This is a genomic window from Planctomonas deserti, assembly GCF_003067705.1.
Lineage (GTDB): Bacteria > Actinomycetota > Actinomycetes > Actinomycetales > Microbacteriaceae > Planctomonas > Planctomonas deserti.
This window is the reverse complement of sequence record NZ_QANL01000004.1, coordinates 402,304-456,637: the sequence shown is the minus strand read 5'-3', so window position 1 is coordinate 456,637 and position 54,334 is coordinate 402,304. Positions and strand designations below refer to the sequence as shown.

Here is a 54,334-nt window from a genome sequence, read left to right as displayed (position 1 = left end):
CGTCGATCTCGTCCCAGAGCTCGAGGGCGCGCTCCTGGGACGAGACGATGTCGTCCGGGATCGTCGCGACGGGGCCGGGGCCGACGTAGGTGCCGTCTGTCATGCGTGTTTCTCCTTGTGGTGTTGCCCTGTGGTGATGGGCGTGCGGTGATGGTGCGCCGGGGATGGCGCGGGCGATGGTCAGGACAGGGCGAGGGCTGCGGCGGGGACGTCGACGGGAACGCCGTGCCCGAAGGCCCCGACGATGCCGCAGGTGGCTGCGGCTGCGCGGGCCGCCTCGGCGAGGAGGTGGGCGGGGGACTCCCCGCGAAGCAGGCCGACGAGCACGCGGGCAGCGAAGGTATCCCCGGCGCCGAGCGTGTCGACGACGGTGGCGGGGGCGGCCGGGCACTCGTGAACGGTGGTGCCGTCGCTGAGCAGCGCCCCGTCCGCTCCCCGGGTGACCAGGGTCCAGCGGGCGCCGGCACCGGATGCCGAGCGCAGCACGGCGTCCGCCTCCGCCTGGGAGAGGCCGCCCCCCGAGAAGGAGGCGAGGAAGCACAGGGGGGCGATCCGGGCGATGCGGTCCGGGTCGGTCGTGGTCGCGAAGTCGTAGGACAGCGCGGCGACGCCGGCGAGCTCGCGAAGGTGCCCGTCGAGTCCGCTCGACCGGCCGACGTGCACGGCGTCGAAGGTGCCGATGAAGGCGAGGTCCTCGCCGTCCGGGGCGAACCGCGAGACCCCGAGCTCCGACTGCACGAACACCCGGTCGCCGTCCTCGTGGTCGATCACGCAGTAGGCCGTGAAGCCGTCCACGACCCGCAGCCGGTCGAGCCCGACGCCCTCCTCGCCCAGCGAACGGGCGAGGAGGGTGCCAGCCGGGTCCGCCGCCACGGCGCCCACGTAGGCGGACTCGGCGCCGAACCGTGAGGCGTAGGCGGCCACGTTCACGCAGTTGCCGCCGGGGAACATGACGGCGTGCTTGCGGTAGCAGTCGACGACGTTGTCGCCGACCGCGACGATGCGCGGCGCCACCTGCTAGACGGTCGCGAGCCGGGTCGCGAAGCGCGAGGGGCGGAACGACTCGAGCAGCGGGGTGGCCGTGCCGGTGAGAATCTCGTCTGCGGTGAGCTGGCCCAGGATGAGGCCGAGTGTCGCGCCGCTGTGCGTGAAGAGCACGTGCAGGCCGGGCACCTGCTCGAGCTCGCCGGCGACGGGCTCGCCGTCGCCCGGGATCGGCTTCGGGCCGACGCCCCAGCCGTCGAGCTCGAGCTCCGGCTCGCCCTCCAGCACGTGCGATGCCTCGCGCAGCAGACCGCGGACGGTCGACTCCCGCACCTCGTAGCTGCCGTCGCCGCGCGGCACGACCTCCTCCTCCGACCAGGCGGAGTCGAGCACGAGGGTGCCGAACGCGGTCGGTCGCACGGCGACGCGCGGCGTGTTCAGCACGGCGCGCAGCGGCAGCCGCACCGGCTTGGTGCGCACGAGCAGGGAGATGGGCGTCGCGTCGGGGATCTCGATGCCGAACTGAGCGAGGTCGGCGGGCACGGACGGCCCGGTCGCGAGAACGACCGCGTCGGCCTCGAGCTCGGCGCCGGATGCGGTACGCACGCCGGTGGCGCGACCGCCGCGGGTCTGCACGGTCACCGCACCGACGCCCTCCTGGAGGAAGCCGCCGGCCGCGCGGAACTCGCGCAGCAGGTGCTCGATGAGCAGCGGAAGCTCGACCCAGCCCTCGCCGGGATTGAAGACGGCGCCCTCCTCGGCGATCGCCTCGGCGTTGATGCCGGGCGTCCACGCCGCGACCTCATCGGGGCGGAGCCAGACGGTGTCGTAGCCGATGGTGCGCTCGTGCTCGTAGCGGTCACGGTAGGAGGAGCCGGGCGCCGCCCAGGTGAGCCCGCCGTCGAAGCGGAGGAAGGATGCGCCGGGCAGCCGAGCGGCCAGGGTGCGGTAGCGGTCGATGCCGAGCGTGCGCAGCAGGTGGTAGGCGTCGGTGCGCGGCCCGGCGGAATTCAGCCAGGAGAGCGAGCGGCCCGAGGCGCCGGACGACGCGGCGGCCTCGGTGACGAGGGTCACGCGGGCGCCACCACGGGCGAGGGCGGTGGCCGTCGAGACGCCGAGCACGCCGGCGCCGACGACGAGGACGCGGGGGGCGGTTGTGGTGTGTGTCATGACTTCTTTCGGTTGTGTCGAGGAGAGGGGTGTCAGGCGAGCGCGGGCACGACGGCGCGGATGCGCTCGAGCACCTCGAGCACGCGTACGGCGTCGCGCGGGTCCACGGGGAGCTCGGCGCCGCGCAGCAGTGCATCGGCCAGCTGGGAGTAGAAGGAGTCGTAGGAGCCGCGCTCGGTTGGCACGCGCCGGAGGTCGGGGTCGATGCCGAGCACGCCCCAGGTCGACTCCGGCTCGATCCCGTAGCCGTTGTCCGTGGGCAGGGCGCCCGCCTTGAGGCGGCCCTCCTGCTCGTCGAGGCCCCACTTCGTGTAACCGGCCTTCGAGCCCAGCACGCGGAAGCGAGGGCCGGCCTGGGCGGCGAGCGAGCTCATCCAGAGGTGCGAGCGCACCCCGGACGCGTGCAGCAGGGAGACGAACGCGTCGTCCTCCGCGGCGCCGCCCGGACGGCGGGTGTCGAGCTCGGCGTGAACGTCGTCGACGTCGCCGAACAGCTGCACGGCCTGGTCGACGAGGTGCGTGCCGAGGTCGAACAGGATGCCGCCGCCCTCGGCCGCGGTCGCGGCGGCCTTCCAGCTCTTGGCCTCCTGCGGCTTCCACCAGGTGAAGCGCGACTCGAACCGGTGCACCTCGCCGAGGGCGCCGTCCCGCACGAGCGAGCGGAGAGTGAGGAAGTCGCCGTCCCAGCGCCGGTTCTGGAAGACCGTGAGCGGCACGCCGCTGCTGACGGCGTGGTCGACGAGGTCGGCGCCCTCGCGGGCATCGACCGCGAACGGCTTGTCGACGACGACGGCGAGCCCCGCGTCGATGGCACGGTGGGCGAGCGGCGCGTGCGTGGCGGGCGGCGAGCCGAGGATCACGAGGTCGAGCTCGTCGGCACGGGCGAACAGCTCGTCCGGCGTCCCGACGATCCGGGCGCCCGGGTGCAGGCGGCTCGCCTCGGCGGCGCGCTCGGGGTCCGCCGTGACGATCACGTCGAGGGAGTAGTCGGGATCGGTGCTTACGAAGGGGGCGTGGAAGACCCGGCCGGAGGTGCCGAAGCCGACCAGCCCGACGCGGATGGCGCGCCCCATCAGAGCACCTGCGAGAGGAAGCGCTGGAGCCGCGGGCTGCGTGGAGCGTCGAAGATTCGCTCGGGCGGCCCGATCTCGACCACCCGGCCCTCGTCCATGAAGACGACCTGGTCGGCCACCCGGCGCGCGAAGTTCATCTCGTGGGTGACCACCACCATGGTCATCCCGCGCTGGCCGAGGGCGGCCATGAGGTTGAGCACGCCCTTCACGAGCTCGGGGTCGAGCGCGCTCGTGACCTCGTCGAAGAGCATGACCTCGGGCTCCATGGCCAGCGCCCTCGCGATGGCGACGCGCTGCTGCTGACCGCCGGAGAGGTCCCTCGGCCGGTGATCGGCACGCTCGGCAAGGCCGACCTCGGCCAGGCGCTCGTTGGCGACCTGCAGCGCGTCCTGCTTCCGCATCCCCTTGACCTTGCGCAGGGAGAGCGCGACGTTCTCCAGTGCGGTGTGGTCGGGGAAGAGGTTGAAGTGCTGGAACACCAGGCCGATCCGCCGGCGCAGGACGTCGGGCCGGAGCGCGAGGGCGTCCTCCCCGGCGAGCAGCACCTTCCCGGACTTCGGCTCGTGCAGGCGGTTGATGCCGCGCAGCATGGTGGACTTGCCGGAGCCGGAGGGGCCGACGATGCAGGTCGTCGTGCCCGGGGCGACGGAGATGCTGACGTCGCGCAGCACGTCGATGGCGCCGTACGCCATGCCGAGGTTCACGAGCTCGAGGCTCGACCCCTGGTAGAGGTGACCGTCGGTCACCGGGACGGGCGATGTGTACGTCATGTGTTGCTCCCGTAGGTCAGGGTGACGGGTGCCAGCTCCTCGACCTCGTCCAGACCGCTCTTCGGCGGCGCGGCCTTGCGGCGCCCGGTGCGGAACCGGTTGTCGAAGTAGTTGACGAGGTGGGTGAGGGGCACGGTGATGATCAGGTAGAAGAGGCCGGCGAGCACGAGCGGGGACAGGTTGCCGGTGAGCACCGCGGCGTCCTGGCCGACCCGGAACAGCTCGCGCTCCGTGACGAGCAGCCCGAGGAAGTACACGAGGCTCGAGTCCTTCACGATGGCGATGAACTGGTTCACCAGGGCGGGCAGCACCCGGCGGATGCCCTGCGGCACCACGACGAGACGCATCGCCTTGCCGTAGCTCATGCCGAGCGCCCGGCAGGCCTCGAGCTGGCCGCGATCGACGCTCTGGATGCCGGCGCGGAAGATCTCGCCGATGTAGGCGCTCGCGATGAGGCTGAGCGCGAGGATGCCGAGGGGATAGGGGGAGGGGCCGAAGATCGCCTGGCTGAAGCGGGTGAATCCCTGACCGATGAGCAGGATGGTCAGGATCGCCGGCAGGCCGCGGAACACGTCGGTGTAGATCCGGGCGGGCACGCGCAGCCACCGGGAGGGGGAGATCCCCATCACGGCGATGACCATGCCGAGCACGACGCCGATGACGGTCGCGGCGGCGGAGATGACGAGGGTGTTGACGAGGCCGGTGCCGAGAAGCTGCGGCAGTACCGCGAGCATCGCCTCGAAGTCGAAGAAGGTGCTGAGGAGGGTGTCGAGCCAGTCCATGGAATTCCTCTAGACGTGTGGGGGATGGGGTGGTGCGGGCGTGCCCGCACCACCCCTTTCGGATCAGGACTCCGGGGCGGGAGTGGGGGTCGAGGTCTGCTCGGCCTTGGGCAGGTACTGCTCGGGCATCGGCGAGCCCGGGAACCACTTCTGGTAGAGCTCCTTCCAGGTGCCGTCCTCCATCGCCTCGGCGAGGCCCTCGTTCAGCGCCTCGCGCAGCTCGTCGTTGCCCTTCTTCAGGGCGAAGCCGGCCGGGGCGTCGAACGAGGGGATGTCCTCCACGCTCACGAGGTCGTACTGCTCGATGTAGGCCTTGGTCGACTCGTAGTCGAGGAAGTGCGCCTGCACGGTGCCGTTGTTGAGCGCCGCGATGGCGGTGTTGTTGTCCGGGAAGCGGACGAGCTCCGCGTCGGGGAAGTTCTTCACCGCGTAGGCCTCCTGCAGGGTGCCCTGCACGACGCCGAGGCGGTTGCCGGCGAGGTCGTCGCGCGATGAGACGCCGCTGTCCTTCGTGCTGAGCAGGGTGAGGTAGCCGGCGAGGTAGCCGTCGCTGAAGTCGACGGTCTGCTTGCGCTCATCGGTGATGCCGATGGCGGCGACGCCGACGTCGAACTGGCCGTTCGCGACGGCGGCGAGGAGGCTGGAGAAGTCCTGGCCGGTGAAGACGACGTCGTCGATGCCGGCTCGCTCGGCCACATCGGTGAAGAGCTCGATGTCGAAGCCGCTGAACTTCCCGTCGGCGTCGGCGAACGCGTACGGCTTGATGTCGCCGACGCTGCCGACGCGGATCTCGCCCGGGGTGATCAGGCTGTACGGGTTGTCCTCGGTGGAGCTCGCCGCCTGGCCGCCGCCGGAGCTGCAGGCGGCGAGGGAGAGGAGGGCGGCCGCGCCGGCGGCGGCCGCGATCACCGGGCGAAGCGTGGTGCGAATGTTCACAGCTGTCCTTTTCGTGTGGGGGTGGCCTGTGGCGACCTGGCACCGTCGGGGTGGGACCGAAGGTGTGTGTTTCGGGTGAGGCGCTTGTTGAGTCCGGTCTCAGTCGCTATGTTGAGACCGGTCTCATTCGCTTGAGTAGGCAACCTACCCGCCGCTGTGAAGGCCAGTCAAGGGTCAATTCTTGAGCGACAGGAGCTTGTGTTCATGGTCGAACCGGGTGATCGGCAGCGCGCCACGACCGTGGCGGACGTCGCCAGGCGGGCGGGGGTCTCGAAGGCGACGGCCGCCCGAGCGCTCGGCGACTACGGCGCCGTGAGCGACAGCGTCCGCGAGCGTGTGCAGGCGGCCGCCGAGGACCTCGACTACCGCCCGAACGAGCTCGCCCGCAGCATGAACACGGGCAGGTCGAAGACCATCGGCGTCATCGTCGGCGACATCGAGAACGGCTACTTCGGACTCGCCATGCGGGGGATCTCGGACACCGCGAAGGCGGCGGGCTACGACGTCATCCTCATCAACACGTCTGAGAACGTGCAGACCGAGATAGACGCGGTGCGGGTTCTGCTCGACAAGCGCGTCGACGGCCTCATCGTCGCCCCGGCGTCCAGCTTCCACATCGAGCACCTGCGCAGGGTCGACGACTCCGGGAGGCCGCTCGTCCTGCTCGACCGGCGCGTCCCGGGGCTCGAGGCGGTGTCCGTCGAGGTGGACATCGCGCCGAGCGCGAGCGATGCCACGGCCGCGCTCCTCGACGCCGGGCACACCCGCATCGCCTTCGTGTCCGCGCTGCAGACCGAGGGGGAGGGGTACTCGGATCGGCTCCAGCTGCGGGTGTCGTCGGTGACGGACCGGCTCGCGGGAATCGTGAGCGCGCTCCGGTCCCGCGGCATCGAGCCCTCGGCGGACCTGATTCGCTTCGGCGCCCTCGGGCCGGAGCGCACGCGGGCGATCACGGGGGAGCTGCTCGAGCTCGAGGACCCGCCGACCGCGATCCTCGCCTCCGACAGTCTCATCGCGCTCGACGTGCTGCGCACCCTCCGGGATCGCGGCCTGCGAGTGCCGGACGACCTCTCCTTCGTCATGTTCGACGACTTCGACTGGGCGGCGCTCACCGATCCGCCGCTCACGGTCGTGGCGCAGCCCATCTACGACGTCGGGGTCGCCGCGGCGACCATCCTGCTCCGGCGGCTGGCCGGCCTGCCGCACGACGACGTGCGGGCGCGGCTGCCGGCGACCCTCGTGCTCCGCGACTCGGTCGGCCCGGTGCCCGTGCGGGCCTGAGGGACCTAAGGCGGCCTGAGGGGCCCGAGGCGGCGGGCGCCGGGAATAGATTCCGTCCGGCAGCGTTCTCCCACCTGTATGCAAACGCATAGAGGAAGAAGAGAAACATGACCACCCGGACCATCGCCGTCGTCTCCGCCGGCCTCGGCGTTCCCTCGTCCACCCGGCTGCTGGCCGACCGGCTCGCGGCAGCGGCCGTCGACCGGCTGAGCGCCCAGGGGGTGCAGGCCGTCGTCGAGCACGTCGAGGTTCGCGAGGTCGCTCAGGACGTGACGAACAACCTGCTCACGGGCTTCCCCAGCCCCGCCCTCCGGAGGGCCCTCGACGCGGTGACCGGCGCCGACGGCATCATCGCCGTGACGCCCGTCTTCAACGGCAGCTACAGCGGCCTTTTCAAGTCGTTCCTCGACGTCGTCGAGCTCGGCGCGCTGGAGGGGGTGCCGGTGCTGATCGCGGCGACCGGGGGCAGCGAGCGGCACTCGCTCGTGCTTGACCATGCGCTGCGGCCGCTCTTCAGCTACCTGCACGCCGTCGTCACGCCCACGGGCGTGTTCGCGGCGTCCTCGGACTGGGGTGCCGGATCCGAGGGCGGCAACGGCCTGGAGCGCCGCATCGAGCGCGCGGCGGGGGAGCTCGCGGACCTCGTCTCCCGCTCCCGCCGCACGTCGACGCCGGACCCGCTCGGCGCCGGGCTCGACTTCGCGTCGCTGCTCGCCGGGGCCGCGGCGCAGCGCTGACGCCGGTCCGGCGCGCGTCGCCCGGCCTTCGGGCACCGCGCCCGTCGCGGCGCCGGCCCGAAAGGGGGCCGCGCCGCGGCGGCGCAATACGCCCGTAACAGTCGCGCCGCCGCGACACGCCAGTGTAGATTCGGGGTCACCCTAGTTCCCCAGGTGGAGGACACATGCCGAGCACTGAGGAGATCCCGGATACCATCCGGCGGTCGCCCCAGCACGCTCAGGCGATCTGGTCCGAAGCCCACGACTCTGCCGTGAAGACGTACGGCGAGGGGGAGCGGGCCCACCGCACCGCCTTCGCCGCGCTGAAGCACTCGTACGAGAAGGTGGGGGACCACTGGGAGGCCAAGGAGAAATCCGGCCCCTCGGATGCCCGCGCGGCGGGGGATCCCTCCGCCGACACGGAGGGCGGGGTCGACGCGAACGCGTCGAAGAAGCACCTGTACGACCTCGCCAAGAAGCTCGACGTCCCCGGCCGCTCCTCGATGACGAAGGGCGACCTGGTCGACGCGATCCGCAAGGCGAACGACCGCAAGACGCGGCAGAGCCGCGGTTAGATCTCGGCGCGTACCCGCGCGCCGATCGCTTACCCAAGCGCAGCACGACAGCACCACAGCAGTACGGCACCACCCCCACCACAGCATCACCCCGCGACACGCGTTCACCCAGGCGCACCGTCGTCAGTACTTCACACCCGAATGCGAAGGACCCCCGTGCGTACCCGAGAACACCCCACCCCCAAAGCCGACGACCTGAGAATCACCCCGACCTCCCCGACGACTTGGCGGGTCGCCGACCGGCGACTCGACGGCCGTGCCGGCATCGGACTGCTCGGCTTCGTCGAGCTCCGCGACGGCCGCTACGAGGTGACGCGGTACGACTCGCCGACGCACCTCTCGGCCCACGACGTGCTGTCGAGCGCGCTCGCGGAGTTCCTCGGGCGCCCCGGCGGCTACGAGTACCTGTGCCCGGATGACGCGGAGACGCTGAGCGCCAGCGCGTTCACCCTCCTGGCCTGACGGCTCAGGCCGGCCCGTCGGATCCCCTCGGCCCGTTCGGCCGGTCGTCGCCGCGCGTACGGGCTGCGTCGTCCGTCGTGTCCGCGTTGTCCGCGGTGTCCAGGTCGTCTGTGGCGTCGAGGTCGTCGAGCGGCGGCAGAGCGCGCCCGCGCTCCGGCGTGCCCACGGCCCGCACCCGGTCGACGAGCTCGCGCCACGGACCCTGCACGCGCTGCTCCGGCAGCGTCACCCGCCGTCCGTTGGCGCGGATGAGGTAGAGGAAGCGGTCGGGCGCGGGCGGATCATCCGGTTCGTCGTCCCACGGGCAGGCCTCGATGAGCACGATCCAGTCGGAGTACTCCGGACCCTCGCCGAGATCGACGACCCATCGCACGGCGATGCCCGTCACCCCGCCGCTGCGCGCGACGACGACCCTCATTCCGTCACCGGCACCCCGACGGTCGCCCACGCGTCCACGACCGCCGCCCGTTCGGGCGACTCGGCCCCGAAGAGGCGAGTCGCCGTGGCGACCGTCGCCGTGGCGAAGGTTTCGAAGTCGCTGGTCTCGGTGAGTGACCCGCCTGTGAGGGTCTCGTACCAGATCCGGCCGGGTGCTTCCCAGGCCGAGCCGCCGATGGCCGTCGCCGTGAGCACGAACGCGCGGTTCGGGATGCCGGAGTTGATGTGCACCCCGCCATAATCCTCCGTCGTCACCACGAAGTCGTCCATGTGCCCCGGCTGCGGGTCCTTGCCGAGCAGGTCGTCGTCGTACGCGCTTCCCGGCTCCTTCATCGAGCGCAGCGCCACCCCCTCGACCGCGTCCGTGAACAGCTCGGCGCCGATCAGCCAGGTCGCGGTGGCCGCGTCCTGCCCCCGGGAGTGCTGCTCCACGAGCGCGCCGAACACGTCGGACAGCGACTCGTTGAGCGCGCCGGCCTGGCCCTGGTACTCGAGGTTGGCGGTGGCCTGCGTGACCCCGTGGCCGAGCTCGTGCCCGATGACGCTGATCGAGGCCGTGAAGCGCGTGAAGACCTCGCCGTCGCCGTCACCGAAGACCATGCGCTCCCCGTCCCAGAACGCATTGTCGTACTCCCGGCCGTAGTGCACCGTCGCGTGCAACGGCAGCTCGCGGTCGTCGATGGACGCCCGGCCGAACGCCTCCGCGAACATGGCGTAGGTCTCGCCGAGACCGTCGTACCCCTCGTTCGCGGCATCGTCCTCCACGACCTCCGGCTCGCCCTCGGCCCGCACCCGGTGGCCGGGGAGCTCCTCGGCGTTGCGGGCGTCGTAGATGGTGCGCTGCGGGCCGCGCGGCTCCCGGGCGAACGCCGTGCGGGGCGTGCCCTCGCCGAAGTCCGGATAGCGAGGGTGGGCGGCACGCGCGAGGCGCACGGGTTCGTCGTTCCGGAGGGCCTGCCGTGCGGCCTCGGCGGCCCTCGGGAACCGGTCGCCGGCCGAGTCGGCGAGGTGGGCGAGAAGGTACGGGGGGATGATGAAGTGACGCATGCTCGATGGTGGCACGACACCACCGACATCCGGCGGGGCATCCCGTGAGGAGAGCGCGAGGAGGGCCCGCCGCGCCCATCCCACCCCCGTCCGGTGCCCGCCGCGGCGCCGGGGGACGCGCCGGGGCAGCGCGGGGGCGGTCGATAGACTCGCCGCGTGGACACCGCCGGCCGCTCCGGGACCAGTCGCCTGCTCACCGTGCCCAACCTGCTGAGCCTCGCCCGGCTCGCCCTGGTGCCCGTCTTCATGTGGCTCCTGCTCCGCGGTGACGACGTGCTCGCGCTCGTCGTGCTCGCCGTCGCGACCTTCACCGACCTTCTCGACGGATTCATCGCGCGCCGGTTCGATCAGATCACGAGGCTCGGGCAGCTCCTCGATCCCGCGGCCGATCGTCTGTTCATGCTCGCCTGCCTTCTCGGGCTCGCGGCGCGGGACATCCTGCCGTGGTGGCTTGCCGCCCTGATCGTGTCCAGGGACGTGTTCCTGATCGTCGTCGGGATCGTCCTCGTCAACCACGGTTACGGTCCGTTACCCGTGCACCGGCTCGGCAAGATCGCCACCTTTTGTTTGTTCTACTCCCTCCCTATGATCGTGCTCGGACAGGCGCTCCCCGCCGTCGCCCCGTTCACCGACCCGATCGGCTGGGCGTTCGCTCTCTGGGGAGCCTTCCTGTACTGGTGGGCGGGGATTCTCTACGCCATCCAGACGGGCCGTCTTCTCCGCGACGGCGGGGCGAACGCCCGCCCCGATCGGATACGCTAAAGGGCTAATGAGGAGGTACGGGCATGGATGACCGCGGTCTCGATGGCACCCCGGAAGATGGTCGGATTCCCCTAGGCGGAATTCCCGAGCAGCGGCCGGAGTACAGCAGCACTGACACCACCGCGACGTTCAGTGACGACCTCGCCGCCCAGCTCGCCGCCATCGACTCGAGCGTCTCCGCGGAGGAGCGCGAGGCGGTCGGCAGCCTCCCGTCCGGCTCCGCCCTGCTCGTGGTGCGCCGCGGCCCGAACGCCGGCGCGCGCTTCCTCCTCGACGCCGACGTGACCACTGTGGGTCGCCACCCGGATGCCGACATCTTCCTCGACGACGTCACGGTGTCGCGCAGGCACGCGCAGTTCCTGCGCAACGGCACCTCGTTCCAGGTCAAGGACCTCGGCTCCCTCAACGGCACGTACTTCGACGGCGTCCGCATAGACACGGCGCTGCTCAGCGACGGGGCGGAGGTGCAGGTGGGCAAGTTCCGCCTCACCTTCTACGCGTCGCGGCTCGACCTCGCGCGCTCGCTGAGCAAGTAGTGGCAGCGTCCTCCGCCGCGGCGAGGCTGCCCGCGCCGGCGCCGCTGCTCAGCATCGGTCAGGTGCTCGCCCGCCTCACGCCAGAGTTCCCTGACCTCACGCCCTCCAAGCTGCGCTTCCTCGAGGAGCAGAAGCTCGTGTCCCCGGCGCGTACGGAGTCCGGGTACCGCAAGTTCTGCGCCGCGGACGTAGACCGGCTGCGCCTCATCCTCTCCATGCAGCGGGATCACTACCTGCCGCTCAAGGTCATCCGCGAGTACCTGCACGACGTCGACGCGGGCCGCACGCCCGAGTTCCCCGGCGCGGGCGCGGGCGCCGGTGCCGCCGCCGGGCCGCGGCCGTCCATGCTGTCCCAGGAGCGCCGCTTCAATCGCGAGGAGCTGATCCGCGAGGCCGGTGCGTCGCCCATGCTGCTGAACGACGCCGTGTCCGCGTCCGTGATCGTGCCCGCCGAGGTCTACGGCGACGACACGCTCGCGGTGCTGCGCGCCCTCGTGGAGCTGCAGCGCTGCGGCATCGAGCCCCGGCACCTGCGCGGCTTCCGCGCAGCCACGGAACGCGAGCTCGGTCTCATCGAGAGCGCCCTCGCGCCGCTCGCCCGCAGGCGCGACGCGTCGAGCAAGGCGGCCGTCGCGGAGCGCGCCAAGGAGATCGCGAACCAGCTCGAGGTGGTCCGCGGCAGCCTCATTCGATCCGCTCTCGGACGCCTGGCCCAGTAGACTGATTTGAAACCTCCCTCCGACATCCGACACGCCGGGGGCTTCGGTCGAATGTCCCTCGGGGCGACCGTCGTCGTCGGTACCTTTGACGGAGTTGGTTCGGCCGGGATACCGGCCGAAAGGGTGAAAGGCAGTCCGATGAGTGAACTCAGCCGTAACGACGGAGCGCGTTACGACCTCGGTCTGCTGTTCACCGACGGTCTGCCCGAGATGGACGCGAACGCCGGCTATCGCGGTGCGGTCGCCGCTCGCGCCGCCGGCATCAGCTACCGCCAGCTCGACTACTGGGCGCGCACGGGGCTCGTCGAGCCGACCGTCCGCGGTGCCGCCGGATCCGGCTCGCAGCGCCTCTACGGCTTCCGCGACATCCTCGTGCTCAAGCTCGTGAAGCGTCTCCTCGACACGGGCATCTCCCTTCAGCAGATCCGCACCGCCGTGAACCAGCTGCGCGAGGCCGGCGTCAACGACCTGGCCCAGACGACGCTCATGAGCGACGGCGCCAGCGTGTACCTCTGCACCTCGAACGACGAGGTCATCGACCTCGTGAGCCGCGGCCAGGGCGTCTTCGGCATCGCCGTGGGCAAGGTCCTCCGCGAGGTCGAGACCAGCCTCGTCGAGCTCAACACCGAGACGGTCGACCCGATGGACGAGCTGGCGGCCCGCCGGGCGAGCAAGGCCAGCTGACCCGCTCCTCGTCCTGCGGGTGCGATGCTTGCGTCCGGGTCCGTCGTCGGTTCTTGTGATCCGTGTTGTTCCTCATTCGTCCTGGTCTTTAGGCCTTCTACACGGGCCGGGCGCGCAACACAGGCTGGGCCGAACGCAGCACAGGCTCGACCGCGCAGCACAGGCTCGGCCAAATGCAACACAGGCTCCAGAGCCCCGGATCGGATGGCGGGTCCCGTACAGCGCGGGGATGCCTGTGAGGGAGCCTGTGTTCGGTACGGGACGAGCCTGCATCAGGGGCGCGAGGCACGTCCGTCGTAGCGCCGGAAGCCGACCTCTGGTACGGCCACCACGGTCCCTGAGCCTGTCGAAGGGACGTCACGTCGCTTCGACAAGCTCAGCGACCGTGTGATGAATCGCACATGTGCCTTCCGTCGCTGTACCTGCCGGGCCACCCGACGCAATTCAGCAGATCCTGGGCGACACGCCGTCTCCGGGTGCGGACACGCCGACGGTGGGGCCGGATCTGCTGAATTGCGTAAGGAGCAGTCTCGGGAGCTAGCTGCAGGAGCGACCCGTCAGGAGCCGTGCGGATCGCGGATCGCGGACCGCGGACCGCGGCACCGCACTAGGCGGCGGAGCGGAGCTCCTGGCGCAGGGAGTAGTTCTGGCCCTCGAGGATGAACTGGGCGCTCGCCCCGGTGGACGCGTTGACCACGATGGGCGCGAGCAGGTTCACGGTCGTGCCGTCCGCGGCGGGGTTCGCGACCACGAGGACGATCGCGTCCTCCGGCGTCGTGACGTCGACCGCGGCGCACTGCTCGTCCGTGAGCATCGGCGCGTAGTCCGGCAGGTGCACCTGCGCGTCGAGCAGGAACAGGCGCAGCTCCGAGTCGAGGTCCGCGTGCAGGGCGTGCATGGCGTAGAGGCCGTCTGCGCCGTCGATCTTGTCGAGCGAGAAGTCGACGAGCGGGGCGAGTCCGGGCGGCGGGGCGACGAAGGTCAGTACAGGGTTCACGAGAGGAAGTCCATCAGGGTCGGCTGGAGAACACGGGCGGTTACGGCGAGGGCGGACTGGTAGGTGACCTCCTGGAGCTTGAGGTCGAGGATGACCTTGCTGAGGTCGACGTCCTCGATGCCGGCTCTCTGGGCCTCCAGGGTTCCGGACAGGGTCATCAGCGTCTCCTCCGCCTTCAGGATCTGTGCGTGGCGTGTGCCGAGCTCGGCGTGACCGGCGATGACGGTGTTCAGCCGGGCGTCGACGGCGTCGAGGTGGGTGCTCACGCTGACCCCGCCGCGGAGGTCGGCCGCGATGCGGTCGATGAGCGCGAACGCGGAGCTGCCGCCGGTGCCGAACAGCGCGGCGCCGTCGGCGTCGACCCGCACGGTGGTGTCGGCGCCGATGCGGCGCTGCACCGCGCTACCCGCGGCCCCGCTGAAGCTGAAGTCCGCGGCGAACGCCGAGCCCGCGTCCGAGTTGCCCGCGAAGACGGAGCGGCCCTGGTACCGGGTGTTGGCCTGGCCGAGCAGCTCGGTCTTCAGGCCCTCGAGCTCAGAGGCGATCGCCTCGCGGGTCGCCGGGGTGAGGGTCGCATCGTTCGCGCCCTGCACCGTGAGGTCGCGCACCCGGTTCAGGATCCCCTCGCTCGCGCTGAGGGCGGCGTCGCCCATGGTGAGCCAGCCGTTCCCGTTGTCGGCGTTGCGGGCGTACTGCTCCGCGGCGCGCTGCTGGGCGCGCACGCGCAGCGAGTCGCCGGTGCCGGTCGGGTCGTCCGAGGGCTTGGTGATGGCTTTCTGCGACGACGCCTGGCTCTGCAGCGTCGCGAGGCGCGTCATGCTCGCCTGCAGGTTGCGCTGCGCCGACGTCATCAACGTCGAAGTGGTGACACGGGAGACCATCGGTTACCTTCCCACCAGTCCGGTGCGGTTGATGAGCACGTCGAGCATCTCGTCGACCGCGGTCATGACCCGGGCGGCGCCCTGGTACGCCTGCTGGAACGTCAGCAGGTTCACGTTCTCCTCGTCCATGTCCACGGTCGAGTTGGCGAGCTGCTGGTTCTTGGCCGAGGTCGCGGCAACGTCCGTGAGCACCGCGTGGTGCGCCTCCGTCTGCGCGGCCACGGCGATCGTGGTCACGAAGGCCGTCCAGCGGGAGTCGGGGGAGCCGGCTGCGACGCCGAGCTGGGAGATGGCGTCGGCCACCGATCCGTCGACCGCGCCCGCGCCCGGGGCGCCGGAGGCGATGCCGCCGGCGTCGGTCGGCAGCACGGTGAGCCCCTTGGCCGCGGGCACCCCGGCGGCGAAGCCGAAGAAGTCGCGCCCGGTCGCGCCGGAGGGGGTGGCCCCGCCGCTGTGCACGGCGTTGACCTGCGCGGCGAGTTGCGTCGCGAACGCGTTGTAGGTCGCCGCCACCTCGGCGAGCGCGCCGCCGGTACCGGATGCGGTGGCCGGCGCGAGCACGGAGAGCGCGCCGGCGATGCGGCCGCCGTCGAGCGCGACGGGGGAGCCGGGGCGGTGCGTCCACTCGAGCGCGACCGGCGAGCCGGCGGCGCCGCTCAGTGAGCGGGTGCCGACGACGGTCACGGACCGTGCGCTGTCTCCGGTCACGATCGCGTTGCCGCCGATGAAGACGTCGACGGTGCCGTCGGCCTTCTCCCGCACGGCGCCGCCGGCGAGGGAGGCGATGGTCTCGGTGAGCGACGCGCGCCTGTCGATCAGCTCGTTGGCGTTGCCGCCGGAGGACAGCGTCGAGCGGATGGCCGCGTTGAGATCAGCGACCTGGGACGCGGCGCTGTTGAGCTGGGAGCCGAGGGTGTCGACGACGGAGCGCTGATTCGTCCACTCGTCCTCCACCTGGCGGTAGCGGTCGGCGAGCGAGGTGGTGAGCACGGAGGCGTTGCTGAGCACCAGGGCGGCGGCCGCCGGCTCGCCCGCCCGGTTGGAGAGGTCCTGCCAGGCGGCCCACATCTCCTGCAGCTGGTCGGAGATGCCGTTCTCGCCCGGCTCCTGCAGCGAGGCCTCGACGGTGGCGAGCACGTCGGCGCGCGCCGACTGGTAGCCGGAGGCCGCCGAGGACGAGCGCACCTGCGCGTCGAGGTGGAGGTTGCCGAGCCGCGCGATCGAGTCGACGGAGACGCCCTGGCCGGGGCGCACGCCGGACGAGAACAGGCCGGTGTGCGCGGGAGCCGGCACGGACGAGGTCTGCACGCGCTGGCGCGTGTACCCCTCGGTGTTGGCGTTCGCGATGTTCTGGCCCACGACGTCGAGGCCGGCGCGGGCGGCGACGAGACCGCTGTACGCGGTGGAGAGGCCACCGAATGTGCTCATGCCGTGCTCCTACAGGGTCCGGTCGACGAGGCGGCTGCCCGCGGAGACGCCGCCGGATGCGCCGGTCGCGTCGTACGTCGTCGGGTCGAGGGTGACGCCGGCCAGGGTCTCCTGGGTCGACCGTGCGGCGGCGCGCAGGAACTGCTCGTTCTCGTCGCGGAGCCCCTTGATCTGCCCGGTCAGCTGCGTCATCGCCTGCAGGTGGCCGGTGAAGATGTCCGACCACGGCCCGGCCGGGGCGTGGGCGACGAGCTCGCGAAGCGGCGCGTCCTCGTCCGCTCCCCACTCGCGGGCGAGCGACGCGGCCTCGACGGACCGGGCGAGGCCGGTGCTGCGGAGCCGCACGAGCACCTGCTCCACCTCGCGGGTGGCGTGCTGGACCCAGCGCGACTTCCCCGCGGTGAGCAGCAGCTGCTCCTCCTCGAGCTTGAAGCTCAGCAGCTCCAGCAGCTCGCGCTCCCGCCAGAGCAGCGCCGACAGTTCGTTCGCGCCCACGCTGTTCCTCCGACTCTTTCTTTTTCGTCCGTGTTGTCCTCGACCGGGGTGACCGGGGTGACCGGGGGTGTCGGGGAGGCTTGTCGCCGTCGTCCCGAGCGGTCAGTACCGCCTTCGGGGAGCACTATCGGCCGGGGGCGCCGGGATGTTAGCAATCCTCAGAAAATCCGCCCCCGCAACGGATCCCGGGCACGGCCCGAACGAGTCCCCCTATGGTGTGCCACCAAAGGGGGGCACCCGAACCCCCGTTGTGGGGGCCTTGGAATCGACCGCTGAACGGCCGCGATCACTAGCGTGAGAGAGCGGCGGGAACGACTCCCGCCGGGGGGATTTTCCGGGGGGAAAACACAATGGATCGTGCTGCGCGCAATCGCCTGGTCGTCGAGAACCTGCCGCTCGTCGGCTACCTCGTCTCCGAGGTCTGCGCCCGTGCCAGCCACCTGTCGCGCGACGACCTGGCCTCGGCCGGCGCCCTCGCCCTCGTGACCGCGGCGGACGCCTTCAACCCCGACCTCGGCATCCCGTTCGGCGCCTATGCCCGCAAGCGCATCGTCGGCGCCTTCGCCGACGACATGCGGGCGAGCGACTGGGCGAGCCGCGGCACCCGCCGCCGCATCAAGGACACGATGGCGGTGCAGGAGACGCTCACCGCGAGCCTCGGCCGCACCCCGACGGTGGACGAGCTGGCTGCGGCGCTCGGCACCGACCGCGAGACCACCGTCTCCGCGCTCGCCGACGCGTCCCGCACCGTCAGCGCCCTGGACGACATGACGGCCGAGTTCCTCGCCGCCGACACCGTGCTGCCCGAGGAGAGCCTGCTCGAGTCCGAGAAGCTGCGCTACCTGCACGCCTCGGTCGACGCGCTGCCCGAGCGCATGCGCCTGATCGTCCGCGCCATCTACTTCGAGGACCGCACCGTCAAGGAGGTGGCCGAGGAGCTCGGCATCACCCACTCGGCGGTGTCCCAGCAGCGCACGGAGGCCATGCGCCTCCTGCGCGACGGCTTCGGCACCCACTACGCGGACGACCCCGCGGTGGAGTACACGCCCGAGTCCCGCACCGCCCCCGCCCGTCGTGCCGCGTACCTCGCGCGCATGGCCGAGGGCACCATGGCCGGCATGGCGCGCGCGCTGCAGCCGGCCGTCCTGGCGCACACCAGCGTCGCGTCCTGATCCGAAGAAAAAACTTCGGCGGACTCCTAACCACGGCGTCGGCACTGCCGATAGCTATTCACGTCAGCCCACGGAAGGGCAGACAGTAAGACCCACTTCACGGAGGAGAACACACAATGGGTATGCAGATCAACACCAACCTCGCGGCGAACAACTCGTACCGCAACCTCAGCACCACGCAGAACGACCTGTCCAAGTCGCTGGAGAAGCTTTCCAGCGGCCTCCGCATCAACCGCGCAGCGGACGACGCGGCTGGTCTGGCCATCTCGGAGGGCCTGAAGTCGCAGGTCGGAGGCCTCTCGGTCGCCGCCCGCAACGCGCAGGACGGCATCAGCGTCATCCAGACCGCTGAAGGCTCGCTCACCGAGGTGCACTCCATCCTGCAGCGCGTGCGTGACCTCGCTGTTCAGTCCGGCAACGACTCGAACAACGCGGACTCCCGCGCCGCGATCGCGACCGAGGTCACGGAGCTCGGCAAGGAGCTCACCCGTATCGGTGACTCCACGAACTTCAACGGCATCAACCTCCTCGACGGCGCCAAGACCTCGCTGACCTTCCAGGTCGGCGCGGGCTCCAACGCCGCCGCGGACCAGATCACCGTCGACCTCACCGACGTCAAGGCGATCGGAACGGCCATCAGCGGCCTCGCCGCCACCGGCTTCGCCGATGCAGCCGCGTCGCTCACCACGATCGCCGCCGTTGACACGCAGATCAAGGGCGTTTCGACCGCTCGCGCCGAGCTCGGTGCCAGCCAGAACCGCTTCGAGTCCGTCGTGCGCAACATCTCCGTCTCGAAGGAGAACCTGTCCGCGGCCGGATCGCGCATCCGCGACACGGACATGGCTGAGGAAATGGTCAAGTTCACCCGCGCGAACATCCTCTCGCAGGCCGGTACGTCCATGCTCGCGCAGGCGAACCAGTCCAACCAGGGCGTCCTCTCGCTCCTCCGCTAAGCGAAGCGGCTGGAGAACACCTCGCACGAGGATCGATGGCCGGTGGTGCTGGAGGGATGGGGTGACACCCCGTTCCGCCATCACCGCCGGCCTCTCTCGTTCGCCCGGAGACCGCCGCAGGCACGAACCGCGGGCACGAACCGCGTACGCACGCGCCGGACACGCACGAACCGAGCCGACCGGCCGGAAAGAGAAGCACCCATGTCACTTGCCATCGACGGCCTCGTCAGCGGTCTCGACACCACGACCATGATCACGTCCCTCATGAAGATCGAGGCGGTCCCGCAGACGCTTCTGAAGAACAAGGTCACCAGCACCCAGAACTACATCACGGCCCTGCAGGCCCTGAATACGAAGGTCGCCTCGCTCGGCGAGCTCGCGACCAAGACCGCCAAGCCGGAGTCGCTGCAGCTGCTGACCGCGACGACGAGCGCGCCGTCCGTCACCGCGAAGACGGCGACCGGCGCCGTCCAGGGCGGGGTCGAGTTCCTCGTCGACACGCTCGCGCAGAGCCAGCAGACCGTGTCACCCGTGCTCAGCGAGTGGATGGACCAGCCTCCCGTGCTGACCTTCGTCGGCAAGGACGGCACCAGGACCGAGGTCACCGCGGCATCCCGCTCCCTCGACGACGTCGTGAAGGCGGTCAACGCCTCCGGCGCCGGCGTGAGCGCGACGAAGGTCGACGCGGGCGGCGGAAGCTTCCGCATCCAGTTCACCGCAACGGAGACCGGCGTGACCGGCGGCTTCGACGTGTACCGGGGCGCCCAGGGCGGCGCGCCGAAGGCCAAGGACCTCCTCACCGCGTCGGGCGGCGTCACGGTGCGCGCCGCGCAGGACGCGAAGGTCACACTCTGGGCGGGCACCGCCGCGGCCCGCTCCGTCACCTCGTCGACAAACACCTTCGACGGCCTGCTCACCGGCGTCGCGGTGACCGTCTCCGAGGTGTCGACGAAGCCCATCTCGGTCACCGTCGGCCGCGACGACGCGGGCATCGCGGGCGTCGCCAAGAGCCTCGTCGACGGCCTGAACGCCATCTTCACCTCCGTCGAGAACCAGACGAAGGTGTCCAGCACCACGAACTCGGCGGGCAACACGGTGACCACGGGCGGCGTCTTCTCCGGCGACAGCACGGTCCGCGACGTCGACCAGCGGCTCCTCTCGGCCGCCACCATGCCCGTCGACGGGCGCTCGCCGTCGTCGATCGGCATCTCCATCACGAAGACCGGCACCATCCAGTACGACGCCGACAGGTTTGCCGCGGCGCTGAAGGACGACCCTGCGGGCACGCAGGCCATGCTGTCCGAGATCGCGTCCCGGGTGTCGACCGCCGCGACCGCGTCCTCCGACAAGTACACCGGGCAGATCACGATGAAGATCACCGGCCAGCAGTCCGAGGTCCGCGTGCTCGGCGACCAGGTGGAGGCCTGGGACCGGCGCCTCGAGACCCGCCGGACGACCCTCGAGCGCACCTATGCCGCCCTTGAGGTGGCGCTCAGCCGGCTCAACTCCCAGTCCTCCTGGCTCTCGGGCCAGCTGGCCTCGCTCAACTCCGGCAGCTCGGCGTGACCCCTCTGGTCCGGACGTCCGGAATCCTCGCCCCCATCGCCTCCCTCGACCTCGGAAGCTCCTCATGACCCTGTTGAACGGCACCTACGCCCAGCGCTCGCAGTACAACCGCGACGCCATCCTGTCCGCCACCCCCGTGCGTTTGCTCACCATGCTGTACGACCGCCTGCTGCTCGACCTCGGTCGCGCCGAGGTCGCTCAGCTCGACGGCCGCTGGGCCGCCGCCTCGGAGAACCTCGTGCACGCGCAGGCGATCGTCGCCGAACTGATGTCGACGCTCAAGGTCGAGGTGTGGGACGGGGGAGAGGGCCTGCTCGCCCTGTACACCTACGCCTCCACGGCCCTCATCAACGCGAACATCCAGCGCGACGTCGCCCTGACCCGCGAGTGCATCGGCCTGCTCGAGCCGCTGCGCCAGGCGTGGCACGAGGCGGCGGCGCAGCTGCCCGCGTCGGCGCCGCAGTCGGTCGGCGCCGGCACGCTCGGCGTTGCCTGACGTGATGCAGGCAACCGGCACTCCCGCGGACGCGGCCACGACGAAGGGGCGACAGCACGACGCCTGGGTCGCCGTGCTCGACGAGCTCGAGCGGAACGCGGCGAAGGCCGCGCACCCGTCAGCACGGCGGGCCGCCGACGGGGGACCGCAGGCGGCGTCCCCCTGGTCGCCGCCCGTCGGGATCGGACCACTCCCGGCGGACCTCGCCGACCGCGCGACGCGGCTGCTCCGAGCCCAGCTCGACGCGGGAACCCTGCTGCAGGAGGAGCGGGCGCGGATCGCCCGGCACCTCGTGACCGTGCGCGCGGTCGACCCCGCGCGCCCCGCCCGGGAGTCGGTCTACCTCGACGTGCTCGGCTGAGCCGCCCCCGCACCCCCCGTTCGGGATTTCCCCTCCCGCTTCCCTAACCGACCGGCTCCGCGCAGCCGATAGCACTCAGTGAGCATGGATCGCTCACTCCCTGGCCACGGATCGGCCGCACGTCCTTTCTTCCTCTCGAAGCGAGCACCCATGCTGGAATCCGTGACCTCGACCGCTCTCACGAGCGCGCTCGACGGCCTGGCGCTGCGCCAGCGCACGATCGCCAACAACATCGCCAACGTCAACACCCCGGGCTACACGGCCAAGCGCGTGCAGTTCGAGGACGCCCTCGCGAGCTCCGTCCGCGCCGGCAGCGGATCCGTCACCGCAACGACCGAGCGCTCGCTCGAGCCGACGCGCCTGGACGGCAACAACGTGAACCTCGACACCGAGACCCTGTCCAACGTCGACACGGTGCTGCGCTACCAGTTCGCCTCCCGCGCCGTCGAGGGCACCTTCTCCGGCGTCCGCACCGCGATGCGGACCAGCTGATGACCTTCGACGCCATCGGGATCGCCGGATCCGGCCTCACTGTGCACCGCAAGTGGCTGGACGCCGTCTCCGACAACATCGCCAACGCGAACACGGCGAAGTCCACGGACGGAGCCGCATTTCAGGCCCGCTACATCCTCGCCCAGGAGGGTGAGGGCACCACCGGCGCGTACGTCGCCGGCACCGAGTACGGCAGCGAGGCCGGCCGCGTGGTGTACGAGCCCGACCACCCGCTCGCCGACGCCGAGGGCTACGTCCGCTACCCCGACATCGACCTCGGCGCCCAGATGGGCTCGCTCATCATGGCGCAGCGCGGCTACCAGGCGAACGCCGCGGTCGTCGACCGCGCCAAGGAGACCTACCAGGCCGCGCTGCAGATCGGACGCAACTGATGCCCATCGCACCCATCGGATCGGTGCTCCCCGTCACGGGCACCCAGGGCGTCGCGGGCACCGCCGCGACGGCCGGAACCGGCGGATCCGGCTTCGCCACCGCCATGACGGGCGCCGTCGACGAGCTGCAGCAGCTGCAGAGCGCGTCGAACGACCTGGCCGTCAAGGCCGTCACCGGCGACCTCAACGACATCCACAACGCCACTATCGCGTCCACCCGCGCCCAGGTCACGCTCGAGCTCGTCGCGGCCGTGCGCAACAAGGGCGTCGACGCGTTCAACGAGATCATGAGGATGCAGGCCTGATGCCCGCTCAGCTCCGCGGCATGTTCGGCCGCCTCGGGAACTCCATCCGCGAGTTCACCATCGCCCAGCGCACCATCGCGCTCATCGGCGTCGCCGTGCTCGTGCTCGGCTCGGTCGCCCTCGCCTCCTGGGCAGCCAAGCCCTCGTACACGCCGCTCTTCTCCGGCCTCGCGCCGGCCGACGCCAACACGATCGTCGAGCAGCTGCGCACCGACGGCGTGCCCTACGAGCTCACGAGCGGCGGATCCACGATCCTCGTCCCCGAGGAGAGCGTCTACGACCAGCGCCTCAAGGCGGCGTCGGCCGGGCTGCCCACGTCCGACAGCGGCGGCTACTCCCTTCTCGACGACATGGGCGTCACCTCGTCGGAGTTCCAGCAGTCGGTGACCTACAAGCGCGCCCTCGAGGGCGAGCTCGCCACCACGATCGGCGCCCTCGACGGCGTCAAGACCGCCTCGGTGCGGCTCGCCATGCCCGAGGAGACCGTCTTCGTCGCCGAGAAGGCCGACCCCACCGCGTCGGTGTTCGTCGAGACCGACCAGGGCGTCACCCTGAACGCCGACCAGGTGCAGGCCATCGTGCACCTGACCTCCGCCTCCATCGAGGACATGAAGCCCACGGACGTCGCCGTGATCGACGCGGCGGGCACCGTGCTCTCCGCCGTGGGTGCGGGCGCGACCGGCAGCACCGCGAAGCAGGCGACCGACTACGAGGACCGCGTGCGCTCCTCTGTTCAGGCCATGCTCGACCGCGTCGTCGGCCCGGGCAACGCGACCGTCGTGGTCGCCGCCGACATGAGCCAGGAGTCCGGTGAGCGGGTGGAGGAGACCTTCACCACGCCCGAGGGCGCCCCGGCGCTCAACGAGACCACCCAGACGGAGGACTACACGGGTGCCGGCGGCACCGCCGCGGGCGTGCTCGGCCCCGACAACATCGCCGTGCCCAACGGCACGAACGGTGACGGCACCTTCGCCTCGGAGTCCACGACCAAGAACAACGCCGTGAACAAGGTGACGGAGTCCACCACGATCCCGGCCGGCACCGTCGCGCGCCAGACCGTGTCGGTCGCGGTGAACCGGGCCGCCGCCGGCGGGCTGAACGTCACCACCGTGTCCGACCTCGTGGCGTCCGCCGCGGGCATCGACGCCACCCGCGGCGACGCGGTGACCGTCGAGGTCGTCGACTTCAACACGGACGCCGCCGCGGACGCGAAGGCCGCGATCGCCGCCGCCGAGGCGCAGGCCGCCGCGGAGGCGCAGGGCGCGCTCCTGCACACCGCGATCATCACCCTCGGCGTCGTCGCGGTGCTGATCACCTCGCTCATCCTGATCGCCAAGCGCTCCCGCAGGCAGAGCCGCGAGGAGGTCGACCTCGGGGTCCTCGCCAACGCGCCGACCACTTGGGACGCCGCCGCGGTGCCGCTCGCGATCGACGACCCCGGCACGACGCTTCCGCTCGAGACGGTCGCGATGCCCGCCCCGCCGGCCCTTCCGGCCGAGCCGCTGCCGATCGACCGCAAGCGCGCGGACATCGACGCGCTCGCCGAGCGCGACCCGCAGAAGACCGCTGAGTTCCTCCGCAGCCTGATGGACGAGAGGCAGCCCGTATGAGCGCCACCGCCGTCGCCGGCCTGAGCGGCGCGCAGAAGGTCGCCGTCATCCTCATGCAGATGGACCAGGCCCGCGCGGCCCAGGTGATGCAGCAGTTCTCCGAGGTCGAGGCCGAGGAGATCACGGCGGAGATCGTGCGCCTGCGCCGCGTCGACTCTGCCGTGGCGGACAGCGCGGTCGCGGAGTTCCACGAGCTCGCGATGAGCGGCAAGCGGCACAGCCGCGGCGGCCGCGACATCGCGGTCGGCCTGCTCGAGGCGTCCTTCGGCTCCGAGCGCGCGGCGGGCGTGATGGACCGCCTCGCCTCCTCCATGGCCGGCAAGTCCTTCGAGTTCCTCGCCGAGGTCGAGCCCGGACAGCTGCGCACGCTCCTCGACGGCGAGCTGCCGCAGACCATCGCGCTCGTGCTCGCCCACCTCCGTGCCGACCGCGCGTCCGCCGTGATGGCCGGGCTCGACGGGGCGCTGCGCACCGACGTCGCCCAGTGCATCGCCACCATGGGCACCGCGACGCCCGAGTCCGTCAACATCGTCGCCTCCGCCCTGAAGGTGCGGGCCGGCGCGGTCGTCACGCCGCGCGAGCCCGTCGAGGTGGTCGGCGGAATCCAGCCGCTCGTCGACATCATCAACCGGTCCGACAGCTCCACCGAGCGCTCGCTGCTCGAGGGCCTCGAGGAGCGCGACCCCCGGCTCGCCGAGGAGGTGCGCTCGCGCATGCTCACGTTCGAGGACCTGGTCAAGCTCGAGGCCCGCGACATCCAGCAGGTGCTGCGCGGCATCGACTCCGCCATGCTCGCGCTCGCCATGAAGGGCGCGCCCGAGGCCGTCGTCGCCGCGATCCGCAGCAACGTCTCTGAGCGCAACCGCGAGCTCCTGGACGACGAGATCTCCTCGATGGGGCCCGTGCGCCTCTCCCAGGTCGAGGAGGCGCGCGCCGAGGTGGTGCGCTCCATCCGCTCGCTCGCGGCCGAGGGGACCATCACCGTGCACAGGGGGGACGAGGACGCGTATGTCGACTGAGGCAGTGTTCGCACGCATGGCGTTCCCCGCCCTGCGCGACGGCGGCCGCGCCGCCGCCGAGGCCCGCGGCGTCGCCCAGGGCCACGCGGCGGGCTACGCCGCAGGCCTCCGCGCCGCGGCGGCCGAGATCGCGGAGCGCGACGCGCGCCGCGAGGCGGAGCACGCGGCTGCCCTACGTGCCGCCGAGGAGCGCACCGAGCGCGCCCTGACCGCCCTCGCTGCCGCGACGCGGGCGCTCGACGAGCGGGCCCTCCCGCTCGTATCCGAGGCCGAGGAGTCCATCGTGACCCTCGCCGTGCAGCTCGCGGAGGCCCTCGTCGGCCAGGAGCTGAGCGTCGCCGAGGTGGCGGCCCGGCTCGCGGTGGAACGCGTGCTCACCATGGCGGCCCCGGACTCCGTCCGCGCCGTCCGGCTCAACCCCTGCGACCTCGCCGCGCTCGACGACAACCTGCGCCGCCGCTCGCGCCTCACCTTCGTGGCCGACCCGTCGGTGGCTTCCGGCGACGCGGTCGCAGACCTCGACGACGGCTTCCTCGATGCCCGCATCAGCACCGCCATGACCCGGGTGCGCGAGGCGCTTCTTGTTCCCGCCTCGCCCGCGGCTGGCGCATCCGCCACGATGATCTCCCCTGCCCCTGCCCCTGCCCCTGCCCCTGCCCCTGCCCCTGTCTCCGCGTTCCCGTCCCCGGTGGACGCCGCGTCCCTGGCGCGGAGGGCCGCGTCATGACCCTCGTCTGGAACCCTCGCCCCGCCGCCGTCTCCTCCGCGCTCTCCGCGGCCCGACCCGAGCGCGTCGGCGTCGTCTCGTCGATCGTCGGCCTCGGCGCCGTCGTCCGCGGCCTCGACGCCGCCATCGGTGACATCGTCACCATCGGGGACGGTGCCGGCGTCGACGCCGAGGTCGTCGCGACGACCCCGGACGGGGTGCGTTGCATGCCGCTCGGTCGCATGGCCGGCGTGAGCGCTGGAGCGCCGGCGCGCTCCAAGGGCGCGCCTATCCTCGTCCCGACCGGCCGCGGCCTCTTCGGCCGGGTGCTCGACGGCCTCGGCCGCCCCATCGACGGCAAGGGTCCGCTCGAGGTCGACGCCATGGTGCCGCTCGACCACGAGACGCCGAACTCCATGCAGCGCGCCCGCATCGACACGCCGCTCCAGCTCGGCGTGCGCGTGCTCGACACCATGACCACCGTCGGCCGCGGTCAGCGCCTCGGCCTGTTCGCCGGATCCGGCGTCGGCAAGTCCTCGCTGCTGTCGATGATCGCCCGCGGCACGGACGCCGAGGTGTCCGTCGTCGCCCTGGTGGGGGAGCGCGGCCGCGAGGTGCGCGAGTTCCTCGAGGACGACCTCGGTCCCGAGGGCCTCGCGCGCTCGATCGTCGTCGTGTCGACCTCCGACGAGCCCGCCATGATGCGCCTGCGCGCCGCCTTCGTCGCCACCCGCATCGCCGAGTCCTTCCGCGACCGCGGCTCGGACGTTGTGCTCATGATGGACTCGCTGACCCGCGTCGCGATGGCGCAGCGCGAGATCGGCCTGTCCGTCGGCGAGCCTCCCGCGACGCGCGGATACCCGCCGTCGACGTTCTCCGTGCTCGCCCAGCTGCTCGAGCGCGCCGGCACCGACAGGATCGGCTCCGTCACCGGCATGTACACCGTGCTCGTGGACGGCGACGATCACAACGAGCCCATCGCGGACGCGGCGCGCTCGATCCTCGACGGCCACGTCGTGCTCGACCGCAAGCTCGCCGTCGTGGGACACTTCCCGTCCGTCGACGTGCTCGGATCCGTGTCCCGCGTCGCCTCGAAGGTGCTCCCGCGCGAGCAGACCGGCATGGCCACAGCCCTGCGCAGCGTGCTCGCCGCACGGCGCACCGCGCAGGACCTGCTCGACGTCGGCGCCTACCAGCGCGGCACGAACCCGCTCGTCGACGCCGCCGTGGACAACGAGGGCGCGATCAATGCGTTCCTGCGTCAGCGGATGGACGACGGCACCTCCTCCGCGGACGCGTGGCAGCGCCTCGCTGAGCTCTGCCGCATGTTGGGGGTGCCGGCATGAGCCGCGCCTTCTCGCTCGCCGGACTGCTCCGGCTGCGTCACGCCCAGCAGGACGAGGCGGGCAGCGCCCTCGCGTCCGCCAACGCCCGGCTCGCCGAGGCGACCGCGCGTCGCGCCCGCACGGCCGCCGTGCTCGCGGGCGAGCCCGTGGCCGTCACCGACTCCGCCACCCTGTTCGCCGTGAGCGCCGCCCGCGCATCCACCCGCGGCATGCTCGCCGAGCTCGACGCCATGGCCGCGTCCCGGCGCGCCGATGTCGACAGCGCCCAGGCCGCGTTCAACGCCGCCCGCACCCGTTCCATCGGCCTCGAGAAGCTCGAGGTCAAGCACACGGAGCGCGTGCTCACCGAGGACGCACGCGCCGAGCAGCTCGTGCTCGACGAGGTCGCGTCCACCGCGTGGCACCGCACCTCCCCGGAGGCGACCCGATGAGCATCGCCGACGTCCTCGGTCGCGTCCAGCAGATCCAGTCCACCATCACCCAGCTGTCCCCGGGCCTCTCGGGCGGCACCGCCAGGTCCAGCACCGGGTCGTCGTCCGCGACCACGTTCGCCGGCGCACTCGCCCAGGCGGAGAGCGCGACCGGTGCGGCCGCGGGTGGCGCACCGGGTGCCGCTGCCGCTGCCGGTGCCGCGGGCGCGACCCTCGCCACGGGATCCGCGGGCGCGAAGGCGACGGCGCCCACCGGCGCGGCCCTGCCCGGCGCGAGCGGGATCACCGGCGACGCCATCGTCGAGACGGCGAAGAAGTACCTCGGCGTGCCCTACGAGCTCGGCGGCGAGGACGCGAACGGCATCGACTGCTCGGGCCTCGTGCAGCGCGTGATGAAGGACCTCGGCGTCGACGTGCCCCGGCTCGTGTCGGGCCAGTCGACGCTCGGCACCGAGGTGACGTCCCTGAAGGATGCCAGGCCGGGCGACCTCATCGTCAACGACAACGGCGGCCACATCTCCATCTACCTCGGCGACAACAAGATCCTCTATGCACCCAAGCCGGGCGACAGGGTGAAGATCAACTCGGTCTACTTCCCGGAGTCGGAGATCGTGACCATCCGCCGCGTCGCTCCGGAGAAGACCATCGCCGCTGCCACGGCCGCCCTCGCCGCCCCGGCGGGGATCGGCGCGGCGGGCAGCGCCCTCGCTCCCGGCACGACCGACCTCGCCACCGCCGCCTTGCGCAGCAGCCTGATGAGCGGAGGATCGCTGTGAACCTGATCCTCACCGCGCCGCGCGCCGCCTCGCCCGTCGGGACGGACGCGACGAGCGGCTCGTCCGCGTCCTCGGGTGCGGACGGCTTCGGCGCCGCCATGCTGGCCGTCGCGGCCCCCGCCGGCTCCGGCCGTTCCACCGGTCCCGCAACGGCTCCGGCCGCGGCGTCCGCGAACGGCGGCGCGATGGCCGGCGGGCAGGGCTCCGCGTCCGCCCCCTCAGCGCCCGTCTCGGCGCCCGTATCGACGCCCAGTGCACCGCCCGTCGCGACCACTGATTCCACTCAGGACGCGTCCGCCGCCGCCGCCGCCGCCGCCGTCATCGCCGTCATGACCGCTTCGCCCGTCGCCCCGCTCGCGGCCTCCTGGCCGCCGGTCCGCCCGCTGCCTGCCGCCGCGCTCGACGTCGATCCGGGGGCGCGTCCCGCGACCGACGCCGCGGCTGAGGATGCCGCAGACCCCGCGAGCGGTGCTGCCGTCGACGAAGCCGACACCGACACCCACCCTGCTTCCGACCCGGTTCCGGCCGACGGGACCGCGGGGCACCCGACCGCCCCGGCCGCCCCGCCGACCGCCCCGGCCGCCCCGCCGACCGACGGCGCCCTGATCACCGAGGCCGCCACGGTCGCCACCCCTGCCGCCGCCCCCGACCGTGCCGTTGTCCCGGCTGTCGCCCCCACCGCGACGCTCGGCACCGACGCCACGGCCGCCCGCACCGCGGGGACGTCGACCCCGCTTGCTCCCGCCGCACCGGTATCCGGCACGCCCGTGTCCGCGGGATGGGCACCCTCCGCGCCGATTGAGGGCGACTCGCCCGCCAAGGCCGCGACGCCGACGGCCGGCACGAGCATCCCGGCTGCGGCATCCGCTGCCGGTACCGCTGCGGCAACCGCACCCATGAGCACGACGGGAACAGCGGCCACCGCCGTGCCCGGGACCGCCGTCATCGCGGAGACGTCCGCGGGTTCCGCGGCCGGCGCGCCCACGGCTCCCGCCGGCCACGCGACGGCCGGCACGCCGGTCGTCGCCGCCGCAACCACCGCTGCGGTGACGGTCACACCGGGATCGCCGGCCGCGGTGGTCGCCGCGTCGACTCCAGCCGTCCGCGCGCCATCGCGCCCGGAGGACACGGCGGTGCAGTCGACGTCGGCAACGACCGCCGCGCCGGCCGCCGCGCCTCAAACGGCCCCGGTCGGCGTTCCCGCGGCAGCAGCACCCGCCACGGCGACCCCCGCCGCGCCTTCGGCCCCGGTTCCACTGCCCGCGCAGCTCGCCAAGCCGATCTTCACCCTCGCGGCCGCGGGTCACGGCGAGCACGTCGTCACCGTCACCCTCGCTCCCGACAACCTCGGGCCCGTCACCGTGCGCGCCCACGTCTCGGCGGAGTCCATGCAGGTGCAGCTGTTCGCCGCCTCCGACCTCGGTCGAGACGCGGTGCGGGCGATCCTGCCGGACCTGCGCCGGGACATCGCCGCAACGGGCCTGCAGACGAGCCTGGACCTGTCGTCGCAGAACCAGCCGTCCGACCCGCGCGGGCACGCGCCCGAGCGGCCCCGGCCCTTCGGTGAGCGCGGCTCCGGCCGACAGCCCATCGCATCCGCCACCGAGCGCGCGCCCCGCGCCTCGGCCTACGGGCCGCTTCCCACCATCGACGTGCTCGCCTAGAGACCTGAGGAGTTCCCATGCCCATCGACGCGATTTCCGCGACCACTTCGCCCACGACCACGCCGACCCGCGCGCCCAAGCAGACCATGGACGGCGAGGTCTTCATGTCCCTGCTCGTGTCGCAGCTCCGCAACCAGGACCCGAGCTCGCCCATGGACACCAACGAGATGATCGCCCAGACGACCCAGCTCGCCATGATGGAGAAGATCACGGCGATGACCACCACCAGCGAGGAGAACTTCTCGCTGCAGATGCGCATGGCGTCCGCCTCGCTCATCGGCAAGCAGGTCTCCTACGCGGGACCGGACGGGGCCACGGTCACCGGAACCGCCACCTCGGTCTCCTACGCGGGGGCCGTGCCCCAGGTGACCGTCGACGGCAAGGCCGTCTCCCTCGACGTGATCGCCGGCATCACGGCCGCCGCATCCGGCTCGCCGGCATCACCGACGTCCCCGGCTTCGCCCGCCGCATCCGGCTCGCCGGCCTCCCCGGCCTCGTCCTCCTCTCTCTGACCACCAGATCTTCCGCACACACCAACCGCGTAATCATTTCCGAAAGGCAGCTTCCATGCTTCGCTCGCTCTACTCCGGCATCTCCGGCCTCCGCTCGCACCAGACCATGCTCGACGTGACCGGCAACAACATCGCCAACGTCAACACCGCCGGCTTCAAGGGCTCCGCGGTCCAGTTCCAGGACACGCTCTCGCAGCTCACCCAGGGCGCGGGCGGCCCGCAGGCCGGACTCGGCGGCACCAACCCCGCCCAGGTGGGCCTCGGCGTGCAGGTCGCCGGCATCAGCACCAACTTCGCCCAGGGCTCGTCGCAGGCGACGGGCCGCGCCACGGACATGATGATCTCCGGTGACGGCTTCTTCGTGACCCGCCAGGGCAACGAGACGCTGTACTCCCGCGCGGGGGCCTTCGACGTCGACGCGGCGGGCCGCCTCGTCACGCCCGACGGCTCCATCGTCCAGGGCCTCCCCGCCGTGAACGGCGTCGTCAACGAGGGTGGCCGCATCGGCGACCTGACCCTTCCGATGAACACGGTTGCCGGCGCCATCGCGACGAGCACCGCGACCATCGGCGGCAACCTGCCCTCCGATGCGGCCGTCGGCACCCAACTCGTCCGCGACATCGAGGCCTTCGACGCGGCCGGCAGGTCCCGCACCCTCACGCTGACCTTCACCCGCTCGGCCGCCGGCTGGGACGTCGCGGGTGCCGACGGCACGGGCGCGACGGGCGCCGGGTCCCTGACCTTCGCCAACGGCCTGCAGACCGGCGGCGGGAACGTCACCGTGGGCGGCGTCACCGTGCAGCTCGACTCCATCACCGGCTACGCCAAGCTCAGCACCCTCGCCGTCAGCGGCCAGGACGGCCGCAGCGCCGGAACCTTCGCCGGCTTCAGCGTCGGCAAGGACGGCACGGTCATCGGCTCCTTCACCAATGGCGCCTCGGAGGCGGTGGGCCGGCTCTCGCTCGCGACCTTCGCGAACTCGGCCGGTCTGGAGAAGGCCGGCGGCTCGACCTACCGCGCGACGTTCAACTCCGGCGCCGCCACGATCGGCGCTCCCGGCGCCGACGGCCGCGGCACGGTCAGCAGCGGCACGCTCGAGATGTCCAACGTCGACCTCTCGCAGGAGTTCACCAACCTGATCGTCGCCCAGCGCGGCTTCCAGGCGAACGCCCGCATCATCACCACCTCGGACGAGGTGCTTCAGGAGCTCACCAACCTGAAGCGCTAGTCCGGCGCACGCGGCGTCGGTCCGGGCCTTCCGCCCGGATCGGCGCCGTTCGTGTACCCGGGCACCGAGCCGGTGGGGGCAGGTGTTGGCGTCAGCGCCGGGCGACGGCGTCCGCGGCGGCGTAGCGTTCGGCCAACGATCCCCGACGAGCGGAAGGGAAACCGGCCGTGGCCCGACTCCTGTACACCGGCATCACCTCACTGGACGGCTACGTCGCCGACACCGGCGGGCGCTTCGACTGGAGCGTCCCCGACGAGGAGGTGCACGCCTTCGTCAACGAGGTCGAGCGCCCCATCGGCACCTACCTCTACGGCAGGCGCATGTACGAGGTTCTCTCGGTGTGGGAGACGCTTGGCGGGGAGGGCGAGCCCGACGTGATGCGCGAGTACGCCGACATCTGGCGCTCGGCCGACAAGGTGGTCTTCTCCTCGACCCTGCCCGAAGCCGCCGTGACGGCGCGCACCCGCATCGAGCGGGAGTTCCACCCCGGGCGCATCCGCGCCTGGAAGGCGGAGGCCGACCGCGACCTGTCGATCAGCGGCCCCCACCTGGCGGCGCAGGCATTGCGGTCGGGGCTCGTCGACGAGGTGCAGCTGTTCGTCTCGCCCGTCGCAGTCGGCGGCGGCAACCGGTTCTTACCGGATGGGCTGCGCGTCGACCTCGAGCTGCTCGACGAGCGCCGCTTCGGCAACGGCGTCGTCTACCTGCACTACGCCGTCGTAGGGCGTCAGTAGCCTGGCGGGATGACGCGACCGCTCTCCGATTTTCCCCCCTTCATCTACGGGACCACCCGCCTCGGGCACGCCGACGTGCCCCGCGAGCAGCAGCGCGCCATGGCTCGGGCCGCCATCGACGCCGGGCTGTGGATGCACACGTCGCGGCAGTACGACCACGCGCTCGAGGTCCTGGGGGAGGTGTTCGCGGAGAACCGCGACGCCATCCCTCCGCTCATCGTCAAGCTCGGCGGCGGCACGGCGGCGTCGGTACGCGCCACCCTCGCCGAGAACGTCGAGCCGCTCGGTATCGAGAGGATCGCTGTCGGTCAGCTCAGCGCGACCGACGAGTTCGCCGAGGCCATGGTCAGCGGTGGACCGATCCTCGACGAGCTGCGCGGGATCCGGGACGAGGGTCTCGTCGGGCGCTTCGTGCTGGAGATCTTCCCGTGGACGTCGGCAGCACCGCTCGCCGCCCTGCGCGCGGGCCACCTCGAGGGGCTCGTCGACGGCTTCATCCTCTACCTCAACCCGCTGCAGCGCTTCGCGTCGAACGAGCTGTGGGACGAGCTCCTGCAGCGGGACGCGTCCATCATCTCGATGCGCACGGTCAGCGGCGCGCCGGTGCACACCCTCCGCGACGTGCCCGGAGCGGCGTGGCTGCCTTACCTCCAGGAGCGGGCGGTCGAGGTCGCGCCGATCTTCGAGCGGTCGGGAATCGCGAGCTGGGCGGAGTTCTGCATGCGATTCGCGCACAGCACCCCGCAGGTCGTGTCGACAGTCGGGTCCGCCAGCCGCCGCAGGCACCTCGACGAGCTCGTCGAGGTTAGCCATCGCGTCGAGCCGCTTCACGCGGACATCGTGGACGAGCTGTTCGCCCTGCAGCGCCACTGGTCCGACGAGGTGGACGTGCACGCCGAGCCCTGGACGATGTAGCGCCGGCGCTCCCGCCGGTAAGCGACTCCACGTGGAAATAGGGGTCTCTCCGGCACGGATGGTGCCTCTGCGGAGCGTTCCGTGGGTCTCTATGCGCCGATACTCACGACGCGCTCGGTATTAGTGCGGTGCTTATCGGATCGTATCCCCGGGCGTATGCGGCTCTTTTCCGGCTTTCTCGGATTTGCCATGGCCTATCCTCAGCAGCCGTTTTCCCCGGTGCGACGCATTCTCCTTGGATCACTTGTCGCTTTTCCTTGTGATTTCGCGCCGTTGCCGCTGTTAATCCGCCGTGAGGGCGTCCTTATTCATGCGCAGGGCGCCCCGCCCGCGGGCGGACGCGGTACAGCTACGGATTCCCGAAGAACACCGCTGGTGCACGGGGAATCGCGGCCTGGGTTCGCCCGCGTGGGTGCTCTGCGAACGGGGGAGCATGCCCATGGGACGAAAGTCAAGTCCCTGGGCGTCTCTTTTCGCGCCGCGTACCGTCTTCTTTATCGGGAGTACTGCGGCGGTATGCCGCATAAGGGGCGAAGAAGCATGGCAATCGGATACAACAGCGCACTCGAGGTCGTCGCACTCAGCGACCACGAATGGCGTGTGTGCGACGGCGAGGTGGAGCCGGGCGACGCGCGCCGCATCCTCGCTTATATCGAGAAATGCGACGGACTTTACGAAGTCATGTCGATGAAGCCCATGCCGTGCGTGTGCGGCCGATTCTGTTCTTTCGACGACGCGCTGACGCGGATCAGCGCAGACCGCGAGTCGGGCGTGAACCGACTCGCGATAAGTGCGGGGTAACGCCATGAGCGACGTCGACATCGTGCGCCGAGACGCGCCGCCCCGGTACTTCCTCTCGCACGGCTACGACACCGACCTCCTCGAGGGCGTGCCCTGCGAGGGGCCGTACTCGTCGCGCGAAACCGCGGAGGAGGCGGCGGCTCAGCTGCTGCTCGCCCTCAGCGGCACCGACGGCTGAGCGGCACCGCTTCCGACAGTTCCGGTCAGAGCCGACTCCGGTCCGACCTGTTTCCGGTCAGCCCCGCCTTCGGTCAGAGCTGCTCGGTGGGCACCGCGAAGGTGTCGCACGCACCAGCGCCGCCCTCGCGACCGGCCTCGAACCAGCGCTGGCGCTGCTCGGCCGATCCGTGGGTCCACGAGTCGGGGTCGACCTGGCCGCCGCTCGCCGCCTGGATGCGGTCGTCACCGACGGCCGCTGCGGCGTTGAGGGCGTCCGCGACCTGCTCGCGGGTGACCGGCTCGAGGAATGTCACGCCCGCATCGTCGCGGACGGTGGAGGCGGCACCCACCCAGGCGCCGGCGTAGCAGTCCGCCTGCACCTCGAGGCGGATGGTGTCCGACCCGGGACCAGTGTTGCTACGGTCGGCGCGCTCGAAAGCGCCGCTCAGCTGCTGGATGTGGTGGCCCCACTCGTGGCCGACGACGTACATCTGAGCGAGCGGTCCGCCGCTGGCGCCGAACTGGCTCCGCAGCTGGTCGAAGAAGGCCGTGTCCACGAACAGCGCCTGGTCGGGCGGGCAGTAAAAGGGACCGCTCGCGCTGGTCGCGTTGCCGCAGCCGGTCGTTGTCCCGTCCGTGAAGAGGAAGAACTCAGGGGTCGTGTAGTTGGCGATGCCGATGGCGGGGGCCTCGGTCGCCCAGTAGGTGTCGAGGCTGTCCGCCGCGCCGGCCATGCGGCAGTCGATGCTCTCGTTCGCGTCCTCGCCGGTCTGGCAGTCGGCGAGCGGCTCGGAGACCGTGGGGCCGCCGGCCCCTCCCGTGCCGCCCCCGTTGACGAGGCCGGAAAGGTCCACGCCCGTGAACTGGGCGATGAGGAACACGGCGATCACGGCGATGCCGCCGCCACCTGCGGCGATGCCGGTGGTGCGCCCGCGGCGCTTGACCTTGCTGCTGTCGATACGGGCGTTGTCGTTGAAGGACATGAATCGACCGTACCGGGGCGGGGGAGCGGGCGCTGCGAGGCACACCCTGCGGCGGCACCTGGCGGTCTGTGGTGGTGCTGCCCCAGGTCCGGCTTCCCGCGGCTACGTCGCGTTGGTGAGCAGCCAGTCCAGCGCGGCCGGGCACTCGGAGAGCACGGACACGTGCCCGTCGTCCGGCCGCCGCCAGAGCTCCGCCCTCGGGCAGTGCGTGGCGAGCCACTCGGAGTGCGAGGGCGGCACGACGCGGTCCCGGCCGCCGTGCACGAGGAGCACGGGCGCCCGCACGTCCGTCACGTCGAAACCCCACGGGGTGACGAAGGCGACGTCGTCGTCGATCAGCCCGTCGGAACCGTCCGCGGCGGCGAGGCCGACGTCGTCGCTCAGCGACGACCAGGCGCCCGCGAGCGCGTCATAGTCCCGCTCGACGAAGCTCTCGGGATCGAACTCGGCGGTCGCCTCGTACCGCTCGCGCGCGTCCCGCCCCTCCGCCGCCGCGCGCAGCGAGGCGCCGTCGGACGCCATGCCGCCGAACCAGTCGATGCCGTCCGCATCGAATGGCGCCAGCCCCGCGAGGTTCACCACCCCGGACACGCGGTCGGGAAGCAGCGCCGCGCAGGCGAGCGCGTGCGGACCGCCCCCGGACGCGCCCATGACCGCGAACCGTTCGAGGCCGAGCGCGTCGGCGACTGCCGCGACGTCCTCCGCGGCGGTGGCGACCGACCGCCCCGGCCGCGGCGTGGACCCGCCGTAGCTAGGCCGGCCGTACGACACGAGCCGGATGCGCCGCTCCGCCGTCCAGGCGAGAAGCGGCGCGAGGAGCGCGCCGGTCTGCGGCGACCCGTGATGCCAGATGATGGTCAGCCGCCCGTCGCCACCCGGGTTCCCGCTCCCGACGCCGGGATCCCCACTTTCGTGGACCCCGAAGCCCGGGTCCCCACTGTCGTGGGCCCGCACCACTCGCCCGTCCGGCGTCCGCACATCCCGCGTCTCCACCATGCCCTCACCGTAGAGCCCCCGCCCCCGCACCGCGCCCCTCCCACCAACCGCGTCGCCGAGCAACCACACGGTCGCTGAGCCAACACAGTGCTGAGCCACCCCGGTCACTGAGCTCGTCGAAGCGACGCAAGCTGCGCTGACACGGCCGCGTCCCTTCGACGGGCTCAGGGACCGAGGCGGTGCCGTCGATCAGCATCGGCAGTTCCCGAGAGCTTCGCGGGCACGGACGGAATATGGGTGGCGCGGCCGCCGGCACTCCTGAGCGACCCGTGGACGGTCACCACGGTCGCTGAGCGTGTCGAAGGGACGCAAGGTGCGCTGACACGGCCGCGTCCCTTCGACGGGCTCAGGGACCATCGAGTTACGTTCGCCGGTATAGGCCGTTCCCGAGAGCTTCGCGAGCATGTATGGATTGCGGGTGGTGCCGCTGCCGGGGCTCCTGAGCGACCCGTGGGCGGTCACCACGGTCGCAGCTTGTCGAAGCGACGTGAGGTGTGCTGTCACGGTTGCGACCCTTCGACGGGCTCAGGGACCGCCGAGTTACGTTCGCCGGCATCGGCCGTACCCGAGGGCTTCGCGAGCATGGCCGGAATGCGGGTGGTGCGGTTCCCGGGACTTGCGGGGCGTTCCGTGGGCGGTCACCACGGTCGCTGAGCTTGTCGAAGCGACGCAACGCGCGCTGACGCCGTTGCGTCCCTTCGCCGGGCTGAGGGACCGCCGGGTTCCGTTCGCCGGTATCGGCCGGTCCGAGGGCTTCGCGAGCATGGACGGGATGCGAGTGGTGCGGTTGCCGGGACGGTGGGCGATTCCGGGGCGGTCACCACGGTCGCTGAGCTTGTCGAAGCGACGCAAGGTGCGCTGAGACGGTGCATCCCTTCGACAGGCTCAGGGACCGTGAAGAGCTGCTGATTGGGCACGGTCAGTCACCGGGTGGGGTCGGTTCTGGGGAGCGATCTCGGTCATGCGTTCGGAGGCGGTGTCGGCGGGCGTTCCAGTCCTGCACCGCCCTGCTCTTCGTCGCGAGGTGGCGGGCTTCCCGGTTCGGGCTGATGGATCTCGGTGGCAGCAGCAGGCACTGCCCGTCGGTTCGTCGGATGTCCCAGCCGTTGTTGTGGAGGAGCAGGTGGTGGTGTTTGCAGAGCAGGACCCCGTCGGCGATGTCGGTCTTGCCGTGGTCTCGTTTCCACTGGTTGATGTGGTGGGCCTCGCACCAGGACGGTGGCCGGTCGCAGCCCGGCCACATGCACCCGCCGTCCCGCACCGCGAGTCCGATGCGCTGGCGGGCGGTGAAGAGCCGCTGCTCGCGTCCGACGTTGACGCACTGCCCGTCGTCGTCGAGGACCACCGCGACCGTTCCCGTACTGCAGATCTCGCGGCGGATGGTGCCAATACTCACCGCCTCGCCGGTGTCCTGGATCGAGCCGTGGCCTTCGCCGGAGTCGAGGCTCTCCTTGGTGACGATCACCCGAACGGCGGGGCGGCGTGAGCCGAAGACCTGGCCAGGGTCGGCGTCCGCGCCGATGCGCAGCAGCTCCAGGAACCCGTCCGCGGCCAAGCGCTCCGTGGAGCGGGAGTCGTTGACGATGGCATCGATCCGGGCGCGGTCCTTCTCCTTCACGAACCTCGGCCCGCCGCGTCGCGGGTTCGTCAGTTCGTCGAGGACGGAGAGGAGGAACGCGCCGGGTTCTGGTGCGTAGAGGAACTTGCCCTCCACCATCCCGTCCGGTCGCTTCCAGGCCTTGAGGTGTTGCTGGTCGAGCTGGGCCTTCTCGCGGTCGGCGACTTCGGTGTCGTCCAGGTCGTCCCGCAACTGCCTCGCCCGACGATGCAACTGGCCCGCCGTGAGGGTCGTCGCGTCTTCGAGCAACTCGACCGCGGCCTCGGACAGCGACTCGGGGGGTACCGAGTCGCTGGGCAGCCCGAGCCCGGTACGAATGGCGTCCGCCTGAGCGATCGAGATCCGTCCGTCGGTGACGGCATGCGCGATCGGCGCGTGCCACGGGGTCGGGGGCGTCGGGAGTTCGGGGTGCTCGCGCTGCAGCGTCTCCACCGCGGCGGTTTCGGCGAGCATCTTGCCCACTTCGACGATCGAGACGGCGCCGCCCTTGGTGGTTCCGGTGATCGCCTCCACCATGGCCTGTGGTGTGCGGTAGCCCTCCTGCTGGGCGAGGCCGGCCGAGCCGAGATCTGGCTCAGAGCGGCGGCTCAGTTCCGCGGCTATCGCGGCGGTGATGGTGTCGCAGCAGTGTCGTGCGTCGGAGATAGCCTGCAGCGCGTCGAGCAGTTCCTGCTTCGGGAGCGTGGCGACGGACGCGGGTGAGGAGCCCAGGCGTGCGACGGTGTCCGCTGTGCGGAGGAGCGTCGCTGCCGGGTTTGCCATAGCACACATTCTACCAGATCGAAAGTTTCTTCGACGAGGAACTTTGGCCCTGTGGAGAACTTCCACGAGCCCGATCCAGGGAAGCGAGCGTCCCTTCGACAAGCTCAGGGACCGTTAAGGGGCACCACCACCGCACCGCATCCGCCGGCGCACCGCCACCGCGCCCCCGCGCGGCACCCCCGCGCGGCACCCCCGCACCCCCCGCCCGCCGGCGCCCCAGCGCGGCGCCCCCGCATTCATGGCGGCGCAACCCCCGGAACCGATTGCCGCCGCCCCACGTCGGGGGTAGCGTCAGGCACCTAGGACGCCGACGTTGACGCCGAACCCCGGGGAAGGGGACGCTCATGCTCACGCACCGCACTCAGGTCCGCCGCATCGCACTCGGGCTTGCCGCAGCTGTCACGGTCGGGGTGGTGATGACGGGGGCGCCGGCCACGGCGAGCGTCCTCGAACAGGACACCCTCGAGCAGGACACCCTCGAGCAGGACACCGGCCGGCAGGGGAAGGACTCCCGCGGCGGCTGGTGGTGGCCGGGACACGGCGACACCGGCCCGCAGCCCACCTCGGTCGGCTACGGCGGCGCGGTGTCGTCGGTCGACGAGTCCGCGAGCCGGGTGGGCCTCGAGGTGCTCAAGCACGGCGGCAACGCGGCGGATGCGGCAGTCGCGACGGCGTCCGCCCTTGGCGTCACCGAGCCGTACAGCGCGGGCATCGGCGGCGGCGGATACTTCGTGTACTTCGATGCGAAGACCGGCACCGTGAGCACCATCGACGGGCGCGAGACGGCCCCGGCCGGCATCACCCCGGACGCCTTCCTCGACCCGGCCACCCAGCTGCCCTACCCCTTCACTCCCCAGCTCGTCTCCTCGGGCGTCTCCGTCGGCGTGCCCGGCACTCTCGCCACGTGGGAGACGGCGCTCGACCGCTTCGGCACCAAGCCCCTTGGCCTGATGCTCGCGCCGTCGATCCTGCTCGCCGCCCGCGGCTTCACCGTGGACGAGACCTTCCGCAGCCAGACCGAGCAGAACCTCGTCCGCTTCCGCGCCTTCCCCGACACGGCGGAGCTGTTCCTTCCCGGCGGTGAGCTCCCCGAGGTGGGAACCCGCTTCCGCAACCCGGACCTCGCCCGCACGCTCACGCGCATCGCGCTGGGCGGCACGGAGGAGTTCTACCAGGGACCGATCGGTCGCGAGATCGCCGACGTCGTGCAGAACCCGCGCGTGGACCCGGCGTCGGGGCTGCCGGCACCCGCCGGCACCATGACCGCGGAGGACATCGCCAACTACAGGGTGGCCGAGCAGGCGCCGACCAGGGTCGCCTACCGCGGCCTCGACGTCTACAGCATGGCCCCCTCCTCCTCCGGCGGCACGACGGTCGGCGAGGCCCTCAACATCCTCGAGAACCACGACCTCGGCACCGAGAACCTGGGCGACAGCCTGCACCTCTACCTCGAGGCGTCCGCCCGGGCGTACGCGGATCGGAACGCCTACGTCGGCGACCCGGCCTTCGTCGACGTGCCGACCGAGACCCTGCTCAGCCAGAGGTTCGCGGACTCTCGCAACTGCACCATCGATCCCGACCGGGCAGCACCGAAGCCCGTGCCCGCCGGTCCGCTGGACGGCTCGGGATGCGCGGTCGCGACGGTGCCCGAGGAGCGCGAGACGGAGAACATCTCCACGACCCACCTCTCGGTGGTGGACAAGTGGGGCAACGCCGTCGCCTACACGCTCACGATCGAGCAAACGGGCGGATCCGCGATGACCGTTCCCGGCCGCGGCTTCCTCCTCAACAACGAGCTCACCGATTTCAGCACGGTGTACGTGGAGACGGACCCCAACCGCATCGAACCGGGGAAGCGCCCGCGCTCCTCGATGGCCCCCACGATCGTGCTCAAGGACGGCCAGGTGCGGTACGTGCTCGGCACCCCCGGCGGCGCGACCATCATCACGACGGTCCTGCAGATCCTCATCAACCGGATCGATCTCGGGATGACCCTGCCGGAGGCCGTCGCGGCGCCCCGCGCCTCGCAGCGCAACACCGCCGGCGCCACCGACACGACGCCCGAGACGCCGCAGACCCCCGCCGAGCCCGCGTTCGTCGAGGCGTACTCCGACCTGCTCGCGCCCTACGGCCACGAGCTCGTGCGTTCGGGCGACGCCCTCACGGCGGCGGCCGAGATCGGTGCGGCGGCGGCGATCGAGCGGGACGCGTCCGGGAAGCTGACGGCGGCCGCCGAGCCGGTCCGCCGCGGCGGCGGAACGGGCCTCGTGGTGCGCCCCGAGCGGTAGAGGACCCAGCACCCCCACGCCGCCCCACCCTCAGCCGAGGGCGGGGCGGAGGCGGTGCCGGAAAATCGCGCGCTCGATGAGGGTCCAGGTCGTCGACACCGCGAGGTAGAGCGTTGCGGCGAGCGGTACGAGCGCTGCGAACACGACCGTCGCGAGGGGCGCCCAGCTGAGCGCGCGGGTCATCCGCAGCACGGCCTCGGGCGCGTCCTCCGCGGGCGGCTCCGCGAACCGCAGCGCGTGCACCCGCGAGACCGCGGCGACCGCGGCGATGCCGGCGAGCAGAACCAGGTAGACGAGCACGCCCGGCCACGCCGCCGCGCTCGCGCCGAGGAAGGCCGGCAGGGAGGCGCCGAGCGGCACGGAGAGCAGGTGCTCGGCCAGCAGCCCGTTGGGATGCCCGTCGATCGTGGCGAGCACGAACAGGCCGTAGAGCACGGAGAGCACCGGCGCCTGGAGCAGCGTCGGCAGGCAGCCGGCCAGCGGCGATGCCTTCTCCTCCGCGTACAGCTCCATCGTCTTGCGCTGCAGGAGCTCGGGATCCTTGCCGTACCGGCGGCGAAGATCCCGCAATCGCGGCGCGAGCCGGCGCCTGGTGAGCTCGGCCCGCACCTGCGAGCGGCCGACGGGGAGGAGGAGCAGGCGCACGGCGATCGTCACGACGACGACGGCGAGCGCGGCGGAGAAGCCGCCGGAGAGGGGCGCGAGGGCCTGAGCCAGCACGGTGACGAGGGTGTAGGCGAGGTCGAGCACGGTCGCGACGGGCGCGAACGAGTAGATGTCCAACGAGGGGTCCTAACGGTCAGAGGAGCGGGGATCCGTGAGCGACCGCGCTGCCCCGGGACCGGAGGGCCGGAGAGGGACTAGGCGGCCGCGACGGACCGCGCCGGCGCGCGCGTGCGCGGACGACCGGCGGTGTTGGGGTGCCGCGGGGCGGCGATCCTCGTCAGGACCTCCTCGTGCTGTCGCGCCCGGGAGCCCACCGTGAGCGTGAAGGCGACGATGAGCACCGCGAGGTAGCGCGACGCGAGGAGCACGGCGCCCGCGAGCACGACGACGCCGGTGACCAGCGCCGCCGACGGCTCTGCCGGTGCCACCGCGAGCGTCACCAGGGACAGCGTCGCGACGGCGACGAGCCAGGTGATGAGCGCGCGCACGGGGTCCTCTCGGGAACGGTGTTCTGGAAGACTATCGAGGCACCTCGTCCCGGCGCATCCGCAGCACACGCTTTTTCCCCAGGAAGGGAACGCCAGGATCGAGGGAGAGCGGTCGCCCCGGCTCGGGGACGCCGCCCCTCTCCGCTCTGACAGGATGCGGCGAGGACAGAAAACGGACGCGACCACCCGGTTGCGACCGCCGGACGACACGGGAGCACTGTGGACACTCGCGCGGCGCGACTCGCACGCGCGTCCGTGACCGCGTCGGTCTCCACGCTCGTGACCGCGCTGTCGCACGCCGTCGCCGGCGGCACCGCTCCGCACCCGGCCCTGGTCCTCGTCGCCTTCGCCCTTGCCCTGGTCTTCTGCCTCGCGCTCACCGGCCGTGCGCTGTCCGCTTCGCGGGTGCTGGTCGCGGTGGGCGTCTCCCAGGCGCTGCTGCACGGGGTCTTCGCCATGACGGGCGCGCCCTCCGCCGCGCTGCAGGCGAGGATGGCCGAGACCGCGGGGATGTCCGGAACGCCGGTGATGGCTCACGCGTCCGGCATGGGCCACACCGCCTCGCTCGCGGATTCCGCGGCCGTGGTCGGGCACCACGGATCGCTCATGCCGGCGGATGCCGCGGCCGGTGGCGTCGACTCCGGCATGCTCCTCGCCCACGTGCTCGCCGGACTGGTGACCGTGCTCGCGCTGGTCGCGGGCGAGCGCTCCTTCTGGGGCCTCTTCGACTCCCTGCGCCTCGCCGGCTCCGCGCTCCTGCGCGTCGTCGTCCTCGTCGCTGTCCTCCCGACCCGTCCGGTCCGGCCGAGCTCCTTCGTGATCGCGGGAGCGCTCTTCCGCCCTCGGCCCCGGGAACGCCTGATGCTCGCGCTTCGGCACCGCGGCCCGCCGGCCCTCACCGTCTAGCACGCGCTCACCTCGCTAGCACGCGCTCACCTCGCCGCAGCCGCAGCCGCAGCCGCAGCCGCGAGCGTTCTTGTAATGCCGCGCGATCGCGGCATCCTCTTCGGCGTCCGCGCCGAACCATTTCCGAGACTCCGTCTCATCTCTTCGAGGCTTCCGCCTCTTCCTCGTTAGGAATCGTCATGTCCGCACACTCCGTCCGTACCCTCTCCGTCGCCGGCGCCGCCGGCCTCCTCCTCGCGCTGTCGGCCCCGCTCGCCGCGAGCGCGCACGTCACCATCGACCCGGGCAGCGCCGAGCCCGGCAGCTACACGGTGCTCACCGTGAAGGTGCCGAACGAATCCGCCACCGCGGCCACCAACCGGGTGGAGCTGCAGCTGCCCTCAGACACTCCGTTCTCGAGCGTCCGCTACGTCCCCGTGCCCGGGTGGTCGGCCCAGCTCGTGACCAGCACGCTGCCCGAGCCGGTGACCGTCGGGGAGAGCGAGATCGCCGAGGCCGTCACCTCCGTCGTGTGGACGGCTCAGGCGGGTTCCGAGATCGGCCAGGGCCAGCTGCAGCAGTTCGACCTGTCCGTGGGCCCCGTGCCCGACACCGGATCCATCACGCTCCCGGCGGTGCAGAGCTACACCGACGGCGAGGTGGTGGAGTGGACGGAGACCGCGGCCGACGCGGAGCACCCCGCCCCCGTGCTGTACATCACCGACACGCCCGCCGACGCGCACGCGGGCCACGACGCCGACGCCGCCGCGGATGCGGACGCCGACGCGGCGACCGTCACCGCGAGCGACGACGGCGCGGCGACCTCCGCGGCCGCTCAGCAGCAGCCCGTCGACGCGCTCGCCCGGGTGTTCGGCATCCTCGGTCTCGTCGTCGGCATCGTCGGCGTCGCGCTCGCGGTCACGTCCCGTCGCAAGGCGGCCAACTGATGGCGGAGCGCACGCGGGCAGCACGACGGGTCGCGCTGCTCGCTGCCGTCGCGCTCGCGGCTGCGCCCGCGCTGCTGATCGCCGGACCGGCCCAGGCGCACAACTACCTGGTGTCCTCGACGCCGGCGGAGGGCGACACCCTCACGGAACTGCCGGACCGCTTCGACATCACGACGAACGAGGCGCTGCTCGACCTCGGCGGCAGCACCGGCGCGTTCGCCCTGCAGGTGACGGATGCGGACGGGCTGTACTACGGCGACGGCTGCCTCGACATCACCGGCCCGTCCCTGTCCACCGCGGCCGAGCTCGGCGCACCGGGCACGTACACGGTCCAGTGGCAGGTGGTGTCGGCGGACGGGCACTCGGTGTCCGACGAGTTCGCCTTCGAGTGGGCTCCGGCCGCGGCGAGCGAGGAGTCCACGGGCTCCACGGCGCCGCCCGTCTGCGGAGAGGGCGACGATTCCGCCGCCCCCGATGGAGCCGCCGCGGACGAGGACGGGAGCACCCCGGTACCGGCGCCGAGCGCCTCCGATCCGGGCGCGGATTCGTCGACCACGGCCGGTGCCAGCGACACCAGCGACACCACCGCCGCGGGCGGCGACCAGGCCGGCGGCTCGTCCGACGGCCTCTGGATCGGCGCGGCCGTCGTCGCGGCCGCGCTGGCCGGCGGGGGAGTGCTCTTCGCCCGGTTCCGGGGCAGGGGGAGGGGCACGACGGAGCGCTAGGCGCGAAAGCGGGGAGGCGGGGTGAGGCGTCAGCGCCGGACCTCCGCCTCCCTGGCGCAGGCGATGCAGAGCTCCGCGGCGGGCAGCGCCTCGAGGCGATCGAGGGGAATGCGCTCACCGCGGCGCAGGCAGATGCCGTACGTTCCCGCGTCGATCCGCTCGCCCGCCCGCTCGATGGCGTCGATCCGGCTCCGCAGCGCGGCGAGCAGCCCGGAGATCCGGGACCAGTCCGACGACAGCGTCGAGCCCTCGGGGTCGTGCTCGTCGTCCGCGGTGCCGTCCGACCGCGCCGCGCGGACGTCCGACAGCGAGGCGGCCAGCGCCGCCGCCTCGGCCTCGCGCTCCGCCCGCTGCGCCGCCAGGAGGGCGCCGAAGTGCTCCAGATCGAGGTGCCCGGGGTCGCCCATCGCTCCAGCGTAGGTGGCGCTCGCTGGGTGAGCACGGATCGGTTCCTTCCCCCTCACCGGGCAGCTCGATGAGAGCCTCCTCGTCCTGCACGCGGGCAATCACCTCGTGGGGTACCGGTCGGACGGCAGCGAGTACTCGCTGGAGGTGACCAGCGATCACTCGCACACCGACCTCCTTTTCACGAGCCCGGTCGGCGGCCAGCTCTACCGAGTGCCGGAGCGCTGAGCGCGCCCTCTTGAGGACCCCGAACTCCGACCCCTGTTCGCCGTCCCCAAGCCCTATGCTTGGCCCACCCACCCCCTGGGCGGACTCGGAGGACACCGTGAAAGCTCGACGACGAGCAGTCGTTCCATTCGTTCCCCTCGCCGTCGCGCTGTTCGCGCTGACCGGCTGCACGGGGCTGGACTTCGGCTCCGGTGATGGGGCGGGCAGCCCCAGCCCCTCCGGCGACACGGGTGCGCCCAGCGCGTCGCCCACCCCGTCCGCGTCGGGTTCGCCCACCGCGACGCCCACGCCCGGTCCGACCGGCACGGCGTCACCGGTCGCGATCCCGACGGACTGCCGCGACATCGTGAGCGCGGGGGACTACGAGGCGGTGTTCGGCGAGGTTCCGCTCAACCCGGAGGGCTTCACCACCCGCTCGGGCGCCCCGTTCGGCCAGGTCACACCCACGACGCCGCCGGCCGGCGCCACGCCGGCGGAGATCGTGCGCGGCGCGACGACGCTCGACTGCCTCTGGCGCGATCCGAACGCCGACATCACCTTCCTCGAGGTCGCCCTGGGTGCGGTCGACCCCGCCGTCGGCGCCTCCTACCTCGACGACCTCGCGGCCGACGGGTACACCTGCGTCGACATCCACGAGGGACGGCGCTGCCACCTCACCCGCCCGAACGCCGACTACCCGGTCGACGAGAGCTTCACGCGCTTCCAGCGCGACGGTGTCTTCATCTCCGTCGACCAGGCGGACTTCCCCACGAACGACCTGATCGGCAGGATCGTCGACCGGCTCTGGGGGTAGCCGCCCCCCGGTGCCACACTGGAATCCGGCCCGGAAGAGCCCGCCAGGGCAGGCGCCACAGGCCCGCCCGAGAAGCCCGAGACGAAGTAGCCCGAGACGAAGGAGCATCACCGTGCGCAGTGCCCTGTTCAGCGAGCAGAACCAGGAGAAGGAAACCGCCGAGCGGTGGACGCTGCAGTCGACGAAGATGCTGCGGACCGTCCTCGGCGACGACGTGATCGCGACCAAGGGCGCCATGGTTGCGTTCCAGGGGCAGGTGGAGTTCAACCACGAGGGTGCCGGCAGCATCGGCAAGATGATGAAGAAGCTGCTGACCAGCGAGGACGCGCCCATGATGCGCGTGTCCGGCCGCGGTGAGGTGTTCTTCGCGCGGCAGGCGAACAACGTGTTCCTGCTGCAGCTCGAGGGCGACTCGCTCTCCGTCTCGAGCAAGAATCTGCTCGCCATGGACGCGTCGATCGGCTGGGACATCCGCCGGGTCCAGGGCGCGGGCATGGTGAGCGGCGGCCTCTTCAACCTGCTCCTCGAGGGACACGGCACGGTCGCCATCTGCAGCGAGGGTGAGCCGCTCATCCTCGACTGCAGTTCCCAGCCCACCTTCGTTGACGCGCAGGCCGTCGTGTGCTGGTCCGGCAACCTCACCCCGGAGGTGCGCAGCTCCATGAACATGCGATCGATGCTGCGCGGCGGCTCGGGTGAGGCCTTCCAGCTGGCGTTTTCGGGACCGGGGTTCGTCGTCGTCCAGCCGAGCGAGGGCATCCCCGTCCAGACCACCGCCCGCTGACGGCACCCTCTCCTCCCGCCCTCACACCCGCGTGAGGTGCCCGGATCGGACGCGTTTCGGCCGAAATCGGATCCGAAGTCGGCACCTCACGGCAGGGGTGGTGACCCGGATCAGGGGCGGCGGCGGTCCCGCAGGGCGATCCCGACGCCGATCGCCAGAAGCACGAGGGCCGACGCGTTCCACGCGATGTCGTAGGGGAGCAGGTCGACGTCGTAGCGCACCTGGTGCACGCGGAGCACCTTGTGGTCGATGATCCCGTCCCACAGCTGGAACAGGCCGAGGCCGCAGAAGAAGCCGGCCCACGCCCGCCGCCGGGACAGGGAGGAGCGGCGGCGCGCGTCGGCGAGCACGAAGAAGCCCGCGACGAGGAAGATCAGCTCGGCCGCGTGCAGGATGCCGTCGGACACGAGCGCGACCGCGGTGGTGGACAGGTCGTAGAAGTGGTGCCAGGCGAGGATCTGGTGGAAGACGATCTCGTCGACCCCCGCCATGATCGCGATCCCGACGAGGAACGCGCCCCAGAGGGAGCGATCGCGCAGCAGGGCGGGTCGGAATGCCGCGTCCCCGGGACCGTCCATCGAAGCCACGGCGGAGGGCACCGGCCCCGCCGCTCGGGACGGCCCTGCCCCACTCGACCGTTCCGCCATGCGGTCTCCTCCTCTTTCCCCCGACGCCGTGCCCGGCTCCCGAGGCTACGCCCGCTCGTCGCCGACGGCTCCTAACGGATGGGAGCGGGCGGCCGATAGTGCACTGTGGCGCCACGGATCGGCACCGGAAGAACACCCAGGGATGGACAGGTAATGATTGTTGTCACGCGGCTCAACGACAGCCGTTTCGCGATCAACCCTGACCTGATCGAGCGGATCCACGCCAACCCCGACACCACACTCGTGATGGTCGACGGCGCCAAGTACATCGTGACCGAGTCGATGGACGAGGTGATCGACATGATCGCGGGGTATCGCGCCCGCGTCATCGCCATGGCCTACGACCGGCCCACGCCCGCGTCCGGCCCGCACCTCGGTCTCGTGACCGCCGTCGACCCCGGCTCCCGCACTCCGACGGCCATCGCGAGCGCCGTGCCCCTGCGACCGAGGAACAGCTGATGGATCCGGCAACCCTGATCGGCATCGCCCTCGCGTTCGGCTCCCTCCTCGGGATGATCACGCTGGAGGGCGCGAGCGTCACCTCGCTGCTCCTGCCGGCCCCGATGATCCTCGTCTTCGGCGCGACCATCGCCGTCGGCATCGCGAGCGGCACCATGAAGGACGCGATCGCGGGCTTCAAGGCGGTCCCCGCGGCGCTCCTCGGCAAGACCACCCCGCCGCAGGCGGTCATCGACGACGTCGTCGCGCTCGCCGAGAAGGCCCGCAGCGACGGGCTCCTCGCGCTCGAGCAGGAGGCGGAGAAGGTCAGCGACCCGTTCCTCCGCGGCGCCCTGCAGAACATCGCGGACGGCACAGACGGCGACGAGCTGCGCGAGCTGCTCGAGGACGAGATCGCCTCGAAGTCCTCCGTGCAGCGCAACGCGTCCCGCTTCTTCATGACCCTGGGCGGCTACGCGCCCACCGTCGGCATCGTCGGCACTGTGGTGTCGCTCACCCACGTGCTCGAGAACCTGTCCGAACCGGACGAGCTCGGCCACATGATCGCCGCGGCCTTCGTCGCCACCCTCTGGGGCCTGCTCTCCGCCAACTTCCTCTGGCTGCCGCTCGGCATGCGGCTGAAGCGGCTGTGCGACCTCGACGTCGCCCGCATGACGCTGCTCATGGAGGGCGTGCTCGCCGTCCAGGCCGGCAGCCAGCCCCGCCTCCTCGGCGAGCGTCTGAGGGCCATGGTGCCCGCCAACGCGCTGGCCAAGTCCGGCTCGGCCAAGGGCGGGAAGGGCGCGGACAAGGGCGCGGCCAAGGATGCCGCGGCGAAAGCGGCATGAGCGCCCGCAAGGGGCGTAAGCACGCCGAGGAGGAGGAGGTCCACGTCGACGAACGGTGGATGGCCTCCTACATGGACATGGTCACCGTGCTCATGTGCATGTTCATCGTGCTCTTCGCCATGTCGACCGTGGACCAGAACAAGTACGAGCAGCTGCGCAACTCGCTCGCGACCGGCTTCGGCGCGGTCGAGGTCGGCGCCATCGACACGGCGGAGGGCACCGTCGTGCCGGCCGAGAAGATCGACGCGGAGGGGGAGAGCTTCAGCTCCGCCGAGCTCGCGTCGATGGAGGTCGACAGCCTCGAGGCCCTGAAGCAGGCGGTGTCGGCCGGGCTTGAGTCGAGCGGCCTGCAGGCCAGCGTGAGCTTCACGCTCGACACCCGGGGACTCACCATCCGCCTGGTCGGATCCGAGACGTTCTTCGCCTCGAACCGCGCCGAGCTGTCGGACGCCGCCCGCCGGGTGCTCGACTCGATCGCGGCCCCGCTCGCCGCCTCCGGTCGCGAGGTGTCCGTCGAGGGCCACGCCGACGTGCGCAACTCCGCGCCGCCGTACCCGAGCAACTGGGAGCTCTCGTCCGCGCGGGCGACCCAGGTGCTGCGCGACCTCGTCGAGCGCGGCGGCATCGCCCAGGACCGCATCCAGGCCGTCGGCTTCGGGTCGTCCCGCCCGCTCGCCCCGGGCTCCTCGCCGGACGAGCTCGCCCTCAACCGGCGCGTCGACATCGTGGTGCTCACCACGCAGAGCGAGGAGGTGAGCGCGCTCATCCCCGGCGTCGTCGCGGGGGAGGGCGGGCAGCCCGTCGAGGCGGCACCGGAGGAGCACGCGCCCGAGGAGCACGCGGACGAGGAGCACGCCGAGGAAAAGGACGCGGAGGACGAGAAGCACGCGGCGGCGGAGAGCGGCAGCCACGGATCGACGGGAACGAGCAAGGCGTCCAGCGGCCACTGATCACACGCACCGACAGGCGCCGACGAGCACCGACGAGCGCCGACGAGCGCCGACAGGCGCGCGACCGACCCGCGCCCCCGAAAGGGGGTGAGAGTGAGGGGGCGCGCCCCCTAACGCGCCTCTGACCGCGTCCGATAGTGCCCGGTGTGACACTCCTCGAACCGCAGATCGCGACCGCGACGGCCAAGCAGCCGCGCTCCGTCGAGGTGTACGACTTCCGCCGGCCCACCACCCTCGCGCGCGAGCACTCCCGTGTGCTCGAGCTCGCATTCGACACGTTCGCGCGCCAGTGGGGCACGCAGCTCACCGCGAAGGTGCGCGTCCTCTCCCAGGTGACCTGCGAGCAGGTCGGCATGTACACCTACGACGAGTACGCGGCGTCCCTGCCCGCGACGACGGCGATGGTGCTGTGCACGCTCGAGGACTTCTCGGCCAAGGCGGTGCTCCAGTTCCCCGCGTCCGCAGCCCTCTCCTGGGTCGGCTACATGCTCGGCGGAACCGGCGTCCAGGCCGCGCCGGAGCGGAAGTTCACCCACGTCGAGCAGGCGCTCGTCCGCCGCCTCATGGACGACGCGCTCGAGGACCTGCGCTACTCGCTCGGCTCCCTGCTGGTCACGCCCATCGGCGTGGGCAGCTTCCAGTACAACTCGCAGTTCGCGCAGGCCGCGGCCAAGTCCGACCTGATGATCGTCGGCGCGTTCGAGATCCGCGTCGGCGACCGCACCGCGCCCGCGACCCTCGCCATCCCCGCGGACGTGCTGCTGCCCCAGCTCGGCGACACCAACCCGATGAGCTCGGCCGCCAACTCCCGCGAGCTGCTCGACGCGCAGGTGGCCGCCGTGCCGGTCGACGTCGCCCTGCAGCTCGCGCCCGCCATGGTCACGCCCGCCGTCATCCTCGGCCTGTCCGTCGGCGACATCCTGCCGATCCCGCACGCCCAGCACCGGCCCCTCGACGTGACCGTCGGCGGCCAGCCCATCGCTTCCGCCGCGGTGGGAGCCAACGGCTCCCGTCTCGCCGGCGTCGTCATCACAGCCAAGGAGTTTTAAGCATGACCACCGCGATCGCCCTGCACGCAAACGCCGCCGAGGCCCTCGCGGCCCAGCTGCCCACGCCGGTGCCCCTCCGCGCGGGCGCCCAGCCCGCCGGCGCGCCGGTCGGCAACACCCGGGACGCCGTCGTCGCCTCCTTCGTGGGCGGCGTGTCCGCCGACCTCGCCGTCGTCCTGGTCGACCTGCAGTCGATCGCGGCCGCGGCGGGCACCGACTCGCCCCTCGTCTCCGTCGCCGACGTGCTGCGGCCGGCTCTGGAGGCCGCGGTCGGCCAGCTCGGCACCGGCGTGCTGGGCGAGACCCGCCTTGACGACGCGACCGCCCTCTTCGACGACCCCGAGACCGCGGTCTTCGCGCTGACCTCCGCAGGGCAGCCCGCGGGCTGGTTCGCCATCCGGGTGCGGGAGAACGGCATCATCGGGGGTCCCGCGATGCGCGCGCCGCTCTCTGTCGCGGGCAAGCTCGGCCGCATCAACAACGTCGAGATGGCACTCACGGTCGAGATCGGCCGCACCCGCATGGCCGTGCGCGATGTGCTCGGCCTCGAGCCGGGCGCGGTGATCGAGCTCGACCGTTCCGCGGGCGCCCCGGCCGACGTGCTGCTGAACGGCCGGCTCATCGCCCACGGCGAGGTCGTGGTCGTGGACCAGGACTACGCCGTGCGCATCACCCAGATCCTCGACATCGCCGAGGGGATCAACTAGGTGGACACCCTCGTCCTCGCGGCGCGCGTCACGCTGTCACTCGCGGTCGTGCTCGGCGTGCTCTGGTTCCTCCAGCGCCGCGTGACCCGCAGCACCCGTGTGAAGCGCGCCGCCTCGGCGGTCACCGTCGTCACCCGCCAGGGCATCGCGCCCAAGGCGTCCGTGGTCGTCGTCGACGTCGAGGGATCGCGGTACCTGCTCGGGGTCACCGAGCAGTCCGTCACGCTGCTGTCGTCCGGTCAGGCCCCCGTGTCACCGGCCGTCCTCTCGGCCGTTCCGTCCCCGTCGCCCCGCTCCGAGTCCTCCCCCGTCACGGAGGCGGCCGTGCCCGCGAGCGCCGGCGCCTTCGCGCAGGTCCTGGAGGCCGAGGGCGTGTCCGCCGCGATCGGCACGACCACGCCGCGCACTGCACCCGCGTCCGCCGCGTCCGTCACCTCCGGCGACGCCGAGGCCGAGGACGTCGTCCTCCGCCGTCCGCGCGACCGCGCGTCGCGGCTGGGCCGACCCGTCACGGCCACGTCGCCCCTCGCCGGCTCCATCCTGTCCGGTGACACCTGGCGCCAGGCCGGCCTCGCCCTTCGGCAGAGGCGCGCCGGGTGAGCGGCGCCGCCCTCGCGATCCCGTCCCGCCGTCCCGCGCTCGGTCGGCGCGCAATCCTCGCCCTCGCCGCCGCGGCCCTCGTGCTTCTCGCCCTGCTCTTCGCCGGCGCGTCCGGCGCGGTCGCGGCCCCCGTCGAACCGACACCGCCCGCCGCACCCGCCGCACCCGCCGCTCCCGCCGACCCCGGCGCGGGCACCTCGACCGACGGGGGCGTCTCCCTCGACATCTACGGCCCGAACGGCGCGCCGTCCTCAGCGATCGTCACGCTCCTCGGGATCACGCTGCTGTCGGTGGCGCCCGCCCTGCTGCTCATGATGACGTCGTTCACGAAGATCTTCGTGGTGCTCGCCATGACCCGGAACGCGCTCGCGCTGCCGTCGATCCCGCCGAACCAGGTGCTCGCCGGCCTCGCGCTCTTCCTGTCGCTGTTCATCATGGCGCCGGTCATCACCGACATCAACGCGCTCGGCGTGCAGCCCTACCTGAACGGCGACATCGACTTCGCCAAGGCCCTCGAGCTCGGCAGCGGCCCGCTGCGCGAGTTCATGCTCGCGCACACCCGGCAGGAGGACCTCGCCCTGATGACCCGGGCCGCGGACCTGCCGAACCCGGAGAACGCGGACGCCGTGCAGCTGACGACGCTGATCCCCGCGTTCATGATCTCCGAGCTGCGCGCCGCCTTCATCATCGGCTTCGTCATCTTCATCCCGTTCCTCGTCATCGACCTCGTCGTCTCCGCGGCCCTCATGTCGATGGGCATGATGATGCTCCCGCCCGTCATGATCTCGCTGCCCTTCAAGATCCTGCTGTTCGTGCTCGTCGACGGCTGGGGCCTCATAGTCACGGCCCTCATCAAGAGCTACTCGGGAGGCTGACGTGGACACCAACGCCGTTCTCGACATCGGCCTGGCCGGCCTGATGGTCGCGGGGAAGATCTCCGCGCCCATGCTCATCACCGCGCTGGTCGTCGGATTCGCGATCTCGCTGCTGCAGTCCATCACCCAGATCCAGGAGGTGACGCTGTCGTTCGTGCCGAAGGCCATCGCCGTGGCCATCGCGTTGGTCATCTGCGGGCACTGGATGATCCAGGAGATGGTCTCGTTCACGAACGCGCTGTTCGAGAAGATCCCGTCGCTGCTGGGCGGTGGCTGACGTGAACCTCCCCATCAACTTCCCCATGCTCGAGGCCGTGATGCTCGCCGGCGTGCGGATGGTCGCGTTCCTCGTCATCGCGCCGCCGTTCTCCTACCGCGCGATCCCGGCCCGCGTGAAGGTGATGCTCGCCATCGGGCTCGCGATCGCGGTGTCGCCGCGGGTCACGCCGGGCTACGTGTCCGGCGACACGGCGACCTTCCTGGTCTCGCTCGTGCTCGAGCTCGTCGTCGGGCTGGTCCTCGGCTTCCTCGTGATGCTCGTGTTCTCGGCCGTGCAGTCCGCGGGCAACATCATCGACATGTTCGGCGGCTTCCAGATGGCGCAGGCCTTCGACCCGCAGGCCATGCTCAACGGCGCGCAGTTCACCCGGCTGTTCCAGATGACCGCGCTCGCCCTGCTGTTCGCCTCCGGCGGGTACCAGCTCATCATCGGCGGCCTCACCCGCACGTTCGACGCCGTGCCGATCGGCGGCGGGCTCGACCTCGCCTCCCCGGCCGAGGCCATGGTCAACGGGCTCGGGCAGATGTTCCTCGCGACCGTGCAGATCGCGGGGCCCCTCCTTGTCGTGCTGTTCCTCGCGGACGTCGGCCTCGGCCTGCTCACCCGCGTCGCGCCCGCGCTCAACGCCTTCGCGATGGGCTTCCCGGTCAAGATCCTGATGACGGTTCTGCTCGGCGGCATGGTGTTCGTGGCGCTGCCCGACGTCGTGTCGTCGCTCACGGGGCAGGCCGTCGACGTGATGCTGGGGGTGAAGTAGATGTCGGACTCGGGCGAACGCACCGAACAGGCCACCGAGAAGCGCATGAAGGAGGTGCGCTCGAAGGGGCAGCTCTCCAAGTCGCAGGACCTCACCGCGTGGGTGGGCGTCGGCGTCGCCGCCGTCATGACCCCGGCCGCCATCGAGGCGGGCACCAAGGCCAGCCTCGACCAGCTCTTCACCGTCGGTAGCGTCATCGCCTCACCGGACCCGGCGGCGGCGATGGAGTCGCTCGCGCAGG

The 54,334-nt window shown here is 71.6% G+C and carries 65 protein-coding genes (2 of these 65 running past the window's edge); 45 read left to right on the top strand and 20 right to left on the bottom strand.

Translation table 11 applies throughout. The features are described 5' to 3' along the window. The 7 genes from DAI20_RS15625 to DAI20_RS15595 form a co-directional block, all read right to left on the bottom strand. Positions 1–103 carry the beginning of an SIS domain-containing protein gene (locus DAI20_RS15625; protein ID WP_108252466.1) on the bottom strand. 917 nt of this gene lie to the left of the window's left edge, so the window shows 103 of its 1,020 coding nt (coding positions 1–103); its start codon is at positions 101–103; its stop codon lies off the left edge, out of view. A gap of 77 nt (positions 104–180) precedes the next feature. Further along, positions 181–1,014, bottom strand: a complete 834-nt coding sequence (locus tag DAI20_RS15620) for a PfkB family carbohydrate kinase (RefSeq protein ID WP_205781465.1) — start codon at positions 1,012–1,014, stop codon at positions 181–183. A gap of 3 nt (positions 1,015–1,017) precedes the next feature. After that, the gene (locus DAI20_RS15615; protein WP_108252464.1) at positions 1,018–2,154 is read right to left on the bottom strand and encodes an NAD(P)/FAD-dependent oxidoreductase; all 1,137 of its coding nucleotides are present in this window, start codon (positions 2,152–2,154) and stop codon (positions 1,018–1,020) included. A 32-nt stretch (positions 2,155–2,186) separates the two neighbouring features. Then, positions 2,187–3,227 (bottom strand): Gfo/Idh/MocA family protein, encoded by a 1,041-nt coding sequence (locus DAI20_RS15610; protein ID WP_108252462.1) that lies wholly within the window; start codon positions 3,225–3,227, stop codon positions 2,187–2,189. Beyond that, entirely contained in the window at positions 3,227–3,997 is a 771-nt protein-coding gene (locus tag DAI20_RS15605) for an amino acid ABC transporter ATP-binding protein (protein ID WP_108252460.1), read from the bottom strand. Before DAI20_RS15605 ends, DAI20_RS15610 begins: the two co-directional genes overlap by 1 nt. Next, a complete protein-coding gene (locus DAI20_RS15600) occupies positions 3,994–4,779 on the bottom strand; it encodes an amino acid ABC transporter permease (protein ID WP_108252458.1) in 786 nt (261 codons plus the stop codon). The genes DAI20_RS15605 and DAI20_RS15600 overlap by 4 nt, the downstream gene beginning before the upstream one ends. 63 nt (positions 4,780–4,842) lie before the next feature. After that, positions 4,843–5,715, bottom strand: a complete 873-nt coding sequence (locus tag DAI20_RS15595; RefSeq protein WP_108252456.1) for an ABC transporter substrate-binding protein — start codon at positions 5,713–5,715, stop codon at positions 4,843–4,845. A gap of 204 nt (positions 5,716–5,919) precedes the next feature. Between DAI20_RS15595 and DAI20_RS15590 the strand changes: the two genes are divergently transcribed. From DAI20_RS15590 to DAI20_RS15575, 4 genes are all read left to right on the top strand, one after another. After that, positions 5,920–6,996 carry a LacI family DNA-binding transcriptional regulator gene (locus tag DAI20_RS15590; protein WP_108252454.1) on the top strand — a complete coding sequence of 359 codons (1,077 nt, stop codon included), beginning with the start codon at positions 5,920–5,922 and terminating at the stop codon, positions 6,994–6,996. A gap of 107 nt (positions 6,997–7,103) precedes the next feature. Continuing rightward, a complete protein-coding gene (locus tag DAI20_RS15585) occupies positions 7,104–7,733 on the top strand; it encodes a CE1759 family FMN reductase (protein ID WP_108252452.1) in 630 nt (209 codons plus the stop codon). Between the two features lie 164 nt (positions 7,734–7,897). Beyond that, positions 7,898–8,287 carry a ChaB family protein gene (locus DAI20_RS15580; RefSeq protein WP_108252450.1) on the top strand — a complete coding sequence of 130 codons (390 nt, stop codon included), beginning with the start codon at positions 7,898–7,900 and terminating at the stop codon, positions 8,285–8,287. Positions 8,288–8,443: 156 nt separating this feature from the next. Further along, entirely contained in the window at positions 8,444–8,749 is a 306-nt protein-coding gene (locus tag DAI20_RS15575) for a hypothetical protein (RefSeq protein ID WP_108252448.1), read from the top strand. Positions 8,750–8,753: 4 nt separating this feature from the next. Here DAI20_RS15575 and DAI20_RS18825 read toward each other — a convergent pair whose 3' ends face one another. Together DAI20_RS18825 and DAI20_RS15565 are read right to left on the bottom strand one after the other, a co-directional pair. Continuing rightward, positions 8,754–9,167 (bottom strand): protealysin inhibitor emfourin, encoded by a 414-nt coding sequence (locus tag DAI20_RS18825; RefSeq protein ID WP_205781464.1) that lies wholly within the window; start codon positions 9,165–9,167, stop codon positions 8,754–8,756. Continuing rightward, positions 9,164–10,234 (bottom strand): M4 family metallopeptidase, encoded by a 1,071-nt coding sequence (locus DAI20_RS15565; RefSeq protein WP_108252446.1) that lies wholly within the window; start codon positions 10,232–10,234, stop codon positions 9,164–9,166. Before DAI20_RS15565 ends, DAI20_RS18825 begins: the two co-directional genes overlap by 4 nt. A 156-nt stretch (positions 10,235–10,390) precedes the next feature. On the opposite strand from DAI20_RS15565, the gene DAI20_RS15560 reads away from it, so the two are divergent. The 4 genes from DAI20_RS15560 (at position 10,391) to DAI20_RS15545 (ending at position 12,935) form a co-directional block, all read left to right on the top strand. Further along, on the top strand, positions 10,391–10,996 hold the full coding sequence (locus tag DAI20_RS15560; protein ID WP_108252444.1) for a CDP-alcohol phosphatidyltransferase family protein: 606 nt from the start codon (positions 10,391–10,393) through the stop codon (positions 10,994–10,996). Positions 10,997–11,019: 23 nt separating this feature from the next. Further along, positions 11,020–11,532, top strand: coding sequence for an FHA domain-containing protein (locus DAI20_RS15555; RefSeq protein ID WP_108252442.1), 513 nt, complete (start codon positions 11,020–11,022; stop codon positions 11,530–11,532). Then, positions 11,532–12,251 carry a transcriptional regulator FtsR gene (gene ftsR, locus DAI20_RS15550; RefSeq protein WP_108252440.1) on the top strand — a complete coding sequence of 240 codons (720 nt, stop codon included), beginning with the start codon at positions 11,532–11,534 and terminating at the stop codon, positions 12,249–12,251. The genes DAI20_RS15555 and ftsR overlap by 1 nt, the downstream gene beginning before the upstream one ends. 138 nt (positions 12,252–12,389) lie before the next feature. After that, positions 12,390–12,935, top strand: a complete 546-nt coding sequence (locus tag DAI20_RS15545) for a MerR family transcriptional regulator (RefSeq protein ID WP_108252438.1) — start codon at positions 12,390–12,392, stop codon at positions 12,933–12,935. A gap of 607 nt (positions 12,936–13,542) precedes the next feature. Here the strand turns inward: DAI20_RS15545 and fliW are convergent. The 4 genes from fliW to DAI20_RS15525 are packed head-to-tail and all read right to left on the bottom strand — an operon-like array spanning position 13,543 to position 16,736. After that, positions 13,543–13,932 (bottom strand): flagellar assembly protein FliW, encoded by a 390-nt coding sequence (gene fliW / locus DAI20_RS15540; protein WP_108252436.1) that lies wholly within the window; start codon positions 13,930–13,932, stop codon positions 13,543–13,545. Then, positions 13,929–14,813 carry a flagellar hook-associated protein FlgL gene (flgL, locus tag DAI20_RS15535; protein WP_108252434.1) on the bottom strand — a complete coding sequence of 295 codons (885 nt, stop codon included), beginning with the start codon at positions 14,811–14,813 and terminating at the stop codon, positions 13,929–13,931. Before flgL ends, fliW begins: the two co-directional genes overlap by 4 nt. A 3-nt stretch (positions 14,814–14,816) precedes the next feature. Next, on the bottom strand, positions 14,817–16,241 hold the full coding sequence (flgK, locus tag DAI20_RS15530; RefSeq protein ID WP_108252432.1) for a flagellar hook-associated protein FlgK: 1,425 nt from the start codon (positions 16,239–16,241) through the stop codon (positions 14,817–14,819). A gap of 9 nt (positions 16,242–16,250) precedes the next feature. After that, on the bottom strand, positions 16,251–16,736 hold the full coding sequence (locus tag DAI20_RS15525) for a flagellar protein FlgN (protein ID WP_108252430.1): 486 nt from the start codon (positions 16,734–16,736) through the stop codon (positions 16,251–16,253). Positions 16,737–17,086: 350 nt separating this feature from the next. Here DAI20_RS15525 and DAI20_RS15520 point away from each other — a divergent pair, with 350 nt between their 5' ends. The 21 genes from DAI20_RS15520 (at position 17,087) to DAI20_RS18605 (ending at position 34,393) form a co-directional block, all read left to right on the top strand. Further along, entirely contained in the window at positions 17,087–17,908 is an 822-nt protein-coding gene (locus tag DAI20_RS15520) for a sigma-70 family RNA polymerase sigma factor (protein WP_108252427.1), read from the top strand. Between the two features lie 116 nt (positions 17,909–18,024). After that, the gene (locus tag DAI20_RS15515; protein WP_108252425.1) at positions 18,025–18,861 is read left to right on the top strand and encodes a flagellin N-terminal helical domain-containing protein; all 837 of its coding nucleotides are present in this window, start codon (positions 18,025–18,027) and stop codon (positions 18,859–18,861) included. A 201-nt stretch (positions 18,862–19,062) separates the two neighbouring features. Beyond that, complete coding sequence (gene fliD, locus DAI20_RS15510; protein ID WP_108252423.1) at positions 19,063–20,427, top strand: flagellar filament capping protein FliD; 1,365 nt, start codon at positions 19,063–19,065, stop codon at positions 20,425–20,427. A 64-nt stretch (positions 20,428–20,491) separates the two neighbouring features. Then, the gene (gene fliS, locus DAI20_RS15505) at positions 20,492–20,923 is read left to right on the top strand and encodes a flagellar export chaperone FliS (protein ID WP_108252421.1); all 432 of its coding nucleotides are present in this window, start codon (positions 20,492–20,494) and stop codon (positions 20,921–20,923) included. A gap of 4 nt (positions 20,924–20,927) precedes the next feature. Further along, a complete protein-coding gene (locus tag DAI20_RS15500) occupies positions 20,928–21,284 on the top strand; it encodes a hypothetical protein (protein ID WP_159085088.1) in 357 nt (118 codons plus the stop codon). 150 nt (positions 21,285–21,434) lie between these two features. After that, positions 21,435–21,776 (top strand): flagellar basal body rod protein FlgB, encoded by a 342-nt coding sequence (locus tag DAI20_RS15495; RefSeq protein ID WP_108252417.1) that lies wholly within the window; start codon positions 21,435–21,437, stop codon positions 21,774–21,776. Continuing rightward, positions 21,776–22,168: a flagellar basal body rod protein FlgC gene (locus DAI20_RS15490; RefSeq protein WP_108252415.1), complete on the top strand. Its 393-nt coding sequence runs from the start codon at positions 21,776–21,778 to the stop codon at positions 22,166–22,168. The genes DAI20_RS15495 and DAI20_RS15490 overlap by 1 nt, the downstream gene beginning before the upstream one ends. Continuing rightward, a complete protein-coding gene (gene fliE / locus DAI20_RS15485) occupies positions 22,168–22,473 on the top strand; it encodes a flagellar hook-basal body complex protein FliE (protein WP_108252413.1) in 306 nt (101 codons plus the stop codon). The genes DAI20_RS15490 and fliE overlap by 1 nt, the downstream gene beginning before the upstream one ends. Next, positions 22,473–24,083: a flagellar basal-body MS-ring/collar protein FliF gene (fliF, locus tag DAI20_RS15480; protein ID WP_108252411.1), complete on the top strand. Its 1,611-nt coding sequence runs from the start codon at positions 22,473–22,475 to the stop codon at positions 24,081–24,083. The genes fliE and fliF overlap by 1 nt, the downstream gene beginning before the upstream one ends. Then, positions 24,080–25,102: a flagellar motor switch protein FliG gene (gene fliG, locus DAI20_RS15475; protein ID WP_108252409.1), complete on the top strand. Its 1,023-nt coding sequence runs from the start codon at positions 24,080–24,082 to the stop codon at positions 25,100–25,102. Before fliF ends, fliG begins: the two co-directional genes overlap by 4 nt. Beyond that, positions 25,092–25,829, top strand: coding sequence for a FliH/SctL family protein (locus tag DAI20_RS15470; RefSeq protein WP_108252407.1), 738 nt, complete (start codon positions 25,092–25,094; stop codon positions 25,827–25,829). The genes fliG and DAI20_RS15470 overlap by 11 nt, the downstream gene beginning before the upstream one ends. Further along, complete coding sequence (locus tag DAI20_RS15465; RefSeq protein WP_108252405.1) at positions 25,826–27,154, top strand: FliI/YscN family ATPase; 1,329 nt, start codon at positions 25,826–25,828, stop codon at positions 27,152–27,154. Before DAI20_RS15470 ends, DAI20_RS15465 begins: the two co-directional genes overlap by 4 nt. After that, the gene (locus DAI20_RS15460; RefSeq protein ID WP_108252403.1) at positions 27,151–27,585 is read left to right on the top strand and encodes a flagellar FliJ family protein; all 435 of its coding nucleotides are present in this window, start codon (positions 27,151–27,153) and stop codon (positions 27,583–27,585) included. The genes DAI20_RS15465 and DAI20_RS15460 overlap by 4 nt, the downstream gene beginning before the upstream one ends. Continuing rightward, a complete protein-coding gene (locus tag DAI20_RS15455; RefSeq protein WP_108252656.1) occupies positions 27,582–28,361 on the top strand; it encodes a C40 family peptidase in 780 nt (259 codons plus the stop codon). Before DAI20_RS15460 ends, DAI20_RS15455 begins: the two co-directional genes overlap by 4 nt. After that, a complete protein-coding gene (locus tag DAI20_RS15445; protein ID WP_159085087.1) occupies positions 28,358–30,025 on the top strand; it encodes a flagellar hook-length control protein FliK in 1,668 nt (555 codons plus the stop codon). Before DAI20_RS15455 ends, DAI20_RS15445 begins: the two co-directional genes overlap by 4 nt. Positions 30,026–30,042: 17 nt before the next feature. Further along, on the top strand, positions 30,043–30,537 hold the full coding sequence (locus DAI20_RS15440; protein WP_108252399.1) for a flagellar hook capping FlgD N-terminal domain-containing protein: 495 nt from the start codon (positions 30,043–30,045) through the stop codon (positions 30,535–30,537). Positions 30,538–30,592: 55 nt separating this feature from the next. Then, positions 30,593–31,765, top strand: a complete 1,173-nt coding sequence (locus tag DAI20_RS15435) for a flagellar hook protein FlgE (RefSeq protein WP_108252397.1) — start codon at positions 30,593–30,595, stop codon at positions 31,763–31,765. Positions 31,766–31,932: 167 nt separating this feature from the next. Further along, positions 31,933–32,499, top strand: a complete 567-nt coding sequence (locus DAI20_RS15430) for a dihydrofolate reductase family protein (RefSeq protein ID WP_108252395.1) — start codon at positions 31,933–31,935, stop codon at positions 32,497–32,499. A gap of 9 nt (positions 32,500–32,508) precedes the next feature. Beyond that, positions 32,509–33,414 (top strand): aldo/keto reductase, encoded by a 906-nt coding sequence (locus tag DAI20_RS15425; protein WP_108252394.1) that lies wholly within the window; start codon positions 32,509–32,511, stop codon positions 33,412–33,414. Positions 33,415–33,954: 540 nt separating this feature from the next. After that, positions 33,955–34,215 carry a hypothetical protein gene (locus tag DAI20_RS15420; protein WP_108252391.1) on the top strand — a complete coding sequence of 87 codons (261 nt, stop codon included), beginning with the start codon at positions 33,955–33,957 and terminating at the stop codon, positions 34,213–34,215. Positions 34,216–34,219: 4 nt separating this feature from the next. Further along, complete coding sequence (locus DAI20_RS18605; protein ID WP_159085086.1) at positions 34,220–34,393, top strand: hypothetical protein; 174 nt, start codon at positions 34,220–34,222, stop codon at positions 34,391–34,393. Positions 34,394–34,466: 73 nt separating this feature from the next. On the opposite strand, the gene ypfJ is transcribed toward DAI20_RS18605, so the two are convergent. The 3 genes from ypfJ to DAI20_RS15405 all read right to left on the bottom strand — a co-directional run bounded on the left by ypfJ (position 34,467) and on the right by DAI20_RS15405 (position 38,733). Further along, complete coding sequence (ypfJ, locus tag DAI20_RS15415) at positions 34,467–35,357, bottom strand: KPN_02809 family neutral zinc metallopeptidase (protein WP_108252389.1); 891 nt, start codon at positions 35,355–35,357, stop codon at positions 34,467–34,469. A gap of 102 nt (positions 35,358–35,459) precedes the next feature. Beyond that, positions 35,460–36,353 carry an alpha/beta fold hydrolase gene (locus DAI20_RS15410; protein ID WP_108252387.1) on the bottom strand — a complete coding sequence of 298 codons (894 nt, stop codon included), beginning with the start codon at positions 36,351–36,353 and terminating at the stop codon, positions 35,460–35,462. Positions 36,354–37,272: 919 nt separating this feature from the next. Further along, a complete protein-coding gene (locus DAI20_RS15405) occupies positions 37,273–38,733 on the bottom strand; it encodes an HNH endonuclease signature motif containing protein (protein ID WP_159085085.1) in 1,461 nt (486 codons plus the stop codon). Between the two features lie 344 nt (positions 38,734–39,077). Between DAI20_RS15405 and ggt the strand changes: the two genes are divergently transcribed. Then, a complete protein-coding gene (ggt, locus tag DAI20_RS15400; protein ID WP_240606108.1) occupies positions 39,078–41,021 on the top strand; it encodes a gamma-glutamyltransferase in 1,944 nt (647 codons plus the stop codon). A 30-nt stretch (positions 41,022–41,051) separates the two neighbouring features. On the opposite strand, the gene DAI20_RS15395 is transcribed toward ggt, so the two are convergent. Both DAI20_RS15395 and DAI20_RS15390 read right to left on the bottom strand, forming a co-directional pair. Then, positions 41,052–41,804, bottom strand: coding sequence for a YidC/Oxa1 family membrane protein insertase (locus DAI20_RS15395; RefSeq protein WP_108252384.1), 753 nt, complete (start codon positions 41,802–41,804; stop codon positions 41,052–41,054). Positions 41,805–41,881: 77 nt separating this feature from the next. Next, positions 41,882–42,175: a hypothetical protein gene (locus DAI20_RS15390; protein ID WP_108252382.1), complete on the bottom strand. Its 294-nt coding sequence runs from the start codon at positions 42,173–42,175 to the stop codon at positions 41,882–41,884. A gap of 219 nt (positions 42,176–42,394) precedes the next feature. On the opposite strand from DAI20_RS15390, the gene DAI20_RS15385 reads away from it, so the two are divergent. From DAI20_RS15385 to DAI20_RS15375, 3 genes are all read left to right on the top strand, one after another. Beyond that, a complete protein-coding gene (locus DAI20_RS15385; RefSeq protein WP_108252380.1) occupies positions 42,395–43,081 on the top strand; it encodes a hypothetical protein in 687 nt (228 codons plus the stop codon). Between the two features lie 179 nt (positions 43,082–43,260). Further along, the gene (locus tag DAI20_RS15380; protein WP_108252379.1) at positions 43,261–44,007 is read left to right on the top strand and encodes a YcnI family copper-binding membrane protein; all 747 of its coding nucleotides are present in this window, start codon (positions 43,261–43,263) and stop codon (positions 44,005–44,007) included. Beyond that, a complete protein-coding gene (locus tag DAI20_RS15375) occupies positions 44,007–44,732 on the top strand; it encodes a copper resistance CopC family protein (RefSeq protein ID WP_108252377.1) in 726 nt (241 codons plus the stop codon). The genes DAI20_RS15380 and DAI20_RS15375 overlap by 1 nt, the downstream gene beginning before the upstream one ends. Positions 44,733–44,761: 29 nt before the next feature. Here the strand turns inward: DAI20_RS15375 and DAI20_RS15370 are convergent, their stop codons facing one another. Continuing rightward, entirely contained in the window at positions 44,762–45,139 is a 378-nt protein-coding gene (locus DAI20_RS15370) for a TraR/DksA family transcriptional regulator (protein WP_108252375.1), read from the bottom strand. A gap of 323 nt (positions 45,140–45,462) precedes the next feature. On the opposite strand from DAI20_RS15370, the gene DAI20_RS15365 reads away from it, so the two are divergent. Continuing rightward, on the top strand, positions 45,463–46,158 hold the full coding sequence (locus DAI20_RS15365; protein WP_159085084.1) for a hypothetical protein: 696 nt from the start codon (positions 45,463–45,465) through the stop codon (positions 46,156–46,158). Between the two features lie 112 nt (positions 46,159–46,270). Further along, entirely contained in the window at positions 46,271–46,942 is a 672-nt protein-coding gene (locus DAI20_RS15360) for an AIM24 family protein (RefSeq protein ID WP_205781463.1), read from the top strand. 110 nt (positions 46,943–47,052) lie between these two features. Here DAI20_RS15360 and DAI20_RS15355 read toward each other — a convergent pair whose 3' ends face one another. Beyond that, entirely contained in the window at positions 47,053–47,589 is a 537-nt protein-coding gene (locus DAI20_RS15355; protein ID WP_240606107.1) for a DUF2243 domain-containing protein, read from the bottom strand. A gap of 153 nt (positions 47,590–47,742) precedes the next feature. Between DAI20_RS15355 and DAI20_RS15350 the strand changes: the two genes are divergently transcribed. From DAI20_RS15350 to DAI20_RS15305, 10 genes are all read left to right on the top strand, one after another. Next, positions 47,743–48,048, top strand: a complete 306-nt coding sequence (locus DAI20_RS15350) for a flagellar FlbD family protein (RefSeq protein WP_108252369.1) — start codon at positions 47,743–47,745, stop codon at positions 48,046–48,048. Further along, the gene (locus tag DAI20_RS15345) at positions 48,048–48,875 is read left to right on the top strand and encodes a motility protein A (protein ID WP_108252368.1); all 828 of its coding nucleotides are present in this window, start codon (positions 48,048–48,050) and stop codon (positions 48,873–48,875) included. Before DAI20_RS15350 ends, DAI20_RS15345 begins: the two co-directional genes overlap by 1 nt. Then, entirely contained in the window at positions 48,872–49,825 is a 954-nt protein-coding gene (locus DAI20_RS15340; RefSeq protein WP_108252366.1) for an OmpA/MotB family protein, read from the top strand. The genes DAI20_RS15345 and DAI20_RS15340 overlap by 4 nt, the downstream gene beginning before the upstream one ends. A 146-nt stretch (positions 49,826–49,971) precedes the next feature. Further along, positions 49,972–50,874 carry a flagellar motor switch protein FliM gene (locus DAI20_RS15335; RefSeq protein ID WP_240606106.1) on the top strand — a complete coding sequence of 301 codons (903 nt, stop codon included), beginning with the start codon at positions 49,972–49,974 and terminating at the stop codon, positions 50,872–50,874. A gap of 2 nt (positions 50,875–50,876) precedes the next feature. Beyond that, the gene (gene fliN, locus DAI20_RS15330) at positions 50,877–51,581 is read left to right on the top strand and encodes a flagellar motor switch protein FliN (RefSeq protein WP_108252364.1); all 705 of its coding nucleotides are present in this window, start codon (positions 50,877–50,879) and stop codon (positions 51,579–51,581) included. Then, on the top strand, positions 51,582–52,181 hold the full coding sequence (locus DAI20_RS15325) for a FliO/MopB family protein (protein ID WP_108252362.1): 600 nt from the start codon (positions 51,582–51,584) through the stop codon (positions 52,179–52,181). It abuts the gene before it with no gap. Continuing rightward, positions 52,178–53,056: a flagellar type III secretion system pore protein FliP gene (fliP, locus tag DAI20_RS15320; protein WP_168927696.1), complete on the top strand. Its 879-nt coding sequence runs from the start codon at positions 52,178–52,180 to the stop codon at positions 53,054–53,056. Before DAI20_RS15325 ends, fliP begins: the two co-directional genes overlap by 4 nt. Before the next feature lies 1 nt (position 53,057). Next, the gene (fliQ, locus tag DAI20_RS15315) at positions 53,058–53,333 is read left to right on the top strand and encodes a flagellar biosynthesis protein FliQ (protein WP_108252360.1); all 276 of its coding nucleotides are present in this window, start codon (positions 53,058–53,060) and stop codon (positions 53,331–53,333) included. Position 53,334: 1 nt separating this feature from the next. Next, positions 53,335–54,093, top strand: a complete 759-nt coding sequence (locus DAI20_RS15310) for a flagellar biosynthetic protein FliR (protein WP_108252358.1) — start codon at positions 53,335–53,337, stop codon at positions 54,091–54,093. Further along, on the top strand, positions 54,094–54,334 hold the 5' portion of the coding sequence (locus DAI20_RS15305; protein WP_108252356.1) for an EscU/YscU/HrcU family type III secretion system export apparatus switch protein. 860 nt of this gene lie beyond the right edge of the window; 241 of the gene's 1,101 nt are visible here — the first part of the coding sequence; its start codon is at positions 54,094–54,096; its stop codon lies beyond the right edge, outside the window. It abuts the gene before it with no gap.

Excerpts from the sequence above, each read along its gene's own strand:
- DAI20_RS15615 (WP_108252464.1), bottom strand. The coding sequence starts at position 2,154 with ATGACACACACCACAACCGCCCCCCGCGTCCTCGTCGTCGGCGCCGGC.
- DAI20_RS15610 (WP_108252462.1), bottom strand. The coding sequence starts at position 3,227 with ATGGGGCGCGCCATCCGCGTCGGGCTGGTCGGCTTCGGCACCTCCGGC.
- DAI20_RS15605 (WP_108252460.1), bottom strand. The coding sequence starts at position 3,997 with ATGACGTACACATCGCCCGTCCCGGTGACCGACGGTCACCTCTACCAG.
- DAI20_RS15600 (WP_108252458.1), bottom strand. The coding sequence starts at position 4,779 with ATGGACTGGCTCGACACCCTCCTCAGCACCTTCTTCGACTTCGAGGCG.
- DAI20_RS15590 (WP_108252454.1), top strand. The coding sequence starts at position 5,920 with ATGGTCGAACCGGGTGATCGGCAGCGCGCCACGACCGTGGCGGACGTC.
- DAI20_RS15585 (WP_108252452.1), top strand. The coding sequence starts at position 7,104 with ATGACCACCCGGACCATCGCCGTCGTCTCCGCCGGCCTCGGCGTTCCC.
- DAI20_RS15580 (WP_108252450.1), top strand. The coding sequence starts at position 7,898 with ATGCCGAGCACTGAGGAGATCCCGGATACCATCCGGCGGTCGCCCCAG.
- DAI20_RS18825 (WP_205781464.1), bottom strand. The coding sequence starts at position 9,167 with ATGAGGGTCGTCGTCGCGCGCAGCGGCGGGGTGACGGGCATCGCCGTG.
- DAI20_RS15565 (WP_108252446.1), bottom strand. The coding sequence starts at position 10,234 with ATGCGTCACTTCATCATCCCCCCGTACCTTCTCGCCCACCTCGCCGAC.
- DAI20_RS15555 (WP_108252442.1), top strand. The coding sequence starts at position 11,020 with ATGGATGACCGCGGTCTCGATGGCACCCCGGAAGATGGTCGGATTCCC.
- DAI20_RS15545 (WP_108252438.1), top strand. The coding sequence starts at position 12,390 with ATGAGTGAACTCAGCCGTAACGACGGAGCGCGTTACGACCTCGGTCTG.
- flgL (WP_108252434.1), bottom strand. The coding sequence starts at position 14,813 with ATGGTCTCCCGTGTCACCACTTCGACGTTGATGACGTCGGCGCAGCGC.
- flgK (WP_108252432.1), bottom strand. The coding sequence starts at position 16,241 with ATGAGCACATTCGGTGGCCTCTCCACCGCGTACAGCGGTCTCGTCGCC.
- DAI20_RS15520 (WP_108252427.1), top strand. The coding sequence starts at position 17,087 with ATGGATCGTGCTGCGCGCAATCGCCTGGTCGTCGAGAACCTGCCGCTC.
- DAI20_RS15515 (WP_108252425.1), top strand. The coding sequence starts at position 18,025 with ATGGGTATGCAGATCAACACCAACCTCGCGGCGAACAACTCGTACCGC.
- fliD (WP_108252423.1), top strand. The coding sequence starts at position 19,063 with ATGTCACTTGCCATCGACGGCCTCGTCAGCGGTCTCGACACCACGACC.
- fliS (WP_108252421.1), top strand. The coding sequence starts at position 20,492 with ATGACCCTGTTGAACGGCACCTACGCCCAGCGCTCGCAGTACAACCGC.
- DAI20_RS15500 (WP_159085088.1), top strand. The coding sequence starts at position 20,928 with ATGCAGGCAACCGGCACTCCCGCGGACGCGGCCACGACGAAGGGGCGA.
- DAI20_RS15495 (WP_108252417.1), top strand. The coding sequence starts at position 21,435 with ATGCTGGAATCCGTGACCTCGACCGCTCTCACGAGCGCGCTCGACGGC.
- DAI20_RS15490 (WP_108252415.1), top strand. The coding sequence starts at position 21,776 with ATGACCTTCGACGCCATCGGGATCGCCGGATCCGGCCTCACTGTGCAC.
- fliE (WP_108252413.1), top strand. The coding sequence starts at position 22,168 with ATGCCCATCGCACCCATCGGATCGGTGCTCCCCGTCACGGGCACCCAG.
- fliF (WP_108252411.1), top strand. The coding sequence starts at position 22,473 with ATGCCCGCTCAGCTCCGCGGCATGTTCGGCCGCCTCGGGAACTCCATC.
- fliG (WP_108252409.1), top strand. The coding sequence starts at position 24,080 with ATGAGCGCCACCGCCGTCGCCGGCCTGAGCGGCGCGCAGAAGGTCGCC.
- DAI20_RS15470 (WP_108252407.1), top strand. The coding sequence starts at position 25,092 with ATGTCGACTGAGGCAGTGTTCGCACGCATGGCGTTCCCCGCCCTGCGC.
- DAI20_RS15465 (WP_108252405.1), top strand. The coding sequence starts at position 25,826 with ATGACCCTCGTCTGGAACCCTCGCCCCGCCGCCGTCTCCTCCGCGCTC.
- DAI20_RS15460 (WP_108252403.1), top strand. The coding sequence starts at position 27,151 with ATGAGCCGCGCCTTCTCGCTCGCCGGACTGCTCCGGCTGCGTCACGCC.
- DAI20_RS15455 (WP_108252656.1), top strand. The coding sequence starts at position 27,582 with ATGAGCATCGCCGACGTCCTCGGTCGCGTCCAGCAGATCCAGTCCACC.
- DAI20_RS15440 (WP_108252399.1), top strand. The coding sequence starts at position 30,043 with ATGCCCATCGACGCGATTTCCGCGACCACTTCGCCCACGACCACGCCG.
- DAI20_RS15435 (WP_108252397.1), top strand. The coding sequence starts at position 30,593 with ATGCTTCGCTCGCTCTACTCCGGCATCTCCGGCCTCCGCTCGCACCAG.
- DAI20_RS15425 (WP_108252394.1), top strand. The coding sequence starts at position 32,509 with ATGACGCGACCGCTCTCCGATTTTCCCCCCTTCATCTACGGGACCACC.
- DAI20_RS15420 (WP_108252391.1), top strand. The coding sequence starts at position 33,955 with ATGGCAATCGGATACAACAGCGCACTCGAGGTCGTCGCACTCAGCGAC.
- DAI20_RS18605 (WP_159085086.1), top strand. The coding sequence starts at position 34,220 with ATGAGCGACGTCGACATCGTGCGCCGAGACGCGCCGCCCCGGTACTTC.
- ypfJ (WP_108252389.1), bottom strand. The coding sequence starts at position 35,357 with ATGTCCTTCAACGACAACGCCCGTATCGACAGCAGCAAGGTCAAGCGC.
- DAI20_RS15410 (WP_108252387.1), bottom strand. The coding sequence starts at position 36,353 with ATGGTGGAGACGCGGGATGTGCGGACGCCGGACGGGCGAGTGGTGCGG.
- DAI20_RS15405 (WP_159085085.1), bottom strand. The coding sequence starts at position 38,733 with ATGGCAAACCCGGCAGCGACGCTCCTCCGCACAGCGGACACCGTCGCA.
- ggt (WP_240606108.1), top strand. The coding sequence starts at position 39,078 with ATGCTCACGCACCGCACTCAGGTCCGCCGCATCGCACTCGGGCTTGCC.
- DAI20_RS15380 (WP_108252379.1), top strand. The coding sequence starts at position 43,261 with ATGTCCGCACACTCCGTCCGTACCCTCTCCGTCGCCGGCGCCGCCGGC.
- DAI20_RS15375 (WP_108252377.1), top strand. The coding sequence starts at position 44,007 with ATGGCGGAGCGCACGCGGGCAGCACGACGGGTCGCGCTGCTCGCTGCC.
- DAI20_RS15370 (WP_108252375.1), bottom strand. The coding sequence starts at position 45,139 with ATGGGCGACCCCGGGCACCTCGATCTGGAGCACTTCGGCGCCCTCCTG.
- DAI20_RS15355 (WP_240606107.1), bottom strand. The coding sequence starts at position 47,589 with ATGGCGGAACGGTCGAGTGGGGCAGGGCCGTCCCGAGCGGCGGGGCCG.
- DAI20_RS15350 (WP_108252369.1), top strand. The coding sequence starts at position 47,743 with ATGATTGTTGTCACGCGGCTCAACGACAGCCGTTTCGCGATCAACCCT.
- DAI20_RS15345 (WP_108252368.1), top strand. The coding sequence starts at position 48,048 with ATGGATCCGGCAACCCTGATCGGCATCGCCCTCGCGTTCGGCTCCCTC.
- DAI20_RS15340 (WP_108252366.1), top strand. The coding sequence starts at position 48,872 with ATGAGCGCCCGCAAGGGGCGTAAGCACGCCGAGGAGGAGGAGGTCCAC.
- fliN (WP_108252364.1), top strand. The coding sequence starts at position 50,877 with ATGACCACCGCGATCGCCCTGCACGCAAACGCCGCCGAGGCCCTCGCG.